Annotated in this window: 64 protein-coding genes (2 of these 64 running past the window's edge); 20 read left to right on the top strand and 44 right to left on the bottom strand. The window is 60.2% G+C overall.

Annotation, left to right across the window (positions count from 1 at the left end):
- The 4 genes from ASD07_RS22990 to ASD07_RS22975 all read left to right on the top strand — a co-directional run.
- Nucleotides 1-1345, top strand: the 3' portion of a protein-coding gene (locus tag ASD07_RS22990; protein WP_055935636.1) for a c-type cytochrome. Its footprint begins 62 nt before the window's first position; 1345 of the gene's 1407 nt are visible here — the last part of the coding sequence; its start codon lies beyond the left edge, outside the window; it ends in the stop codon at nucleotides 1343-1345.
- 261 nt (nucleotides 1346-1606) lie between these two features.
- Nucleotides 1607-2026, top strand: a complete 420-nt coding sequence (locus ASD07_RS22985) for a hypothetical protein (RefSeq protein WP_055935633.1) — start codon at nucleotides 1607-1609, stop codon at nucleotides 2024-2026.
- Nucleotides 2027-2043: 17 nt separating this feature from the next.
- The gene (locus ASD07_RS22980) at nucleotides 2044-2448 is read left to right on the top strand and encodes a hypothetical protein (protein ID WP_156398155.1); all 405 of its coding nucleotides are present in this window, start codon (nucleotides 2044-2046) and stop codon (nucleotides 2446-2448) included.
- 14 nt (nucleotides 2449-2462) lie between these two features.
- Nucleotides 2463-2861 carry a hypothetical protein gene (locus tag ASD07_RS22975; protein ID WP_156398154.1) on the top strand — a complete coding sequence of 133 codons (399 nt, stop codon included), beginning with the start codon at nucleotides 2463-2465 and terminating at the stop codon, nucleotides 2859-2861.
- A 50-nt stretch (nucleotides 2862-2911) separates the two neighbouring features.
- Here the strand turns inward: ASD07_RS22975 and ASD07_RS22970 are convergent, their stop codons facing one another.
- The 10 genes from ASD07_RS22970 to ASD07_RS22930 form a co-directional block, all read right to left on the bottom strand.
- Nucleotides 2912-4273 (bottom strand): serine hydrolase, encoded by a 1362-nt coding sequence (locus ASD07_RS22970; protein ID WP_156398153.1) that lies wholly within the window; start codon nucleotides 4271-4273, stop codon nucleotides 2912-2914.
- A gap of 193 nt (nucleotides 4274-4466) precedes the next feature.
- Nucleotides 4467-4988 carry a hypothetical protein gene (locus tag ASD07_RS30410; protein WP_082507543.1) on the bottom strand — a complete coding sequence of 174 codons (522 nt, stop codon included), beginning with the start codon at nucleotides 4986-4988 and terminating at the stop codon, nucleotides 4467-4469.
- A gap of 123 nt (nucleotides 4989-5111) precedes the next feature.
- Nucleotides 5112-5432: an MmcQ/YjbR family DNA-binding protein gene (locus ASD07_RS22965; RefSeq protein ID WP_055935620.1), complete on the bottom strand. Its 321-nt coding sequence runs from the start codon at nucleotides 5430-5432 to the stop codon at nucleotides 5112-5114.
- The gene (locus ASD07_RS22960) at nucleotides 5429-5890 is read right to left on the bottom strand and encodes a YciI family protein (RefSeq protein WP_057245550.1); all 462 of its coding nucleotides are present in this window, start codon (nucleotides 5888-5890) and stop codon (nucleotides 5429-5431) included. The genes ASD07_RS22965 and ASD07_RS22960 overlap by 4 nt, the downstream gene beginning before the upstream one ends.
- A gap of 28 nt (nucleotides 5891-5918) precedes the next feature.
- Nucleotides 5919-6332, bottom strand: a complete 414-nt coding sequence (gene arr, locus ASD07_RS22955; RefSeq protein ID WP_055935614.1) for an NAD(+)--rifampin ADP-ribosyltransferase — start codon at nucleotides 6330-6332, stop codon at nucleotides 5919-5921.
- The gene (locus ASD07_RS22950) at nucleotides 6314-6778 is read right to left on the bottom strand and encodes a GNAT family N-acetyltransferase (RefSeq protein WP_055935612.1); all 465 of its coding nucleotides are present in this window, start codon (nucleotides 6776-6778) and stop codon (nucleotides 6314-6316) included. Before ASD07_RS22950 ends, arr begins: the two co-directional genes overlap by 19 nt.
- Nucleotides 6779-6932: 154 nt before the next feature.
- Nucleotides 6933-7214 (bottom strand): hypothetical protein, encoded by a 282-nt coding sequence (locus ASD07_RS22945; RefSeq protein ID WP_055935609.1) that lies wholly within the window; start codon nucleotides 7212-7214, stop codon nucleotides 6933-6935.
- Between the two features lie 33 nt (nucleotides 7215-7247).
- Entirely contained in the window at nucleotides 7248-9530 is a 2283-nt protein-coding gene (locus ASD07_RS22940; RefSeq protein WP_055935606.1) for a hypothetical protein, read from the bottom strand.
- 11 nt (nucleotides 9531-9541) lie between these two features.
- Complete coding sequence (locus ASD07_RS22935; RefSeq protein ID WP_055935604.1) at nucleotides 9542-11371, bottom strand: ATP-binding protein; 1830 nt, start codon at nucleotides 11369-11371, stop codon at nucleotides 9542-9544.
- Between the two features lie 552 nt (nucleotides 11372-11923).
- Nucleotides 11924-12178: a hypothetical protein gene (locus ASD07_RS22930; RefSeq protein WP_055935601.1), complete on the bottom strand. Its 255-nt coding sequence runs from the start codon at nucleotides 12176-12178 to the stop codon at nucleotides 11924-11926.
- A gap of 128 nt (nucleotides 12179-12306) precedes the next feature.
- Between ASD07_RS22930 and ASD07_RS22925 the strand changes: the two genes are divergently transcribed.
- Entirely contained in the window at nucleotides 12307-12702 is a 396-nt protein-coding gene (locus ASD07_RS22925) for an OsmC family protein (RefSeq protein WP_055935598.1), read from the top strand.
- 35 nt (nucleotides 12703-12737) lie between these two features.
- On the opposite strand, the gene ASD07_RS22920 is transcribed toward ASD07_RS22925, so the two are convergent.
- From ASD07_RS22920 to rpsO, 4 genes are all read right to left on the bottom strand, one after another.
- Nucleotides 12738-13262 (bottom strand): YbhB/YbcL family Raf kinase inhibitor-like protein, encoded by a 525-nt coding sequence (locus ASD07_RS22920; RefSeq protein ID WP_055935595.1) that lies wholly within the window; start codon nucleotides 13260-13262, stop codon nucleotides 12738-12740.
- Nucleotides 13263-13384: 122 nt separating this feature from the next.
- Nucleotides 13385-14242: a helix-turn-helix transcriptional regulator gene (locus ASD07_RS22915; RefSeq protein ID WP_055935592.1), complete on the bottom strand. Its 858-nt coding sequence runs from the start codon at nucleotides 14240-14242 to the stop codon at nucleotides 13385-13387.
- Nucleotides 14243-14593: 351 nt separating this feature from the next.
- Complete coding sequence (gene pnp, locus ASD07_RS22910) at nucleotides 14594-16711, bottom strand: polyribonucleotide nucleotidyltransferase (protein WP_055935589.1); 2118 nt, start codon at nucleotides 16709-16711, stop codon at nucleotides 14594-14596.
- Between the two features lie 173 nt (nucleotides 16712-16884).
- Nucleotides 16885-17154, bottom strand: coding sequence for a 30S ribosomal protein S15 (gene rpsO / locus ASD07_RS22905; protein ID WP_028104326.1), 270 nt, complete (start codon nucleotides 17152-17154; stop codon nucleotides 16885-16887).
- Nucleotides 17155-17299: 145 nt separating this feature from the next.
- Here rpsO and ASD07_RS22900 point away from each other — a divergent pair, with 145 nt between their 5' ends.
- Entirely contained in the window at nucleotides 17300-17623 is a 324-nt protein-coding gene (locus ASD07_RS22900; RefSeq protein WP_156398152.1) for a hypothetical protein, read from the top strand.
- 2 nt (nucleotides 17624-17625) lie between these two features.
- Here ASD07_RS22900 and ASD07_RS22895 read toward each other — a convergent pair whose 3' ends face one another.
- Both ASD07_RS22895 and ASD07_RS22890 read right to left on the bottom strand, forming a co-directional pair.
- Entirely contained in the window at nucleotides 17626-18102 is a 477-nt protein-coding gene (locus tag ASD07_RS22895; RefSeq protein ID WP_055935583.1) for a helix-turn-helix domain-containing protein, read from the bottom strand.
- A gap of 179 nt (nucleotides 18103-18281) precedes the next feature.
- On the bottom strand, nucleotides 18282-19589 hold the full coding sequence (locus ASD07_RS22890) for an MFS transporter (RefSeq protein WP_055936396.1): 1308 nt from the start codon (nucleotides 19587-19589) through the stop codon (nucleotides 18282-18284).
- 221 nt (nucleotides 19590-19810) lie between these two features.
- On the opposite strand from ASD07_RS22890, the gene cyoA reads away from it, so the two are divergent.
- Genes cyoA through ASD07_RS22850 form a run of 8 tightly spaced genes read left to right on the top strand, consistent with a single transcriptional unit; the run spans nucleotide 19811 to nucleotide 27356 of the window.
- Nucleotides 19811-20755, top strand: a complete 945-nt coding sequence (gene cyoA / locus ASD07_RS22885) for a ubiquinol oxidase subunit II (protein ID WP_229207261.1) — start codon at nucleotides 19811-19813, stop codon at nucleotides 20753-20755.
- 2 nt (nucleotides 20756-20757) lie between these two features.
- The gene (gene cyoB, locus ASD07_RS22880) at nucleotides 20758-22758 is read left to right on the top strand and encodes a cytochrome o ubiquinol oxidase subunit I (RefSeq protein ID WP_055935577.1); all 2001 of its coding nucleotides are present in this window, start codon (nucleotides 20758-20760) and stop codon (nucleotides 22756-22758) included.
- Between the two features lie 49 nt (nucleotides 22759-22807).
- Nucleotides 22808-23392 carry a cytochrome o ubiquinol oxidase subunit III gene (gene cyoC / locus ASD07_RS22875; protein WP_156398169.1) on the top strand — a complete coding sequence of 195 codons (585 nt, stop codon included), beginning with the start codon at nucleotides 22808-22810 and terminating at the stop codon, nucleotides 23390-23392.
- The gene (cyoD, locus tag ASD07_RS22870; RefSeq protein WP_055935571.1) at nucleotides 23389-23799 is read left to right on the top strand and encodes a cytochrome o ubiquinol oxidase subunit IV; all 411 of its coding nucleotides are present in this window, start codon (nucleotides 23389-23391) and stop codon (nucleotides 23797-23799) included. The genes cyoC and cyoD overlap by 4 nt, the downstream gene beginning before the upstream one ends.
- Entirely contained in the window at nucleotides 23796-24521 is a 726-nt protein-coding gene (locus ASD07_RS22865; protein ID WP_055935568.1) for an SURF1 family protein, read from the top strand. The genes cyoD and ASD07_RS22865 overlap by 4 nt, the downstream gene beginning before the upstream one ends.
- Nucleotides 24518-25801, top strand: a complete 1284-nt coding sequence (locus tag ASD07_RS22860) for an ATP-binding protein (protein ID WP_229207260.1) — start codon at nucleotides 24518-24520, stop codon at nucleotides 25799-25801. Before ASD07_RS22865 ends, ASD07_RS22860 begins: the two co-directional genes overlap by 4 nt.
- Before the next feature lie 10 nt (nucleotides 25802-25811).
- Nucleotides 25812-26348, top strand: coding sequence for a response regulator transcription factor (locus tag ASD07_RS22855; RefSeq protein WP_055935563.1), 537 nt, complete (start codon nucleotides 25812-25814; stop codon nucleotides 26346-26348).
- A 3-nt stretch (nucleotides 26349-26351) separates the two neighbouring features.
- Complete coding sequence (locus ASD07_RS22850; protein WP_082507529.1) at nucleotides 26352-27356, top strand: PHB depolymerase family esterase; 1005 nt, start codon at nucleotides 26352-26354, stop codon at nucleotides 27354-27356.
- On the opposite strand, the gene ASD07_RS22845 is transcribed toward ASD07_RS22850, so the two are convergent.
- From ASD07_RS22845 to ASD07_RS22825, 5 genes are all read right to left on the bottom strand, one after another.
- Complete coding sequence (locus ASD07_RS22845) at nucleotides 27309-27950, bottom strand: CatA-like O-acetyltransferase (protein WP_055935558.1); 642 nt, start codon at nucleotides 27948-27950, stop codon at nucleotides 27309-27311. The two genes, ASD07_RS22850 and ASD07_RS22845, sit on opposite strands and share 48 nt — an antisense overlap.
- A gap of 6 nt (nucleotides 27951-27956) precedes the next feature.
- The gene (locus ASD07_RS22840; protein WP_055935556.1) at nucleotides 27957-29495 is read right to left on the bottom strand and encodes a 2-isopropylmalate synthase; all 1539 of its coding nucleotides are present in this window, start codon (nucleotides 29493-29495) and stop codon (nucleotides 27957-27959) included.
- Nucleotides 29496-29530: 35 nt separating this feature from the next.
- The gene (gene pssA, locus ASD07_RS22835; RefSeq protein WP_055935553.1) at nucleotides 29531-30376 is read right to left on the bottom strand and encodes a CDP-diacylglycerol--serine O-phosphatidyltransferase; all 846 of its coding nucleotides are present in this window, start codon (nucleotides 30374-30376) and stop codon (nucleotides 29531-29533) included.
- A gap of 70 nt (nucleotides 30377-30446) precedes the next feature.
- Nucleotides 30447-31205: an SIMPL domain-containing protein gene (locus ASD07_RS22830; RefSeq protein ID WP_055935552.1), complete on the bottom strand. Its 759-nt coding sequence runs from the start codon at nucleotides 31203-31205 to the stop codon at nucleotides 30447-30449.
- A 93-nt stretch (nucleotides 31206-31298) separates the two neighbouring features.
- Nucleotides 31299-32018 (bottom strand): SIMPL domain-containing protein, encoded by a 720-nt coding sequence (locus ASD07_RS22825; protein ID WP_055935550.1) that lies wholly within the window; start codon nucleotides 32016-32018, stop codon nucleotides 31299-31301.
- A gap of 125 nt (nucleotides 32019-32143) precedes the next feature.
- Here ASD07_RS22825 and ASD07_RS22820 point away from each other — a divergent pair, with 125 nt between their 5' ends.
- Complete coding sequence (locus ASD07_RS22820) at nucleotides 32144-33766, top strand: alkaline phosphatase family protein (RefSeq protein ID WP_055935548.1); 1623 nt, start codon at nucleotides 32144-32146, stop codon at nucleotides 33764-33766.
- Between the two features lie 178 nt (nucleotides 33767-33944).
- Here the strand turns inward: ASD07_RS22820 and ilvC are convergent, their stop codons facing one another.
- Genes ilvC through ASD07_RS22805 form a run of 3 tightly spaced genes read right to left on the bottom strand, consistent with a single transcriptional unit; the run spans nucleotide 33945 to nucleotide 37222 of the window.
- Nucleotides 33945-35003 (bottom strand): ketol-acid reductoisomerase, encoded by a 1059-nt coding sequence (gene ilvC / locus ASD07_RS22815; protein ID WP_255357035.1) that lies wholly within the window; start codon nucleotides 35001-35003, stop codon nucleotides 33945-33947.
- A 3-nt stretch (nucleotides 35004-35006) separates the two neighbouring features.
- Nucleotides 35007-35498: an acetolactate synthase small subunit gene (gene ilvN, locus ASD07_RS22810; protein ID WP_055935546.1), complete on the bottom strand. Its 492-nt coding sequence runs from the start codon at nucleotides 35496-35498 to the stop codon at nucleotides 35007-35009.
- Between the two features lie 2 nt (nucleotides 35499-35500).
- Nucleotides 35501-37222 carry an acetolactate synthase 3 catalytic subunit gene (locus ASD07_RS22805; protein ID WP_055935543.1) on the bottom strand — a complete coding sequence of 574 codons (1722 nt, stop codon included), beginning with the start codon at nucleotides 37220-37222 and terminating at the stop codon, nucleotides 35501-35503.
- Nucleotides 37223-37614: 392 nt separating this feature from the next.
- Here ASD07_RS22805 and ASD07_RS22800 point away from each other — a divergent pair, with 392 nt between their 5' ends.
- From ASD07_RS22800 to ASD07_RS22780, 5 genes are read left to right on the top strand one after another with little or no spacing between them, the layout of a single operon-like run.
- Complete coding sequence (locus ASD07_RS22800; RefSeq protein WP_255357034.1) at nucleotides 37615-38208, top strand: RNA polymerase sigma factor; 594 nt, start codon at nucleotides 37615-37617, stop codon at nucleotides 38206-38208.
- A complete protein-coding gene (locus ASD07_RS22795) occupies nucleotides 38205-38615 on the top strand; it encodes a DUF3619 family protein (protein ID WP_055935539.1) in 411 nt (136 codons plus the stop codon). Before ASD07_RS22800 ends, ASD07_RS22795 begins: the two co-directional genes overlap by 4 nt.
- Before the next feature lie 60 nt (nucleotides 38616-38675).
- Nucleotides 38676-39482 carry a DUF3106 domain-containing protein gene (locus ASD07_RS22790; RefSeq protein ID WP_055935537.1) on the top strand — a complete coding sequence of 269 codons (807 nt, stop codon included), beginning with the start codon at nucleotides 38676-38678 and terminating at the stop codon, nucleotides 39480-39482.
- Nucleotides 39469-39984: an RDD family protein gene (locus ASD07_RS22785; protein WP_055935535.1), complete on the top strand. Its 516-nt coding sequence runs from the start codon at nucleotides 39469-39471 to the stop codon at nucleotides 39982-39984. The genes ASD07_RS22790 and ASD07_RS22785 overlap by 14 nt, the downstream gene beginning before the upstream one ends.
- A gap of 37 nt (nucleotides 39985-40021) precedes the next feature.
- On the top strand, nucleotides 40022-40828 hold the full coding sequence (locus ASD07_RS22780; RefSeq protein WP_055935533.1) for a class I SAM-dependent methyltransferase: 807 nt from the start codon (nucleotides 40022-40024) through the stop codon (nucleotides 40826-40828).
- Here the strand turns inward: ASD07_RS22780 and ASD07_RS22775 are convergent.
- From ASD07_RS22775 to ASD07_RS22680, 20 genes are all read right to left on the bottom strand, one after another.
- On the bottom strand, nucleotides 40812-41105 hold the full coding sequence (locus ASD07_RS22775; RefSeq protein ID WP_055935531.1) for a DUF2007 domain-containing protein: 294 nt from the start codon (nucleotides 41103-41105) through the stop codon (nucleotides 40812-40814). The genes ASD07_RS22780 and ASD07_RS22775 overlap by 17 nt on opposite strands.
- Before the next feature lie 44 nt (nucleotides 41106-41149).
- Nucleotides 41150-41800 (bottom strand): WG repeat-containing protein, encoded by a 651-nt coding sequence (locus tag ASD07_RS22770; protein WP_055935529.1) that lies wholly within the window; start codon nucleotides 41798-41800, stop codon nucleotides 41150-41152.
- Entirely contained in the window at nucleotides 41797-42495 is a 699-nt protein-coding gene (locus ASD07_RS30405) for a PAAR domain-containing protein (RefSeq protein WP_082507525.1), read from the bottom strand. Before ASD07_RS30405 ends, ASD07_RS22770 begins: the two co-directional genes overlap by 4 nt.
- Nucleotides 42496-42550: 55 nt before the next feature.
- The gene (locus ASD07_RS31110; protein WP_057245545.1) at nucleotides 42551-43210 is read right to left on the bottom strand and encodes a hypothetical protein; all 660 of its coding nucleotides are present in this window, start codon (nucleotides 43208-43210) and stop codon (nucleotides 42551-42553) included.
- A gap of 73 nt (nucleotides 43211-43283) precedes the next feature.
- On the bottom strand, nucleotides 43284-43439 hold the full coding sequence (locus ASD07_RS31105; RefSeq protein ID WP_229207277.1) for a T6SS effector amidase Tae4 family protein: 156 nt from the start codon (nucleotides 43437-43439) through the stop codon (nucleotides 43284-43286).
- Between the two features lie 383 nt (nucleotides 43440-43822).
- Nucleotides 43823-44506, bottom strand: a complete 684-nt coding sequence (locus ASD07_RS22750; protein ID WP_055935521.1) for an RNA pseudouridine synthase — start codon at nucleotides 44504-44506, stop codon at nucleotides 43823-43825.
- Nucleotides 44506-45531 (bottom strand): low-specificity L-threonine aldolase, encoded by a 1026-nt coding sequence (ltaE, locus tag ASD07_RS22745; protein WP_055936390.1) that lies wholly within the window; start codon nucleotides 45529-45531, stop codon nucleotides 44506-44508. Before ltaE ends, ASD07_RS22750 begins: the two co-directional genes overlap by 1 nt.
- A 38-nt stretch (nucleotides 45532-45569) precedes the next feature.
- The gene (locus ASD07_RS22740; protein ID WP_055935519.1) at nucleotides 45570-46475 is read right to left on the bottom strand and encodes an SAM-dependent methyltransferase; all 906 of its coding nucleotides are present in this window, start codon (nucleotides 46473-46475) and stop codon (nucleotides 45570-45572) included.
- The gene (gene iscX / locus ASD07_RS22735) at nucleotides 46462-46656 is read right to left on the bottom strand and encodes a Fe-S cluster assembly protein IscX (RefSeq protein WP_055936388.1); all 195 of its coding nucleotides are present in this window, start codon (nucleotides 46654-46656) and stop codon (nucleotides 46462-46464) included. The genes ASD07_RS22740 and iscX overlap by 14 nt, the downstream gene beginning before the upstream one ends.
- Nucleotides 46657-46672: 16 nt before the next feature.
- Nucleotides 46673-47014 (bottom strand): ISC system 2Fe-2S type ferredoxin, encoded by a 342-nt coding sequence (gene fdx, locus ASD07_RS22730; protein ID WP_055935517.1) that lies wholly within the window; start codon nucleotides 47012-47014, stop codon nucleotides 46673-46675.
- Nucleotides 47015-47031: 17 nt separating this feature from the next.
- A complete protein-coding gene (hscA, locus tag ASD07_RS22725; protein WP_055935515.1) occupies nucleotides 47032-48912 on the bottom strand; it encodes a Fe-S protein assembly chaperone HscA in 1881 nt (626 codons plus the stop codon).
- Nucleotides 48913-48933: 21 nt separating this feature from the next.
- Entirely contained in the window at nucleotides 48934-49449 is a 516-nt protein-coding gene (gene hscB, locus ASD07_RS22720; protein WP_055935513.1) for a Fe-S protein assembly co-chaperone HscB, read from the bottom strand.
- Between the two features lie 6 nt (nucleotides 49450-49455).
- On the bottom strand, nucleotides 49456-49779 hold the full coding sequence (gene iscA, locus ASD07_RS22715) for an iron-sulfur cluster assembly protein IscA (RefSeq protein ID WP_055935510.1): 324 nt from the start codon (nucleotides 49777-49779) through the stop codon (nucleotides 49456-49458).
- Nucleotides 49780-49797: 18 nt separating this feature from the next.
- Entirely contained in the window at nucleotides 49798-50181 is a 384-nt protein-coding gene (iscU, locus tag ASD07_RS22710; RefSeq protein ID WP_028104361.1) for a Fe-S cluster assembly scaffold IscU, read from the bottom strand.
- 37 nt (nucleotides 50182-50218) lie between these two features.
- Nucleotides 50219-51484, bottom strand: a complete 1266-nt coding sequence (locus ASD07_RS22705; protein WP_055935508.1) for an IscS subfamily cysteine desulfurase — start codon at nucleotides 51482-51484, stop codon at nucleotides 50219-50221.
- A gap of 19 nt (nucleotides 51485-51503) precedes the next feature.
- Nucleotides 51504-51986, bottom strand: coding sequence for a Fe-S cluster assembly transcriptional regulator IscR (gene iscR / locus ASD07_RS22700; RefSeq protein ID WP_028104363.1), 483 nt, complete (start codon nucleotides 51984-51986; stop codon nucleotides 51504-51506).
- 147 nt (nucleotides 51987-52133) lie between these two features.
- Nucleotides 52134-52895 (bottom strand): uracil-DNA glycosylase, encoded by a 762-nt coding sequence (locus tag ASD07_RS22695; RefSeq protein ID WP_055935505.1) that lies wholly within the window; start codon nucleotides 52893-52895, stop codon nucleotides 52134-52136.
- Between the two features lie 55 nt (nucleotides 52896-52950).
- Entirely contained in the window at nucleotides 52951-53244 is a 294-nt protein-coding gene (locus tag ASD07_RS22690) for a cytochrome c (protein ID WP_373922099.1), read from the bottom strand.
- Nucleotides 53245-53273: 29 nt separating this feature from the next.
- Nucleotides 53274-54488, bottom strand: a complete 1215-nt coding sequence (locus ASD07_RS22685) for a molybdopterin-dependent oxidoreductase (protein ID WP_055935501.1) — start codon at nucleotides 54486-54488, stop codon at nucleotides 53274-53276.
- A gap of 47 nt (nucleotides 54489-54535) precedes the next feature.
- Nucleotides 54536-54592 carry the 3' portion of a hypothetical protein gene (locus tag ASD07_RS22680; protein ID WP_055935500.1) on the bottom strand. The gene runs 1284 nt beyond the window's last position, so 57 of the gene's 1341 nt are visible here — the last part of the coding sequence; its start codon lies off the right edge, out of view; its stop codon occupies nucleotides 54536-54538.

Below are 54592 nucleotides of genomic sequence, written 5' to 3'. Positions count from 1 at the left end.
TGCATCCGCAGCGCCCGACCTCACTGCCGCCCATAGGCTCTACCAGGCCAACTGCGCCCAGTGCCATGGCAAGGACCTGGAAGGCGCCGCCGGCCCCAGCCTGGCCGACGCCGCATGGCTGCACGGCCAGCCGACCAAAGCCAACCTGGTGCGTGTGATCGGCAAAGGCGTGCTCGACAAAGGCATGCCGGCCTGGGACAAGCAACTGAGCAGCAAGCAGGTTAGTGCGCTGGCCGAGTACCTGCTGCCGGCCAATGCAGCCGCCCGCAACGCCGCCGCCGACGCCGGCGCTACGCCTGCCGCGCCGGCCAATCGCCTGCCTGCGCTAAAACTGCCAAAAGGTTTCCAGATCGCTGTTTACGCCGACAAGGTGGAAGGCGCACGCGAACTGGCAGTGACCAGCAGCGGCCTGGTCTTCGTCGGCTCGCAAAAAGCCGGCAAGGTCTACGCCCTGGTCGATGCCAACAAGGACGGCGTGGCTGAAAAGGTGGTCACCGTGGCCGAAGGCCTGAACAATCCCAACGGCGTCGCCCTGCTGAATGGCGCGCTGTACGTCGGCGAAATCTCGCGCATCATCAGGTTCGACGACATCGAAAAAAACTACGCCAGCAAGCCGGCCTACAAAGTCATCAAAAACGACCTGCCGTCGGAAACCTGGCACGGCGCCAAATACATCAAGGCCGGCCCGGACGGCAAGCTGTACATCCCGATCGGCGCCCCCTGTAATGTGTGCGACAAGGAAGACGAGGCCCACTCCAAGATCTGGCGCATGAACCCGGACGGCAGCAACTGGGAACTGTACGCGCGCGGTGTACGTAACACGGTCGGCTTCACCTGGCATCCGGTCACGAAGGAACTGTGGTTCACCGATAACGGCCGCGACGAAATGGGCGACAACATGCCTTCCTGCGAACTGAATGTGGCCCCGAAAGCAGGCATGCACTTCGGCTTCCCGTACTGCCATGGCGGCGTACTGCCTGATCCGCAATTCGGCCAGGGCAAGAGCTGCGACGCCTACGTCGCGCCCGTCGCGGCGCTTGGCCCGCACGTGGCGCCGCTGGGCCTGGCCTTCTATACCGGCACGCAGTTCCCTGAACCGTACCGCAACCAGCTGCTCATCGCGGAACACGGCTCCTGGAATCGCCCTGACAAGATTGGCTACCAGGTACGGCTGGTCACCCTGCATGGCAATAAACTGGTCAGCGATACCGCCTTCATCGACGGCTTCCTGCAGAACGAACAGGTGAGCGGCCGTCCAGTCGATATCGCGGTGATGCCGGATGGTTCGATACTGGTTTCCGACGACCACGCGCACAAGGTGTATCGCGTTACCTACCAGCGCTGATGGGGCATATGCACAGGGTATCGCCACAGATGGTTTCATCAAAATATTGATGTTCCGTCGTCCTCCGCCAGGGCTATATTGGATAGTGCCAGACAACAATTAGAACTGGCACCCAACCTCTCAATAGCCTCGCCACACAGCGCGAGGCATAGCCTGCGCACCGCGGCCACGAGCCGAGATGACGCCGGGGTAGCAACCAGCCCGATCGGGCGCTATATTGAAAGAGCCAGGCAATTTTAGAGACCTGGCCACACCAAAAAAATGGAGGCAATCATGAAGCGGTTTGTGGCTACCGGCTGCCTGTTCGCGCTCGCCATTTCGGCGTACGCACAGAGCTCCGATCAAAAAGTTTTGATTCCCGCCTCGAAAGAGGTTCAACGCGTCTATATGTCGCCTGATGAATTTGGCAAATACAAAGGCGCATACGATCTCTCCAACGGCAAAACGCTTTACCTGATTCGCAAAGCCACGCGGCTGTATGCGCGTGTCGACGAACAGAACGAACACGAGATCACCCGCGCCGGCAGCGGCAAATTCCAGGCACTCGACGGCAAGATGTGGATGGAACTCGTGTGGGCAAATGACGATTCCGTCAGCGGCAGCTTGAACTATATCGACGAATCGCAGCCAATGGCTGGCCTTGAACCGAAGGTGATCAGCATCCGGTTTGCATCGCGCTGAGCCAATGGGAGGCTATCGTGAAACGCCTATTGCTCGCGTGCGGCCTGGGTCTCTTCGCCTTTAGCGTCCCAGCCCAAAGCCAGACTTCGGTCGAAACAGTTGTGGTGCCTGCCCAGAAGGACGTGAAGCCACTTACTTTGTGGCCCGACGAAATCCTTGAATATATTGGCGACTACCAGCTCGCCAACGGCAAGACCTTGTATCTCACCAGGCAAGGCGCCAGGATGTACGGCCAGATTGGCTCTCTACCGAAGCACGAACTGATCGCCACAGGTTTGCGCAAATTCAGCGCGGCGGACGGCAAGCTTTCCGTCCACATCAAATACACCTGGGACGGCCAGATCACCGGCAATGTAGCGTATGTCGATAGCAGTCTGCGCACAGGCTCACTACCTGTGCTGGTGGAATTCGCCTCGCGCTGAAACGAGGAGGCGTCATGAAAAGAGTCATTGCGATACTGGGGCTTGCCCTAAGCTGCATGCAAGCCCTGGCGCAGCAACAATCCGATGTCGGCCGCGTGATTGTTCCGGCCGCCAAACCCCAGCCATACTTTATCTGGCCGGATGACCTGCATGCCTACAAGGGTGAATACTATCTTTCCAACGGCAAGAAGATGTACATCAACCGCATCGCCAACCACCTGTATGCACAGGTTGGCAAGCAGTCGGAACGGGAAATTGTAGCCACCGGTGAGAACATGTTTGAATCGGTCGACAGGTCGATGACCCTCAACATCGTCATATCGCACCAGGGCTATGTCAGTGGCAGTATTGTTTATCAAGATGAGGACCTGCCAGATAAACCGCTGGCCTATGCCTCCCTCATGACGCGCTAGCCGCGAGCACGTCCGGGCCGCCAGCTCGTAGTGAAGCTGGCGGCCTCTTTTTACTGGCGCAGTGCGGTCTCGTCTGCACCAGGCTGGCGCACCAGCAGGCTGCGGACCTTGCCGTCCGCGCCGCGCTGGAATTCCAGGCTCGCCAGCGATCCCTCCATGAAGAAGCTGTCCGGCGCATGCGCCATGATCGGCGCTGCCTCGCGGCCCTCCCGTTGCATGACCAGCTTGTCACCGTCGCGGCGCACCACACGCTTCATCTTATCTGGGCTGACATAAGTGCCGACGAAGGCTTCCAGTGCTTCCGGCGCCAATGCAATCGGCTTGAAATCGGCGAACGGCTGGCCGATCGCAATGCCCGCCGCCTTGTAGGCAATGACCGGTGTGTTCACGGCACCGCCGTTGCCGTTGGTGAGTACCGCGACGAACACCTTGTCGTCCGGCAGGCGCAAGGCCTGCGCGGTGAACCCAGGGATCGAGCCGCCGTGATGGATCATCTTGTGGCCAGCCAGCGTGCCGATATTCCAGCCGTAGCCGTAGTTGCAGGGTGCATCCTTTGGCAGGCGGCAGGCAGTGAAGGCCTGCCCCCAGGTGGCCGGCTTGAGCAATTTTCCGCAGCTGACGGCAGCATCCCAGCGCGCCATGTCGTCCACCGTGGTCACCAGCGCGCCCGCCGAATAGGCCAGCGTCACGTCGATGTCCTTTACCGCCACGATTTCTTTCCCGTTCAGGCGGTGGCCCTTGATATGGCGCTTGGCGCTGCGCTCGAAACCTTCGTGCGCCGTGTCCTGCATGCCGAGTGGATCGAAGATATTCTTCGCGACGAAGTCGTGGTACTTCATGCCGGACAACTTCTCAACGATGAGTCCCAACAGGAAATAGCCAGAATTGCTGTAGCTGTGACGCTCGCCAGGCGCGAAGTCCAGCGGCTCCCTGGCAAAGACGTCGAACACCTGGGTGAGGGTCACGCCTTCATCCGGCAACTCGCGAAACGCTTTCAGCGCAGTGTAGTTCGGGATGCCTGAGGTGTGCTGCAACAAGTGTTCGATCGTGATGCGGCTCCCCTTGTCCGGAAAATCCGGCAGGAACTTGCGCACATCGTCCGTCACCGACAGCTTGCCCTGCTCCGCCAGCATCAGGATGCTGATGGCGGTGAACTGCTTGGTGATGGAGCCAATGCGCAATTGCATTTCGGGCTGCATTGGCGTGTTCTCCGCCACATTGGCCAAGCCGTAGGCCTTGCGGAAAACCGGCTTGCCGTCGCGCGTGACGATTACCGTGGCGCCAGGCCAATTCGGCTTGAACATCGGCGCCAGCGCAGCATCAAGGCGCTGTTCGAGCGGTGTTTCGGCCAACGCATAGGTTGATTGCAGAACGGAGAGTGATGCGAAGAGAATTGCGGGTAGTTTCCTCACTGCCAGGCCTCCTCAAAAATCTGGATGCTAACTTCAACCTGCCTTGCGCGCTTGGCCGAGCCGACGAATGGGCGATTTCCAGGGGCGAATGGTCGCTTCGGCAGTGCGAATATCAGATGTACTAGCTCGGACTTGAACCGACATTGCGTGTCAACTGGAAGGCAGCTTCCGCCCCATAGCCGACATTGACGGGTTAGGAAAAAGATGGCTCCGGGTTGAACCGATTGCCGACTTTGGTTACAGCATAGAACCGATCGATTTCGGCTCGCGGAAATTGTGAGATGCGAGCCGTTCGGAGGTCTTTGCATTTCTCGATTGGAACAAGCGATTTGTCCGGCGGGCATATACCGAAAAGTTCCAGATGTGCGAGTGCTGGGATCGTCGACAGCGGGTCGAGCGATTCGATGATTGTCGTCTTCCTTGATGCATCCCAACTCGGAAGCGTTGATAAGGATAGTGACGTCAGCTGTGTTAGTGCGGCTAAAGGCGCGAAATCGCGCACCTTTGGCATGTGAACTACGCTCAGGAAGCGCAGCTTTTCAAGCCGTCCTATGAACTCGAAGCACTCATCAGGAAAATTCGCGATGACCAATTCTTCCAAGTTACGTAACTCCGCCAGTGGGGCAAGGCTCTTATATTTGCAGAACCAAACCTTAGCACTACGCACCGTATCAGGATCGGCAATTTGAGGGAAGGTACGAGAAGGGTCACGCATCAATTCTAGGTGCACTCCGGACATTCCCACCCTTTCACTTTTCTACTACGTTAGCGTTGCCGAAAGTCCGGTACTGGCCGCTCTCGGCCTGACTAACTTATTTCAGCAAAGCGCTACTGCACATCAGGCACGATTGCCTTTCAGCGCCTTATGTTCCCACGCTTGCTTGACCAGGCGCTTCACCACCGCAGCATCTGCCTTCGCCAGCTCGACCCGCACGCCAAGCACCTTGCTGCCCCAAATCAGCTTTTCGGCGAAGGAAGAATACAGCTCCAGCACTTCATCGCGCCTTTCGTCAGGGATGAAAATGTGGACGAATTCCTCTCCCGGCGGGACAGTGACAAAGATCTTTCCCTTCACGCGAAACGAGCCAAAATTGTGATGCGGCTCGTCGCTGACATCCGGCAGCGACATGGCGTAGGTGCGGACCGTCGCAAATTTCATTTCGCCGCCGGCTTCATGATTTGCGAGTGGACCTGGTTCACCATCATCAAGCCTGCGGAGCCGAAATGGGTGTGGTACTCCGCCACCATTTCACCCTTGATGATGACTGGATCTGTAGCCACCAGCGCCTTGGCCTCGTCGATGTTTTCAACTGCGAAGATGAAGATGCCGCGCGCGTCATCGACGCCATCCAGCGGGCCGGCATAGGCCAACTTGCGCTCGTTGGCCAGGCGCTGGATATTCGCCATATGGCCGGCGAACATCTCTGTCCGCTCCTGTCCGGCCGGTACCTTGTTCGGCCCCGTGCGCAGCACCACAAACACATACTTGCGCATGCCATGTTCATTCCCGCCCAGCGACTTTGCCAGCTGCGCATCGTACGCAGGCGATGTTGGCGCCTGCGCCTGTGCCGAGCAAGCCAGCAGCGCCAGCACCATCGCACTCAAGATTTTTTTCATTTGTCTCCCCTTATTTTTGGTATGCACTTTACTCTTCGATTGCTTCGATACCCTGTTCCTTGAGCTTATCAAGGTGATCAAGCATTTCCTGAAGGCGTTCGGGAGGGTGGCCGGTCCAGTCCTTGATCTCACCGATGATGCGCAGCGGTTCGCGCGAGCGGTATGATTTGGTAGGGTTGCCAGGGAAGCGCTTGTTCGTCAGGTTTGGATCATCCTCGATCGGGCCTGTCGGCTCCACGATATAGATCCTGCCGCGCCCCTCGCCCACTGCCAACTCGGCGCCCCAGGTTGCGGCTTCCAACGTTGCGCTGAGGTAGACAAAATTCGCTTGCCGCCTGCTGCCGTAATTGGATGTATAGCCGCGGCCAATCAGGTCGCCAACTTCCAGATCGGCTTTGGTGCCATGATAGAAAGGTCCCTCGATCACAATATCACCTTTAATTTTCGGCCACCGCTGATCGCAAAGCCCTCGCGCTCATAAAATGCCAGCGTCCTGTCGAACTGGGGTAAAGGTGGCGTCGTTACCTCCAGCCGCTTCCAGCCGCGCGAGCGGCCGAAAGCCTTGGCCTTGGAAAGAAGTTGCAAGCCCAGTTCTTTTGAACGGTATGCCGGGCGAACATAGAACTCCGGGATCGTGCCGAATGCGCCTTCAGCGTACAGTGAACAGCTTTCATAGAGCGCCACAAAGCCGGCGGCATGATCGCCATCCCAGGCGACAAAGACATAATACTTTTCCTGGGTGATGAAGGTTCCCAGCCGATCAATTGTCGCCGGCAAGTCAAAATTGAACGCCTGCTCGCCGATAGCGGCCATGATCTCGGCAAGCAGTTCACCGACCATTTCGGCGGTTTGAGAAACGTCGCGGTCCGTAGCGGCTCGAATCATCATGCACTAAACCTTTCTGGATCTGAAAACTGCCCTGTCAATTGCGGAATTCACGCAAGGCCTTTTTGAAGAAATGGCAAAGCGATTCATTGCCACAATTATGGCTCAGGAGTGTCTACAGTATCGGTGTCGATTCACAGTGCGGCACTCGGCCCAATTAATCATCCGAGTCGCCAGCCGAAAGATCCTCCCCTAGCAACTCAAGTCCTCCGATCACACCTTCATGGCGTGCCGCATCGTGCAGTTTGTAGGCTGAAAAGAGGCACATTACGAACGCCACAGCGCCGCAAGAGTAACACCAGACAGCTTCTTTGCCGTGCGGAGAGCGAAGCATGTGATCGAAAAGTGCGGCGGCAAAAATCACTGCGAAACAAGTAAAAGTGAATCGCCACCTCCGCTCGAACCGATCCAGTTCATCAGCACTCATGAGCTCTTCCATCAGGCTTCCCTCCAAGGATCAAGAACATCCACTTTATAAATCATAGCGCTCCATCAGTGCCTCGTGATAATCGACATTAGAGCCGGCGGCTTCGGCGAGGGCAATCCAGCACATTGGGTGCTCATAGCCCGCCGTCAGTTCGCGCAGCGTTTCGTCAATTGCGGCGGCGGGGGTGTCGGCGGGTGCCGCGACGAGGAAATAGACACCGGGGAGTTCGGTTTCCGTTTCATTGTCGAAGATTCTGTAGTCGTCATCACTGTGCACGATCCATTTCCAGCCACGAGCTGCGAACGCCTCAGTCAGAGTATTCAGCTCGCCCTCGCCGGGATGCGCGCCATCTACCAGGTAGCTGGTGCCGTAGCCACTTTGTTCGAGGACTTTGACGACCTTGTACAGTTGTACGAACTGGTTCGCCTCTCCCTCGTCGTCCGGAACGCTTTCAAGTGGTTGCGGATGGAATACGACCAACTGACCGAGGGTTTGACGCCGCATCGATCCCGAAAGCGAAACAATGCGCGCTGTGGCGGGGCCGGTACGGTGAGCGAAACGTTCCATCATTTCGCCGTCGTCCTCATACTGCACCCGTACGACTCCCCACTTTTCCTCAATCGGGCCCTCGCCTGCTTCGAACTCCATGCCAAGCGCAGCGCCCAACGCGCGCACGCTATCCCAGCGACGCAATGCGCTCGCAGCGACGATCGCTTCCCAATGTGCGTTCCCGGGCTCCCCCTCTTCGTCGATGATTTGCTCGAGCAAGATCAGCGCCTGCTCGAAATCGCCTTCACGCATTGCCGCAAAAGACCACAAGGCGCGCGCCGTTTCGTTACCCGGCTCCAGCTCGAGAACCGGCCTGGCGTGGCTGGCAACTTCATTCCAGCGCCCAGTTGCAAAAGCAAACCGGGCCAGGCACAAATGGGCCCGGATCGGATCGGATTCGCGCAGCATTCCGGCCAATGCCTGGGTACCCGCTTCCTCGCGGGCCTCGACCAGAACCGATTCCATTTCCTCGACTACTTCGGCCTTGGCAGATTGAGTGCGCAGGTAGGTCCACAAGTGGTCGCGGGCCGCATCCATTCCGCCGCAGGCACGCATAGCACGCGAAATGAGGACCGCCAGGCCTGCGTCCGAAGGCAGGCTGGCGGCCCCTGCCAGCAGCAGCTCCAGGTCCTGTTCGGCGTCAAGGCTTTCACCGCCGCTGACGTAATCAGCCAGTTCTTGCGCCGGCACGGGCAACTCGCGCACCGCAGGCATCGACGCCACCATCGCTTCCAGGTTGGAAAATGCTTCAGGAGCGCCCAGTGGCTGCTTCAATTTCGCGAGGTGCGGACGCGCAAGTTCCAGCATCAGGTTTGCCGACCAGCGCGCACCACGTGCAACAGCCAGGCGTACGTGGTACGCCAGGGCATCGAGGGTGAGACGGTGCGATCCAGATGCGCTGTACCGCCGCACTGCAGCAGCAGTACGGCGCCCAACCAGGTAATCGTTACGCCCAGGCGCCGACTGCAGAAGCACTTCAAGGCCGGCAGACAGGTCCAGGCATTCGCCAAACTCCTGTGCCTTTTCTTCCGGCGGCAGCATCGCCCACGCTTCCTCGGTTCGGCCGAGCAGCGCAAGCAGACGGAATCGCATGCAGGAACGGGCGTAGTGCTTGGGTGGATTATCGCTGTCAAAGCCCTGCTCTTCGATGTAGTCCAAAGTAGCGAGGGCAGTTTCAAACTGGCCCGCGGAAAATTGCGCTTGCGCTAATGGCTCGAACCAATCGACGCTTTGGTCCGCGCCGGTTTCCTGCAGCAAGGGCAACTGCTGGTCCGCAAACGCCAGGGCTTCCTCCGGCTTTGCTGCATCCACCAGGGCATTCATCATTTCGCTGCTGATGCAGCGGAAACACCCCCAGCTATTATCGATGCGCGCCAGTGTTTCCTTGCACACGGCGATGCGATCGGTCGCATAGCCTGCGCCGTCCACGTTCGCATAGCAGCAGGCGATGTCCTGGGTTGTGCACACGCTCTGCGGGCAATTGATGGTTTCGGGTCGATGCGCAAATTCGAACAGCGACACAGTGTCCTTCAGTGCTGCCTCGCCTTCCCTCCGGGTGCAGACCCGCGGATTGATTGTCCAGTGGCGGAAATACACCTCCAACCAGGGTAATCGCGCTGCCCGCGCTGCGGCCAAGGCTTCCGGCAACGCGGCTTGCGCGAGCTCCAGCCTGCCCCGGCTCGCATTGGTCGGAATCTCGTTGATCAGCTCCGCCAAACGGTGATTGCCGGCTTCCTCAAGGTCGCGGTGTGTGTCGAAAACCCACTTCCAGATATCCATTTGATTCCTTGTTATTCAGGTGTTGCTTGAGACCGGGTCAATACTTGCACAAGCTGGCTGAGGTCACGCAGGGCGCCGGTCAGTCCCTCCGCTGCCGGAAGCTTGCTCGTATCACCGGCCATCATCACGATCTTCATGGAGCGCAGCAGCGTCAGTGCATGCAGGCAGCCGGCAGTTTCGCCCTGCTCCCGATAAGCTTCCAGCAGGCTGGCGATCGCTGGGTTTTCGAGATTGATGTAAAGGCGCGACTTGATCTCGCCATTGATATTGCTGGTGAACTGGCGCACAAGTTGCAGCGCTGATTGGGCGATGCGCTGGTCCGATTCGTCCGACTCCAGTCTCTCCTTCAACTCTGCGTCCCGATCGGGAACGACCACCAGCGGCAGGTGCGCGGGCATGAAGCGTGCAGGCACCACCAGCTCACCATTGCCCAGGTGTCGCTTCAGCCATTCGGTGTGTTCTTCCGGCAGCTCGGCTTCCGCAAACAGCTGGCGGTTGCCTTTTTCGGTGCCGATCTCAATCAGCTTGCCACCACGCTGCTGTGCCCAGCGACGCAGGAAGCTGTGCACAGCGTAGCGATCGCCCTTCACCACCGGAATATGCATGGCCCGGCACACCATATCTTCGAAGCCGCCGCTGTCGCCCAGGCTAACGTGAATGGGACCATGTCCCTGCAGCTCCGACAAGGATAGGTCGCCGCGCGAGGTCGGAATGCGCACTGCGTCCAGCAGCAGCGTGAACAAATCATCGTTGCAAAGCGCCGCCGCCATCAATGCTTCGTTGTGACGGGCCAGGATCCGGCGCCATGCCGCAGGCTGGCTCGCCGCGATTTCTGCCAGTCCCTTTACAAGCGAATCGAGCAGGTCCGCCTGCGCGCATCCGTAATGGGCATCGCGTTGCAAGTCTTCGCGGCTGGCCGTCGGTGTAAGGTCATGTGACTCGATGACACCGCCGACAAAGCCGGCCCAGCGCGGCAGCAGGTCGCGGGCATCATCATCAAGCAGCATTCCGCGCACGAATACCTTCAGGTTGCGGTTGTCGCTGCTGCTGTACGTGGCGCCGTCCTGGATCCACAGGATGCCGCGCACGTCGCTGGCTGAAGTCTTTACCGGAATCGTGCAAATGGGTTCGAACTGCTGCTCGAATCGTGCTGCAAAGGCCAGGCTGCGCTTGCGCTGCTGCACCGGATGCTCGACTATATTGCCCTCCGCCTGGCGCCATGGCGGGGTGATTTCGTTGATACGTACATCGCCGCAATAGACCGGTTCCGGAAGCAAGGCGCAATAATGCCCCAGCAGGCGTTCCAGGCTGGAGGCGCTTGCCAGGTAGCGATGCGCCGGGCGCAGTTTCAACTCAATACAGGTTCCGATATTGCCGTCATTTGGCGCCGGTTCGACTGTGTAGGATTCGCCATTACTTGACTGGTAGCGCCAGGTTCGGCCAGGCTCCTGGTAGGAGGTTGTGATAACCGTAACCTGCTCCGCGACGACGAACGCAGACAGGAAGCCAAGGCCAAACATGCCGATCAGGGCGTCGCTCTGCGTGCGCAAGGTACGCGTGTAGCCTGCGCCAACTGTGGCGAGAAAAGCGTGGATTTCATGTTCCGACAGGCCGGAACCATTGTCCGTAATCCGCAGCACACCATTGAGCTTGTCGCCATCGAGCTGCAGTTTTCCAGTTTCCTGCCAATCCGGGCACTCAATGCGGCGGCGCGTGATGGAGTCGTGGGCATTCTGGATTAGCTCGCGCACCGCGACCAGCGGTGTCGAATAGAGATGTTTGCCGAGGACGGACAGCAGGCCGCCAAGGTCCACATTTGTTGCGTGTTGTTCTTTGATCATAGAAAAGAAAAAGGGCCGCGTATGCCAGCCCTTAAATCGTTGAAACGTTGGCGCCTCGCGAAGGCCAGGCCGTGAACATCATAGCTTGCGCAATGCAAGTAAAAACTCTCCAAATATCACGGGAGCTGCTTCCTTTAGCGCGGCGATCCACATTGGTTGTAATTACAGAACAGGTCGCCCTTGACATAAGATGCTGGCGTTAGTCGGCTTTTCGTCTAACTTGGCCCAATACAAACCGCCGTAGGAGTACAGGCGGCCGCGCACCATTTGGGCAGGTGCAGCGTCGATGGCGTTGTCACTGGCACTCGATGCTTCAAATGCTCCGTCGGGTTTGAAACGATAGGTAGTCCCACTATCGCAACTGCCTTCGCTGGAGGTGTACTCGGGCCATCGGCGAGGGTCCCATGACGTCACTGGCTTGAATTGCCGCAGCAGGGCCCATGCGCTGAAGTTCTTTCGCAACTACTCGATTCATCAGCTTTGATTGACTAATTTGCAATCCGTGCGATTTGCCGCAAAAGGCGTGCTTCAGGCAAGCCCGGAAGGCCTTATTCAGCGCAATGCTGCGGCGACCTGGCCGCCAAACTCCGCCCCGTGCATACGCGCTGCCAGCCGGGTCGTGCGCACTGAACATGCCTTGGCCCCTGGGGAGCCATTTTGCTGCACGCAGCGATTATGGTGGAGCGCGGCAAAATCCTTTACCCCTTTGCTGGAGCCATGAACAGAGGCCAGGACGGCAACCAGCGCGATCGCAATTGCGACCTGCGCCTTGAACGGCAATGTCCAGTTATAGCGGATGAAGAACATGGAGCTCCCCTGAAAACCAACTCGCTCCCGATGCTACGCAGCCGATATTTCAGCTTGATGACCTGGCGCTTTCAAACCTGCCTCCGCTGGCGACGTAGAATGGAGGCACTATCCGGAAGGAGCATCCCGTGAAAATCACAGCCGCAGTCCGCAGTTCCGCCAATGCGCATGAGGCAACCGTCGCCACCAACGGCGTGTCGCAAGTACTTCAGGTGCCGGCGAAAGGCTCCGGGACGGGATCGGCAGTCAACGGTGGCGAGTTCCTGATGCTGGCCCTGGCCACATGCTATTGCAATGATGTTTACCGGGAAGCCGGACGGCTGCAAATTCCCGTCGAGGCGGTTTTCGTTGAAGCGAGCGCCGACTTTTCCGGGCGCGGGCTGGCCGCCACTAACGTACGTTACAGGGCCCGCATCACATCACCTGCTCAGGACGATGTGATTGCGGACCTGCTGCGGCAGACTGATGCCGTTGCCGAAGTCCATAACACCATCCGCTCCGGCACTTCGGTCACGCTGGATTGACGCCCGCAGTCTTATCGCTCATTTCGCAGGAGTGGTCAATCCCGCTGGTACAGCGCTTCGATAGTGCTCGATCCGAGCGAGTGTGCCTTCACCATATAGCCGGTGAGCGCACCCGATGCATTGTCCGGCAACTCGAGTTTTTGCGACAGCGCATACACGGTGAACTGGTAGCGGTGCACGCCATGCTTCTGCGGCGGGCACGCGCCACCAAAGCCTTTGGCGCCGTAGTCGTTGCTCATCGACTGGCTGCCCGTCGGTGCTGCTGCTCCAGCCGGCAAGGACACCACGTCCTTCGGGATGTTCACGAGTTGCCAGTGCCACCAGCCGCTGCCAGTCGGTGCGTCGGGATCGTGGACCATAATCGCAAAGGCTGCCGTGCCGGCTGGAACGCCAGTCCACGACAGTTGCGGCGACTGGTTTCCACCGCTACAGCCAAACCCCTGGAATTCCTGGGCCTTGGCCATGAACTTGCCGTTGGCGATGTCGGTGCTGGCCAGCGTCAGCGAACCCGCCAGCGCGGAGTTGGAGGCCAGTAGTGCTGCAAGAATGAGATAACGCATATGTGCTCCTGTAATGAAGAACGCATATGGTAGGCAGCAGCAGGAAAACGGTTTAGCCCAAATCCAGCCAGAGTTTCGCCTTAATCGCTCATTCGCGCAGTGCTGGCCGAAATGCCGAGTTCTTAGAAAGTGCAGGCTGACGCCATCTCCCGCCCCGCTTCGTCAGGCATCCTCGTTTTGCGCAGCTCTGTCGGAGTAGTGCCGAACAATTGCTTGAACTTGTCGGTAAAGCGCGACTGCGATTGATAGCCGCACTTTTCCGCTATGCGGCCGATAGGATCGAAGGTGGTCTGGACAAGGTGCAGGCCATAGCCAAGCTTCGCCCGGTCCTTGATCGCTTGCAGGGTTACCCCTTCCGCCGCGAGCTTGCGGCGCAGTGTCGATTCGCTGAGTGCCAACCGGCCGGCCACTTCGTCCGCTTTCAGGTCGCTGGCGAAGTCGGCGCTGATCATGCTGTGCACTTTGTGGCTAAGGCTTGGCGGCTGAACGACCGCGCTCACGTGCTCATACCCAAGGTGGTAGACCAGTTGGAGAATTTCCTGGCGGCGCGCGCCCCACATTGCTGGCGGCGCGAAGGACGACCATTCAACGAACTGCCGCAATGTATTCAGCAAGATCTGGCCAATCTGGCCCTGTACAAATGGTTCCGCCCTGCCTGATCTCGGGGGCAAGCAATGGAAGTCCTCAAACTCGAACTCGACGATCATGGCTCGGTATTCCGAGTCGCTCGGAATATTGCGCATGCTGATACTGGGGCGGTTCGACAGGATGATGAAGCTGCCGGCCAGGCAGTCAATCTCGCCGGGGTTGCCAAGCTTCTTGCTGCCATCCAGCACGCAGATAAGCATCGGCTTGATAATCGGCACATTGACGATCTTTTGTTCCTTGACCGAGGAATAGATGGAGAACGGCAGTGGCTTCCCCAGTTCGAGAAGCCGCTTCGCGTTAGTCGTCAAAAGGTCGAGCGCCGCATTTTTCATCAATTTGCCTGAAACAGAATTTAATCCCGCAAGACTATTTTTTTCCGACGAGCTTGACACAGTATTGGGCAGCTTTCCGCGCCCAATGCGCTTGGTCGCGTGTGCAGCTCAAGCCAAATGGCGCATAAATCTCGCCAGCAAATGCGGGGGTAAGGTGGAGCGCTGCCAACAGCATCCAAACCGCATTTAAGACCATCTTCGTATCGCGCATCTTTTACTCCAATCCCCTGGTATACCCTGGCTGTTAATCGCCGAATCATAACTTCCCGAATGCAAGCAAAGTCTCTCCAAAGGTAACAAAAAAGCCGCCGGGCTTTCGCACCGGCGGCTTTTTTTTTGTCAGCTCGCTGATTACTGTGCAGCAGCAGCTTCTTCAGCAGCAGCTTTCATCGACAGTTTCAGGCGGCCGCGCTCGTCGGTCTCGAGGACCTTCACGCGCACTTGCTGGCCTTCTTTCAGGTAGTCGGCAACGGCGTTCACACGCTCGTTGGCGATCTGCGAGATGTGCAGCAGGCCGTCTTTGCCAGGCATAACCTGGACGATGGCGCCGAAGTCCAGCAGCTTCAGGACGGTACCGTCGTAAGTCTTGCCCACTTCCACGGAAGCGGTCAGTTCTTCGATACGGCGCTTGGCTTCCTGGCCAGCAGCTGCATCGACGGAAGCGATGGTGACGATGCCGTCATCGCTGATGTCGATCTGGGTGCCGGTTTCTTCGGTCAGCGCGCGGATCACTGCGCCGCCCTTGCCGATCACGTCACGGATCTTCTCCGGGTTGATCTTGATGGTGATCAGGCGTGGAGCGAAGTCGGACAGCTCGGTCTTCACAGTCGGCATGGCCTTCTGCATTTCGCCCAGGATGTGCTGGCGGCCTTCTTTAGCCTGAGCCAGTGCAACCTGCATGATTTCCTTGGTGATGCCCTGGATCTTGATGTCCATCTGCAGCGCGGTAATGCCGTTGGCGGTACCAGCAACCTTGAAGTCCATGTCGCCCAGGTGATCTTCGTCGCCCAGGATGTCGGACAGGACGGCGAAGCGGCCGCCTTCCTTGATCAGGCCCATGGCGATACCGGCCACGTGTGCTTTCATCGGCACGCCGGCGTCCATCAGTGCCAGGCAGCCGCCGCAGACGGAAGCCATCGACGAGGAACCGTTGGATTCGGTGATTTCCGAAACCAGGCGCACGGAGTACGAGAAGTCTTCCGGTGCCGGCAGTGCGGCGATCAGTGCACGCTTGGCCAGGCGGCCGTGGCCGATTTCGCGGCGCTTAGGCGTACCAACACGGCCGGTTTCGCCGGTGGCGAACGGAGGCATGTTGTAGTGCAGCATGAAGTCATCGGTGTACTCGCCCATCAGGGCGTCGATCTTCTGCGAATCACGAGCAGTGCCCAGGGTCGCTACAACCAGTGCCTGCGTTTCGCCGCGGGTGAACAGGGCGGAACCGTGGGTACGTGGCAGCACGGAGGAACGGATCGAGATCGGACGCACGGTCTTGGTGTCGCGGCCGTCGATACGTGGCTCGCCTTGCAGGATCTGGGAGCGCACGACTTTGGCTTCCATGTCGAACAGGATGTTGCCGACTTCAACCGAGTCAGGAGCGTCAGCGCCGTGGGCGGCAGCTTCGGCAGCCAGGTCAGCCATCACTTCTGCGGACATGGCGCGCAGCTTGTCGGTGCGGGCTTGCTTGTCCTTGGTCTGGTAAGCAGCGTTGATCTTCGCTTCAGCGAAGTGGGCAACGCGGGCGATCAGGGCTTCGTTCTTGGCAGGTGCGGTCCACACTTGCTCAGGCTTGCCACCGTCGCGCACCAGTTCGTGGATCGCGTCGATCACTGCCTTCATCTGCTCGTGGCCGTATACAACGGCGCCCAGCATGATTTCTTCGGACAGTTGCTGCGCCTCGGATTCAACCATCAGCACGGCCGATTCGGTACCGGCAACCACCAGGTCCATCTCGGAGTCTTTGAGCTGGGAAGCGGTCGGGTTCAGGATGTACTGGCCGTTCTTGTAGCCGACGCGTGCTGCGCCGATCGGGCCGTTGAATGGCACGCCGGAGACGCACAGGGCGGCCGATGCACCGATCATGGAAGCGATGTCCGGATCGATCTCAGGATTCACGGACAACACGTGCACGATCACCTGGACTTCGTTCATGTAGCCCTCTGGGAACAGAGGACGGATTGGACGGTCGATCAGGCGGGAAGTCAGGGTTTCTTTTTCAGAAGGACGGCCTTCGCGCTTGAAGAAGCCGCCAGGGATTTTACCCGCTGCGTAGGTCTTCTCGAGGTAGTCGACGGTCAATGGGAAGAAGTCCTGGCCTGGTTTTGCGTCTTTACGCGCCACCACGGTTGCCAGTACCACGGTGTCATCCACCGATACCATTACCGCGCCGGATGCCTGGCGAGCGATTTCGCCGGTTTCCAGCGTCACGGTGTGTTGGCCGTACTGGAAGGTCTTCGTTACTTTGTTAAACATGGGTTTATCCCTCTTTCTCTTTAGCCGACAGATTTTCAGGAGCTGTCGTAGCACCTCACCACGGACGGCCAGTGGCCGCCTTACTGCAATAAAACTAACGGTTTAAAAAGTCAAAATGCCTGCGGCAGCGAGCTGGCGCAGGCATTTCTCGTTTAAACCTGGTAACGCAAGAATTACTTACGCAGGCCGAGTTTAGCGATCAGGTCGCGGTAACGGGTTGCGTCTTTGTTCTTCAGGTAAGCCAGCAGGGACTTACGACGGTTAACCATCATGATCAGGCCACGGCGGGAGTGGTGATCCTTGGAGTGTGCCTTGAAGTGGCCGTTCAGTTCGTTGATACGTGCGGTCAGCAGAGCAACTTGCACTTCTGGGGAGCCGGTGTCGTTTTGGCCACGAGCGTTGTCGGCGATGATGGCCGACTTGTTGATGTTTTCAACGGTCATTTTCTTACCTTTCACATGCGATGCACTGAGTCTTTGGAACCCGGAACATCGTGAATTACGTTTAATATAAAAATCCGGCCGGATGGCCAGACACGGGAGTATAACCGGAATGAGGGTCTAAAGCTACCGCCACACACGATCAGCCGTGAAAACCATTGTTCGAGTTGCTTTATTATCACTATTGCTGACTGCTTGCGCCGTCGCCCCGCCCTCCTGGCAGCGCGGCAACGACAGCTTCCGGCCGGTCCAGCTCGGGGTGACCACCCAGGCCGACCTGTTGCGCCTGTACGGCCCGCCAGACGACCGCACCTACCTGCAGTTACGCGACCTGACTGTCTGGAGCTACCGCTACAAGGAATCCGGCGTGTGGGACTCCATGATGCACATCATGATGGACCGCCAGGGCGTGGTGCGCGAAACCATGAGCGGCCCCGACCTCGAAAAAGAAGAGCGGGGCTTTTTCCGCTGAAACTACTGCACAGGCTCAAGGCCACTTTCTGTTTGGTCGTGCCAGATGCCATATTTATCGCCCTGCCATATAACAAGGTGGAACAGATAGGCATTAGCAAGCATGAGCAGGCCGCCAACCAGGCCAGCAGGGCTGAACAGGCCGGCCAGGCAACTCAGGTAGCCGCTGATATGGCTGGCGATGAGAACGCGGCGCGCCGTCTGCCGCGCGGGCTGCTCCAGTATCAGGTTAAACCAGAAGAAGCACTTCAAATGGATTGGCAGGTTTCGCCAATGGTCCGAGCTTTTGTCGATCACGAAATTCTCCTGTTTCAAGGTGGAAACATCAACTTCGAACACTGCGGCAAGACATTTCAATGATTCCAGGCTGGCGTTTTGCCCGTTTTCAATCCGCTGGATCGTGCGCACATTCAGCCCGGACATCTGGGCCAGTTGTTCCTGCGACAGGTTTCGGCTGATTCGGATTTTTTTCAGGATCATTGGTCTACCTCGTTGTTCGTGAGCCTTGAATATGGCGGAATTCGACGCCATCGACCACGACAATAGCCCGACATTCGCCCGAAAACCCGTTGCGGGTGGGCGTGAGCGAGGGAAAACTGGGGAAAGCAAGCGGGCCGCCCGCCGGGCGGCCCGTTTATAAGGTGGTGCGGCTTGGGTACTTAATCTTTAATCTCAAGCGCGCGATTGAGGCTCAAGGCCGCGAGCGAGCCGGCGGCACCGGACAGCAGGTACAGGCTGACATAAGCCAGGCCGAAGTGCGCCGACAAGCCCAGGGCAACCAGCGGGGCGAAGGCCGCACCGACCAGCCAGGCCAGGTCCGAGGTCAGCGCCGCGCCACTGTAACGGAAGCGTGACTCGAAATTGGCCGTCACGGCACCGGCAGCCTGGCCATAGGACAGGCCAAGCAGCGCGAAACCAAGCAGAATGAAGATGGTCTGTCCGGCATCCCCGCCCTGCATCAGCAGCGGAACGAAGCCACTGAACACGCCAATCATCACCGCCAGCGAACCCAGCGTGCGGCGGCGGCCGATGCGGTCTGCAATCCAGCCGGAAGCGACGATGCAGGCCGCAGCGATGAAGGCGCCGGCAATCTGGATCACCAGGAATTCACTGACCGAGCGCTCGGAATACAGCGTAATCCACGACAGCGGAAACACCGTCACCAGGTGGAACAAGGCGTAACTTGCCAGCGCAGCCAGGGCGCCGATCACCACGTTGCGACCTTGCGATTTAAACAACTCGCCAATATCGGTCGGCTGCAGCTCGCGCTCTTCCAGCAGGCGCGCATATTCATTGGTGGACACCAGGCGCAGGCGCGCAAACAGGGCCACCACATTGATCGCGAACGCCACGTAGAACGGGTAACGCCAGCCCCAGTCGAGGAAATCTTCCGACGACAGGCTCGACAGCAGGAAGGAGAACAGGCCCGCCGCGATGATGAAGCCGGTCGGCGCGCCGAGCTGGCCCAGCATCGCGTACCAGCCGCGCTTCTCTTGCGGCGCATTCAGGGCCAGCAGCGACGGCAAGCCATCCCAGGAGCCGCCCAGTGCAATGCCCTGCCCGAAACGCAGCATGGCCAGCAAGGCCAGCGCGCCCAAGCCGCTTTGGCTATAGGTGGGCAGGAAGGCCATGCCGGCCGTCGAGGCGCCCAGCAGGAATAGCGCGGCTGTCAGCTTGGCCTCACGCCCGAACCGCAATTGGATCGCCATGAAGGTCGCCGTACCCAGCGGCCTTGCCAAAAATGCAAAAGAGAAGATCACAAAGGAGTACAGCATCCCGTCCAGGTGCGAGGCAAACGGGAAAAACACCGCCGGGAAGACCAGGACGGAGGCAATGGCATAAACAAAAAAGTCGAAATATTCGGAAGCCCGGCCAATCACCACACCGACGGCAATTTCGCCGGGTGCAATGTGCTGGTCGCTCGAATCGGATGGCCGCATCGGAATACCGTGGGCTGGTGCGGACATACTTTGCATGGTTCAGTCTCCTGTTTCTCACCGGTTGAGAGATATCACCGGTGCTTATTACTGTTATCTAACCTGCTGGTAGGACAATATGTCCAATTTCGCGCCTTGTCCAGACCCCTCAAAATAGAAAGATTCTTGACTTAGGACATTGTTTCTTGCGCATGCCTATATTACTTCTCCTCCTCGCAGCCGTCTGCCTTACAGGCTGCAATACCATCGTTATGAACCCTGCCGGTGACGTTGCTTCGCAACAGGCGCACCTGGTGACCATTTCGACGCTACTCATGTTGCTGATCATCGTACCGGTGATCGCATTGACTGTTCTGTTCGCTTGGCGTTACAGAAAAGGCAATACCAACGCTAAATATACACCTGACTGGGACCACTCGACCCAACTCGAACTGGTGATCTGGGGCGCCCCGCTGATGATCATCATCGTGCTCGGCCTGCTGACCTGGATCAGCACCCACCTGCTCGACCCATACCGTCCACTCAGCCGCATCGACGAAAAACGTCCGCTGGCAGCTGACCACAAGCCGCTGGTCGTGCAAGTGGTGGCCATGGACTGGAAATGGCTGTTCATCTACCCGGAACAGGGCATCGCCACCGTCAACGAACTGGTGACCCCGATCGACACCCCGATCCGCTTCAAGATCACTGCGTCGACCGTGATGAACTCGTTCTACATCCCAGCACTGGCCGGCCAGATCTACGCCATGCCGGGCATGGACACCACCCTCAACGCGGTGCTGAACAAGCCAGGTACCTATGAAGGCTTCTCGGCCAATTACAGCGGCGCGGGCTTCTCGCACATGCGCTTCAAGTACCACGGCGTGTCGACCGCCGACTTCGACGCCTGGGTCGCCAAGACCAAGGCCGGCGGCGGCAACCTGAACCGTGCTGACTATATGGCCCTCGAAAAGCCAAGCGAGCGCGAACCTGTGCGCCGTTATGGCGCGGTTGAAAACGAGCTGTACACCGCGATCATCAACCGCTGCGTCGAACCGGGTTCGACCTGCGCCAGCCAGACCATGGCCAACGATGCCGCCCGCGTGCGCGCTGTCGCCGCCAAGAAAGAAATGGAAGCGCGCATCTGCACGCCAAACGATTCCTACGCTGAAGCCAAGCAGGACGTCGCCCTCGCATCTACTTCCCGCAAGAACTGATTATGGAAAACCAAACCCTCCACCCCTTGCTGGGCCGGCTGAGCTGGGACGCGATCCCTTATCATGAGCCGATCCTTATCGCCACCTTTGCCATGGTGGTCCTGGGCGGCCTGGCCGTCATGGGCGCCATGACCAAATACCGCCTGTGGGGCCCGCTGTGGCGCGACTGGGTCACCAGTATCGACCACAAGAAAATCGGCATCATGTACATGGTGCTTGGCCTGGTCATGCTGCTGCGCGGCTTTGCCGACGCGCTGATGATGCGCTTGCAGCAAGCGGTCGCTTTCGGCGACAGCATGGGCTACCTGCCTCCGCACCACTACGACCAGATCTTCACCGCCCACGGCGTGATCATGATCTTCTTCGTGGCGATGCCGTTCGTGACCGGCTTGATGAACTACGTGGTGCCGCTGCAGATCGGCGCACGCGACGTGGCGTTCCCGTTCCTGAACAACTTCTCCTTCTGGATGACCGCATTCGGCGGCGGCCTGACCATGGTCTCGCTGTTCGTCGGCGAATACGCGAAAACCGGCTGGCTGGCTTACCCGCCGCTGTCCGGCATCCTGGCCAGCCCTGACGTCGGCGTGGATTACTACATCTGGTCCCTGCAGGTTGCGGGGGTCGGGACATTGCTCTCGGGGGTCAACCTGATCGCGACCATCGTCAAGATGCGCGCACCAGGCATGAAGCTGATGAAGATGCCTGTCTTCACCTGGACCTCGCTGTGCACCAACGTGCTGATCGTGGTGACCTTCCCTGTGCTGACCGCCGTACTGGCCATGCTGTCGCTGGACCGCACCTTCGGTACCCACTTCTTCACCAGCGATTTCGGCGGCGATTCCATGCTGTACGTGAACCTGATCTGGATCTGGGGCCACCCTGAGGTGTACATCCTGGTGCTGCCGGTCTTCGGCGTGTTCTCGGAAATCGTTTCGACCTTCTCCGGCAAGCGCCTGTTCGGCTACACCTCGATGGTGTACGCGACCGTGGTGATTACCATCCTGTCCTACCTGGTATGGCTGCACCACTTCTTCACCATGGGCTCCGGCGCCAGCGTGAACTCGTTCTTCGGCATCACGACGATGATCATTTCGATCCCTACCGGCGCCAAGATCTTCAACTGGCTGTTCACCATGTACCGCGGCCGCATCCGCTTTGAACTGCCGATGATGTGGACGATCGCCTTCATGATCACCTTCGTTATCGGTGGCATGACCGGCGTGCTGCTGGCGGTTCCTCCTGCCGACTTCGTGCTGCACAACTCCCTGTTCCTGATCGCCCACTTCCACAACGTGATCATCGGCGGCGTGGTGTTCGGCGTGTTCGCTGCAATTAACTACTGGTTCCCGAAAGCCTTCGGCTACAAGCTGGACGTGTTCTGGGGCAAAGTCTCCTTCTGGTGCTGGGTGGTCGGCTTCTACCTCGCCTTCATGCCGCTGTACGTACTGGGCCTGATGGGCGTGACCCGCCGCATGAGCCATTTCGAAGATCCTTCGCTGCAGATCTGGTTCCAGGTTGCCGCTCTTGGCGCAGTCCTGATCGCTGGCGGTATCGGCTCGATGCTGGTGCAGTTCTATGTGTCCTACCGTCGCCGCGATGCACTGCGCGACGTGACCGGCGACCCATGGGATGGCCGTACCCTGGAGTGGTCGACTTCGTCCCCTCCTCCGGACTACAACTTCGCATTCACTCCGCGCGTGTACGACAACGACACCTGGACCGATATGAAGCGCAGGAACTACCTGCGTCCAGTGACCGACTTCGTGGCGATCCACATGCCGAAGAACACCGCGGCAGGCTTCGTCATCGCCGGCCTGAGCGCCGCGACCGGCTTCGCCCTGGTCTGGCAGATGTGGATCTTCGCTGTGCTCGGCCTGGTGGCCACTGTGGGCGCCGCGATCATCCATACCTTTAACTACAAGCGCGATTACTACATCCCGGCCGAAGAAGTCGTTGTGACCGAAGCCGAGCGCACCCGTACCCTGGAGGCCGCCAATGTCTGAACTCGTTCTTGATCCTGCAAAGGCAGGTGCGCACGGCGCGCAAGACGACATGCCGTTCCACGTCCGCGAACACCATCCGGAGAACGGCACCCTGCTGGGCTTCTGGCTTTACCTGATGAGCGATTGCCTGATCTTCGCCGTCCTGTTCATCGCTTACGCAGTCCTGGGCCGCAACTTTGCGGGCGGCCCGTCCGGCGCCGAACTGTTCGACCTGCCGCTGGTGGCACTGAACACCAGCTTCCTGCTGCTATCGTCGATCACCTACGGCTTCGCGATGCTGGCTTCGCAGCGCGCCAAGCTGGGCACCACCCTGGTATGGCTGGCGGTCACCGGCCTGTTCGGGCTGGGCTTCCTCGGCCTGGAAATGTTCGAGTTCGTGCACCTGATCCATGAAGGCGCCGGCCCGCAGCGCAGTGCTTTCCTGACCTCGTTCTTCGCGCTGGTCGGTACCCACGGCCTGCACGTGACCTTCGGCGTGATCTGGCTGGTCACCCTGATGTTCCAGCTGAACCGCCACGGCCTGACCGAAGCCAACACCCGCCGCCTGATGTGCCTGTCGATGTTCTGGCACTTCCTGGACGTGATCTGGATCGGCGTCTTTACCTTTGTCTACCTGATGGGAGTCCTGCCATGAGCGCACACCACGACCACGAACACGGCCACGGCCATGGCGCTCACGACGACGGCCATGACCACGGCAGCCTGAAAAGCTACGCCATCGGCTTCATCCTGTCGGTGATCCTGACCGCGATTCCGTTCTGGCTCGTCATGGGCCATGTGATCAAGGACTCGAGCACCACCGCCTTCGTCATCCTCGGCTTCGCTGCAGTGCAGATCGTGGTTCACATGATCTACTTCCTGCACATGAACTCCCGTTCGGAAGGCGGCTGGAGCTTGCTGGCACTGATCTTCACCATCGTCCTGGTCGGCATTGTGCTGACCGGTTCGATCTGGGTCATGTACCACCTGAACCACAATATGATGCCGTCCATGGGCCCGGCCGGCAGTTCCTCCGTGCAGCAGATGCACGACATGCCTTGAACAAAGCGCGCACCGCCTCCCCGCGGGCGCGCCTTTTTTGGGCCGCCGGGATTTCGCTCGCCTGCGCAGTATTCCTGGCGCTCGGAACCTGGCAGCTGTTTCGCATGCAGTGGAAGCATGAACTGATCGAGCGCGTCAACCAGCGCGCCCATGCAGCTCCTGTTTCCGCCCCCGCCCCTTCCGATTGGCCGTCCCTTACGGCCGACAATGCCGAATACCGGCATGTGCAAGTTTCCGGCACCCTGCTGCTCGATCGCAGCACCCTGGTGCAGGCTTCGACCCAACTCGGGCCCGGCTTCTGGGTCATGACGCCGCTGCAGACTGCTGCGGGCGACATCGTCTTCGTTAATCGCGGCTATATCGCCGACCGCAAGGCCGGCACCGGCACCGGTACGGCCCGAGCCGTGCTTACCGGCTTGCTGCGCATGAGCCAACAGGACGGCGACCTGCTGCGCAAGAATGATGCTGCCGGCCAGCGCTGGTATTCGCGCGACGTGCAAGCCATTGCTGCCGCAAGCGGCCTGGCGAAAGTTGCCCCCTACTTCATCGATGCCGACGCCAGCCCTGCCCCGCAGGCCGGGCAGCCCGTCGGCGGCCTCACCGTGATCGCTTTCCGTGATAATCACCTTGTATACGCGTTGACTTGGTATGCTCTAGCGTTGATGATCATCGGACGCACATGGCAAATCACTCGGAAAACACGGCGGAACCTGGCGGAATGATGTCCTTGTCCCTCGCGGCGGGCGTCGGCGACACTACCGGCCACAAAAACATGCTGTACCTGATCCGGCTGCGCTGGATCGCGGTGCTGGGCCAGGTCACGACCATTGCCGGCGTCACGCTTGGCCTGGGCCTCGAGCTGCCAATGCCGCAGATGCTGACGGTGCTGGCCTGCCTGATCGCCTTCAACATCGGCAGCCATTTGCGCTGGCACGAGAACCCGATCGTCACCAACAACGAAATGCTCCTGGCGCTGCTGGTCGACGTGGCCAGCCTGACGGCGCAATTGCATTTCAGCGGCGGCACCACCAATCCTTTTGCTTTCCTCTACCTGCTGCAGGTGATCCTGTCGGCGGTGCTGCTTGACGCCTGGGCTGCCTGGACCATCGTCGGCATCACAGGCGCCTGCCTGGGCGGCCTGGCCATGTTCTCCAAGCCGCTGCCCCAATTGCTGGAGAATGAAAGCGCCTTCGCCGGACTATACGTAGTGGGCATGCTGCTCTGCTTCCTGCTGAACGCGGGCCTGCTGGTGATCCTGATCAAACGCATCACCGGCAACCTGCGCGAGCGCGATGCTCACCTGGCGGACCTGCGCCAGCGTGCCGCCGAGGAGGACCATATCGTGCGCATGGGCCTTTTGGCATCCGGCGCCGCCCACGAACTTGGTACGCCGATGGCGACCATGGCGGTCCTGCTCGGCGACTGGCGGCGCATGCCCGAATTTACAGGGAACGCGACGCTGCAGGAGGAGATCGAGGAGATGCAGACCCAGCTCCAGCGCTGCAAGACCATCGTTACCGGCATCCTGCTGTCGGCAGGCGAGCTGCGCGGCGAATCGTCAGCCAAGACCACCCTGCGCTCCTTTCTTGACGAGATGCTGGATGAGTGGCGCAGCAACCGTCCGGTCCTGGCTTTCGAATACGACGACCGGTTGCCGAGCGACCTGCCGGTAGTGTTCGACTCCGCACTCAAACAAACAATTTTCAACTTGCTCGACAACGCGCTGGAGGCCTCGCCGCTATGGGTCAAGCTGGAAGCGTCGGCGGACGACGAAGTACTGAAGCTGGCGGTGAGCGACCGCGGCCCCGGTTTTGCTCCGGCCATGCTGGCGCAATTCGGTAAGCCATACCAGTCGAGCAAAGGGCGTCCCGGCAGCGGCCTGGGGCTGTTCCTGGTGGTGAACGTGATTCGTACGCTGGGCGGCACTGTCGAAGCGCGCAACCTGGACAAGGGCGCGCTGGTCGAACTGCGCCTGCCGCTGTCGGCAATTGCACTCGAATAGGAAAAGCATCATGACGACAGAGCGCTTATTGCTGATCGTGGAAGACGACCCGGCATTCGCACGCACCCTTTCCCGTTCGTTCGAGCGGCGCGGCTACACTGTCCTGCGCGCGAGCAACCTGGAAGAAGTCGGCACGCTGCTGGCGAAGCACACGCCAACGCACGCCGTGGTCGACCTCAAGCTGGAAGGCAGCACCTCCGGCCTGGCCTGCGTGCAGGCCTTGCACACTCATTCGCCGGCAATGCTGATCGTGGTGCTGACCGGCTTCGCCAGCATCGTTACCGCTGTCGAAGCGGTCAAGCTGGGGGCCTGCCAGTATCTCGCAAAACCTTCCAATACGGACGATATCGAGTCAGCCTTCTCGCACGTCGCCGGCGTGGCCGAGGTGGAGCTGACCAACCGCTCAACCTCCATCAAGACGCTGGAGTGGGAGCACATCCACCAGGTGCTGGCGGAAACCGGTTTCAATATCTCGGAAGCCGCGCGCCGCCTGGGCATGCATCGCCGCACCCTGGCGCGCAAGCTCGAAAAACAGCGCGTCAAATAAGATATGGGGTTCCGCGACGCCATGCGCTCCTTCTTCGTCGGGAAAAACGAGAGTGATGGTCCAAGTGCTCCGGTGACAAGGGTCGACATGATGCGGCCGGAGGGGCCGCGTCATTACCTGAAAGCCGTGCCGGGCAGGCAAACCGGGGCGAAACGCCCGCTGGTCGTTGTATTGCATGGCAGCGGTGCTTCTGCCGAACAAGTCCTGGGACTGGCTTTCCCCTTCTCGCCGCTCTCGGTCTGGCTGGAGATCGCTGAACGCGAACAGGCCGTCGTGGTGGCACCTGACGGCATCAAGCTACGCGGACAACGCGCATGGAACGATGGTTTTGCCGCTGTGTGGAGCAATCCCCAGTGCGACGACGTAGCCTTCATCGGCGCGGTCATCGACCGCGCCATCGCCGAAGATGGCGTTGATCCGGAGCGGGTTTGCGTCATCGGCGTATCCAAGGGCGGCATGATGGCTTACCGGGTTGCAGTGGAACTCGCACCACGGCTTGCCGCATTTGCCACAGTGCTGGCGGCGATGCCGCAGCGGGCTTGCTACAGTATGCCGACGATCCCCCTTCCCGCCCTGATTGTCGCGGGCGAGCAAGACCCGTTCATTCCCTACTCTGGCGGAAAATCGTTCGTGACGCTGTGGTTCGCGGCGCCGGCACTCGGCATCGAAGCCACCACCGCCCTTTGGCGCAAGCTGGCCGGCCTGGAAGGAACTCCAGCCGTCGAGCAGGTCCCGGCAGCGCAGGGCGATTCAACACGAGCCATTCGCCATACATGGGGTGACGATTCCAGCGCACTGCAAATCGTCCTGTTGAAGATCGCAGGCGGCGGCCACGCTGAGCCGAGCCGCAAAAAACGCTATCCGGGCATGTTCAGTCTCTTTCCGGGGCAACAGAATGCCGCTGTCGAAATCTCGGAAGAAGCCTGGGCCTTCTTCAAGGACAAGCGCCGGGCCAAGAAATCACGAAGCGGTTTCGAGGGCAATGCGCTCGCCAAGGCGCTGCAGTAGCAAGTGCACGTGGTAGCCGTCCACAAAACCGTGGTGGGCCTGGACGCAAAACGGCACCGTCATCGTTTCGCCCTCCAATTCGCTATAGCGCCCCCAGGCAATTAAGGGAATGTCCGCGCTTTTGTACTCGTAGATCGGGTGCTCGATTGCGCGCATGTCGAGCCACGGCATACAGGTCGTGTAGACATTGTTCTTCTGCTCGCGCGGCGTCAGGTCGCGGCCGGTGTTGATGAATTCACGCGTGGCACGCGCCTCCACGCCCGCCGCAAGGCTGCGCGAAATGAACTCGGTGCGATCGGTCGACATGTCGAACTTCGCGTAATTCAGGTTGTTGTCCAGGTTGATGACCGTATAGCCGCCATGAAAATCGTCAATCTTGATCACCTCCCCTTCGAACTCGCGATACAGGAAGTTGTCGACATCCTTCACGCTCATGTACAGGCAGTACAAAAGGAAATGGAAAGGCGGCAGCTGCCGCTCCTTGCAGTAGTGACGGAACTCCGGCAGCCTGGCGACTACGCTCAGGTTCAGCAGTGGATTCGCATATTGGCGAAACGACTCATAACGGTCGCGGCGAAGTTCAAATTTATCCATGATTGTTCAGACCTGAGGGTTGAGCCGTTCGATTTTGGAGTGCAGTTTATTGAGGCCGGCAAGGTAGGCTTTAGCGGATGCTACGACGATGTCGGGATCGGCGCCGACGCCATTGACGATGCGGCCGGAATGCGCCAGGCGCATGGTTACCTCGCCTTGCGATTGCGTGCCAGGGCTGATGCCGCTGATGGCGAAGAGCACCAGCTCGGCGCCGCTTAGCGCCTTGCTTTCGATGGCGTTGACCATGGCATCGACCGGGCCGTCACCGGTGCCTTCAGCGCTGTGTTCTACGCCGTCGATTGAAAACACGACGCGCGCAAACGGCAGTTCGCCGGTTTCCGAACGTTGTGCCAGCGAGACGAAGCGGTAATGCTCGCCGCCGGATGCGGCTTCCTCGTCGCTCACCAGGGCCATGATGTCTTCATCGAAAATCTCGGACTTGCGGTCGGCCAGTTCCTTGAATCGGGTGAAGGCGGCGTTCACTTCAGCCTCGGAATCAAGCCCGATACCCAGTTCCTGCAAGCGCTGCTTGAAGGCGTTGCGGCCGGAGAGCTTGCCCAGCACGATCTTGTTGGCAGTCCAGCCCACATCCTCGGCGCGCATGATCTCATAGGTTTCGCGCGCTTTCAGGATGCCATCCTGGTGGATGCCCGACGCATGGGCGAAAGCATTGGCACCGACCACAGCCTTGTTCGGCTGCACGGCGAAACCGGTAATCTGGGAAACCATCTTCGATGCCGGCACGATCTGCGCCGTATCGATGCCGCATTCCAGGTTGAAGTAGCCGGCGCGCGTGCGCAGGGCCATCACCACCTCTTCCAGCGCGGTATTGCCGGCGCGCTCACCCAGGCCGTTGATGGTGCATTCCACCTGCCGCGCACCGCCAATCATGACGCCGGCCAGCGAGTTCGCTACTGCCAGGCCAAGGTCGTTATGGCAGTGCACCGACCATACCGCCTTGTCGGAATTCGGGATGCGCTCGCGCAGGCGGCGAATGGTCTCGCCATACAGCTCCGGTACCGCATAGCCCACGGTATCGGGGAAGTTGATGGTGGTGGCGCCTTCGGCGATCACGTTTTCCAGCACGCGGCACAGGAAGTCCTCTTCCGAACGGCTGCCATCCTCGGGGCTGAATTCAATGTCGTCGGTGAACTTGCGGGCGAAGCGTATGGCCAGCCTGGCCTGCTCCAGCACCTGCTCCGGCTCCATGCGCAGCTTAACCTGCATATGCAGCGGCGAGGTGGCGATAAAGGTGTGGATGCGCTTGCGCGCGGCCGGCTCCAGCGCTTCGGCAGCGCGCGCCAGGTCGCGGTCATTGGCGCGCGCCAGCGAACACACAATCGGCTCGCGCACGGCAGTGGCGATGGCACGGATGGATTCGAAATCGCCCTGCGACGCAGCAGCGAAACCCGCCTCGATCACATCGACCCGCAGCTTTTCGAGCTGGCGGGCGATGCGCACCTTTTCTTCGCGGGTCATGGAAGCGCCCGGCGATTGCTCGCCGTCGCGCAAGGTGGTGTCGAAGATGATGAGGCGGTTATTCATGGAATTGCTCCTTCTGAATTGCCGCCCCAGCGGCCTTATGATTCGTCTTCTGGCGAAGTTTTCTCGATCAGTTTGACCGGGTTGCCTTTGACCAGGCGGGTCAGGTAGATCACGTAGCCCGACAGGCCGTAAGCCACGAACAGCACGAACAGCACCTTCGGCGGATCAATCGAAATCAGCGCGAAAAACATCGCAATCGCAAACACGGCCAGGAATGGCACCGACTTGCGGAAGTTAATGTCCTTGAAGCTGTAGAACGGCACGTTCGACACCATGCTCAGGCCAGCGAATACCGCCAGCACCCATCCCTGCCAAGGATAGAACACGCCATCCACTTCCAGGTCGGTCAGCAGCATGACGAAGCCGGCGATCAGGGAAGCGGCGGCCGGCGATGGCAAGCCCTGGAAGTAGCGTTTGTCGACCACTTCGATATTGGTGTTGAAGCGTGCCAGGCGCAGCGCGGCGCCGGCGCAGTAGACGAAGGCCGCGATCCAGCCCAGCTTACCGAGACCGCGCAGGGCGAACTCGTAGATCACCAGCGCCGGGGCGGCGCCGAACGACACCATGTCCGACAGCGAGTCGTATTGGGCGCCGAATTCGCTTTGGGTGTTGGTCAGGCGTGCCACGCGGCCATCCAGGCCGTCCAGCAGCATGGCGACGAAAATCGCCCAGGCGGCGTGTTCGAAGCGCTGGTTCATGGCCATGACGATGGCGAAGAAGCCGCAGAACAGCGCACCAGTGGTGAAGGCGTTCGGCAGCAGGTAGATGCCGCGCGAACGCGGCTTATCGAGACCATCGGCCCCCTTGCGGCGGGCGAAGCGGCTGAACAGCGATTGTTTGCCGGCGGCGTTCTTAGACCGGCGGCGGGGAAATTTGGCCATACTCTTCCATTTTTATACCAGGGTGACCCCTATTATAGAGGACACCCAGTATGGAAGTGGCAACTTTGGCTTACTTGAACTTGACCTTGCCGACGACGCGCATTTCCAGGGTGGTTTCGCCTGGTTCGAAGCTTGGCTCAGCCACGGACTGGTCCATCTCGGCCTTGGCGGACATGCGGGCGAACATTGGGGCAGGCGCGCCGCCTGGGCCGCCACCGTAGTTGCCGGAGCCTTCGTAGTCGATGGTGTCCAGCACCGCGTCGGTCACTGGGCGACCCATGGCGGAGGCGATGGAGGCAATGCGCTCGTTCAGGTTCTTGTAGGTTGCGGCGATGCGGGCATCATCCAGCTTGCGGGTGGCAGCTGGGCTCAGGCCAAAGGACAGGCCGTTCAAGGTCAGCACCTTCTGCGCAGCAGCAACGGTCTTCGGCAGCACGCCGATATTGGTGGTGGTCATCTGCACGTACTGGCCAACGCGCCATGCGGTCGGCTGGCGCACCTTGGCAGTGGCGCCAGGCGGCAGCGGACGGTCTTCCGGATAGACTGGATAGGTATAGTAGCCCTGGGTTTTCAGCTTGGCTTGCGGGTCCTCCTTCTTCAGGATGTCGAGACCCTGCTTGATCTTCTGGTTGACGCGCGAGGCGGCAGCCGCCTTGTCCTTGTCCTGCTCTTCAATCGCCAGCACGGCCACGGCCTGGTCGTTCGGTGCAGTGACTTCACCATGGGCAGGCACGATGACGGTGGCGCCTGCGGTCGGGACGGATTGTGCGATGGCAGCCTGGGCACCCAGCACCAGCGCGGCGGCAGCTACAACTTTCTTGACGGTCATTGTTATTCTCCTTGCTTGGTTACGATGGAACGCACTTTAACTGAGATCGCACTGCAGGTCTGTCACAGTTCGTGAGCGTTTGTAACATGACGATTACTTAAAGCGGACTTTGGCCGTTGCGCGCAACTGGAGCCGGGTTTCGCCAGGCTGCAGGCTTGGCTCCTCGACTTCGCCAATATCCTCACGATTCAACTTGCTGCCAGTGACATATATCTTGTCCACCGGCGACTCGCCGAAGTCGAGCGATTCAAGCTTTGCATCGCTTACCGGGCGCCGCATCGCACCGGCAATGAAGCCAACCTGCTCTTCAAGGCTGCGATATGCCGCCTCTACCCTGCGCTGCTCAAGTTTCGTGGTGGTCTCTTCGCTCAAGCCGAAGTTGACACTTCGGAGCGCAAGGACCTTTTGGGTCGCAGCAACGGTCGCAGGCAAAGCAGCCAAATCGCCAGTAACAAGCCGAACATGCTGACTGACGCGCCAACCGACTTGCTGCGCTTCGCGTTTCTGGAGCTTGGCAACTGCTTCGTCATACACCGCATAGGTTCGGTAGCTGTCAAGGGAAAGCCGCGCCTTGGGATCGGCCTTCTTCAAGGCTGCAATGCCCTGTTTCAGCCGCAAGTTGACGTTCGATGCCAGCACTGCCTTGTCTTTGCCTTGCTCCTCGTAGCCAAACACAAGCTGCGCCTCGTCGTTGGGCGTGGTAACCGATCCAACCGCCGTCACTGTAACGAGCGAATTTTCGGTGGGCAGGGCTTCGGCCATCGCCATCTGTGCAGAACCGAACATCGCCAGCAGGACCAGGGGCTTGAACATGCGAATTCCTTTCGGGACCATTATCGAAGCTCGAATGTAACTGAAACTGATACAAAAGTGTCATCTGCCTGACATCCGTCTATGGCATCATCGCATGTCGTCCACTCCATTCATTAACAAGGAAAATGGCAAAGTACCTGATTCCCGCACTGGCCCTGGCGGCCTCGTTCGGTGCTTACGCAGCGCCGGCCAAACAACCTGCACAACCCAAACTCGTCCTGGTGATGGCCGTCGACGGCTTGCCGCAGGAACAGGTGACGCGCTACGCCCACCAGTTCGGCCAGGGAGGCTTCCGCCGCCTGCTCGAGCAAGGTGCATGGTTCAGCAATGCGCACCAGGCGCACGGCATAACCGTGACCGCCGTCGGCCACGCCGCCATTTTGAGCGGCGCCTATCCCTACCAGCACGGCATCATCGGCAATAACTGGGTGAACCCGGCAACCGGCGGCAGCATGTACTGCACCGAAGACGCCAACTACAAATACGTCGGCAACGAGAAGACCGATCCGCACGACGGCACCTCCCCTGCCAACCTGCGCGTCGACACGCTGGGCGACCAGCTGCGCTATGCGACCGGCCAGCAGTCGAAGGTCGTTACCGTATCGGGCAAGGACCGCGGCGCGATCCTCCTGGGCGGCAAGACCGGTACGGCGTACATGTATATGGAAGAAAGCGGCAATTTCGCCTCCACTACCTTCTACATGAAGGAGCATCCACAGTGGGTGCAAAAGTACCAGGCAGGCAAGCCGCAGGAACGATACTACGGCGTGAAATGGAAGCCGCTGCTGGCCGATTCGGCTTACGCCGGGGAATATGGCGATGTGCCGAACCTGCAGCTCTCCAGCGAGTCGGGCCAGACCGATGCCACCTATTACAAGCGCCTGAAAGAGTCGCCATTCCTCGACGAGCTGACCGTCGAATTCGCGCAGGCAGCGATCGAAGGCGAGAACCTTGGCAAGAATCCGGCCGGCGTACCGGACTTGCTGGGCGTAAGCTTCTCCGCGCACGACCTGGCGAACCACGGCTACGGCCCGGAGAGCAAGATCTCGCACGACCACTTGCTGCGCCTGGACCGCATGCTGTCCAACTTCTTCTCGTACATCGACAAGCGCATCGGCATGGACAATGTGCTGGTAGTGCTGACCGCCGACCACGGTTTCGCGAATACCCCGGAATTTGCCAATGAAGTCCAGAAGGCCGGCGTCAACCGCATCGACGGCAAGAAACTGGCGGAGGACCTGAATGCCCACCTGTCTTCCAGGTTTGGCTTGAACAAAGGCGTTTCCGCTTATTCGATTCCGAACCTGCACCTGGACTACGCCCAGATCGAAAGCAAAGGCCTGAAGCGCGAGGATGTTGAAAATGCCGCGGCCCGCTTCCTGCTGTCGCAGCCAGGTCTGGCCGATGTGTTCACCCGTACCCAGATGGAAAGCGGTGCAGTCGGCGGCACACGCATTGCGACCCTGATGCGCAGGGCCTGGAACCGCCAGACTTCCGGCGACCTGATGGTAGTGGCCAAGCCGCACTGGATCTTTGGTTTTCCGACCGGCAAAGGCACCACACACGGCTCGCCTTATGCCTACGACACCAACGTGCCGCTGATCGTGATGGGCAAGCCGTGGGTGAAGTCCGGCCATTACGGCCAGTACGCCGAAGTGATCGACATCGCCCCCACCCTCGCCTACCTGCTGAACGTGCGCCCGCCAGCCGGCGCCGAAGGGCGCGTCCTCACCGAGGCGCTGAAGTAACGGCACAGCTCGTGTCACACCATGGGGTCACACCCCAAGTGTGACACGGGCTCATCCCTCCGCAACGGCCGTGTTCGTGTCACACCCTGGGGCCTGACCCCAAGGTGTGACACGAGCTCTACCGTAGGTATAAAAAAAACGGCCCCGAGGGGCCGTTGAAGTCTGCTTCTAGGGACAATCAGTTCTTGGACTGGTCGACCAGTTTGTTCTTGGCGATCCAAGGCATCATCGCGCGCAGCTTGGCGCCGACTTCTTCGATCTGGTGCTCGGAAGTCAGGCGGCGGCGCGAGATCAAGGTCGGTGCACCGGCCTTGTTCTCGAGGATGAAGCTCTTGGCGTATTCGCCGGTCTGGATGTCTTTCAGGCACTGGCGCATTGCTTCCTTGGTGGCGGAAGTCACCACTTTCGGGCCGGTCACGTACTCGCCGTACTCCGCATTGTTGGAGATCGAATAGTTCATGTTGGCGATGCCGCCTTCGTAGATCAGGTCGACGATCAGCTTCAGCTCGTGCAGGCACTCGAAGTAAGCCATCTCCGGCGCGTAGCCCGCTTCCACCAGGGTTTCGAAGCCGGCTTTGATCAGTTCCACGGCACCGCCGCACAGGACTGCTTGTTCGCCGAACAGGTCGGTCTCGGTCTCTTCACGGAAGTTGGTTTCGATGATGCCGGCCTTGCCGCCGCCGTTGGCCGATGCGTACGACAGGGCGATGTCGCGGGCGGAGCCGGACTTATCCTGGTACACGGCGATCAGGTGCGGCACGCCGCCACCCTGGCGGTAGGTGCCGCGCACGGTGTGGCCTGGCGCCTTAGGCGCGATCATGATCACGTCCAGGTCGGCGCGCGGCACGACTTGGCCGTAGTGCACGTTGAAGCCGTGGGCGAAGGCCAATACGCCGCCTTGCTTGATGTTCGGTTCGACGTTTTCTTTGTAAACCTGGGCGATGTTCTCGTCCGGCAGCAGGATCATCACGACGTCGGCATTCTTCACCGCTTCGTTCACTTCCGCCACTTTCAGGCCCGCCGCTTCAACCTTGTTCCAGGAGGCGCCGCCCTTGCGCAGGCCAACGGTCACGTTCACGCCGGATTCGGTCAGGTTCTGCGCGTGCGCGTGGCCCTGGGAGCCGTAGCCGATGATGGCAACGTTCTTGCCTTTGATGAGGGAGAGGTCAGCGTCTTTGTCGTAGAAAACTTTCATGGTCATTCCTTGGGTGTGAATTCGTTTGAATTGTCGTTCAATTATTTAAACTTTGAGGATGCGCTCGCCGCGGCCAATGCCGGAGCCGCCTGTGCGGACGGTCTCCAAAATCGAGGTGCGGTCAATCGCATCGATGAAGGCGTCCAGCTTGCTCTTGGCGCCCGTCAGCTCAATGGTGTAGGTCTTTTCGGTCACGTCGATGATGCGGCCGCGGAAGATGTCGGCGGTGCGCTTCATCTCTTCGCGCTCCTTGCCGACGGCACGGACCTTGATCAGCATCAGTTCGCGCTCGATGTGCTGGCCTTCTGTCAGGTCCACCACCTTCACCACTTCGATCAGGCGGTTCAGGTGCTTGGTGATCTGTTCGATGATGTCATCGGAACCGGTGGTCACGATGGTCATACGGGACAGGGTCGCATCTTCGGTCGGCGCAACGGTCAGCGTTTCAATGTTGTAGCCGCGGGCGGAGAACAGGCCGACCACGCGGGACAGCGCACCCGCTTCGTTTTCGAGCAGTACAGAAATAATATGGCGCATGATTACAGGTCCTCCGAGCCAAGCAGCATTTCGGAGAGGCCTTTGCCGGCTTTCACCATCGGCCACACGTTTTCACTCTGGTCGGTAATGAAGTTCATGAAAACCAGGCGGTCTTTCATGCCAAACGCTTCCTTCAAAGCGCCTTCGACGTCGCCCGGTTTTTCGATGCGCATGCCGACGTGGCCATAAGCCTCGGCCAGCTTTTCGAAGTCCGGCAGCGAGTCCATATAGGACTCGGAATAGCGCGAACCGTAGTCGATCTGCTGCCACTGGCGAACCATGCCCAGGAAACGGTTGTTCAACAGGATGATCTTCGGCGTCAGGCGGTACTGCTTGCAGGTCGCCAGCTCCTGGATGTTCATCTGGATCGAGCCTTCGCCGGTAATGCAGGCGACGGTGGCGTCAGGATTGGCCATCTGCACGCCCATGGCATACGGCAGGCCGACACCCATGGTGCCCAGGCCGCCGGAATTGATCCAGCGGCGCGGCTTGTCGAAACGGTAGTACTGCGCAGCCCACATCTGGTGCTGGCCCACGTCGGAGGTGATGAATGCGTCGCCCTTGGTGATGTCGTACAAGGACTCCACCACCTGCTGCGGCTTGATCACCAGGTCGGAAGTGGCGTACTTCAGGCAATCGCGGCCGCGCCATTCGTTGATCTGCTTCCACCAGTCTTTCAGCGCGGATGCGTTGGGGCGCTGCTCGGTCGCGTCCAGCTGCGACAGCAGTTCGACCAGCACGTCCTTCACGTTGCCGACGATAGGAATGTCCACTTTCACGCGCTTCGAGATCGAGGATGGGTCGATGTCGATGTGGATGATCTTGCGCGGGTTCTGGCTGAAGTGCTTCGGATTGCCGATCACGCGGTCGTCAAAGCGGGCGCCGATCGCAATCAGCACGTCGCAATTCTGCATCGCGAGGTTGGCTTCGTAAGTGCCGTGCATGCCGGGCATGCCGACGAAGCATGGGTCGGATGCGCGCGAGCCGCCAAGGCCCATCAGGGTATTGGTGACAGGGAAGCCGAGCTTCTCAACCAGCTTGTTCAGCTCATTCGATGCATGCGCCAGGATCACGCCGCCGCCGGTGTAGATCATTGGCCGCTCGGCCGACAGCAGCAGCTGCAGCGCCTTGCGGATCTGGCCGGCGTGGCCTTTGTCTACCGGGCGGTAGGAACGCATCTCGATCTCTTTCGGATACGAGTACACGTGCTTGTGCATCGAAATATCTTTTGGAATATCGACCAGCACCGGGCCTGGACGGCCGGTCTTGGCGATATAGAAGGCTTTCTTGACGGTTTCCGCCAGGTCCTTCACGTCCTTCACCAGGAAGTTGTGCTTGACCACCGGGCGAGTAATGCCGACGGTGTCGCATTCCTGGAACGCATCCTGGCCAATGGCGTGGCTCGGCACCTGGCCGGAAATCACCACCATCGGAACGGAATCCATGTATGCGGTGGACAGGCCGGTCACCGCATTGGTGACGCCAGGTCCGGATGTGACCAGTGCCACGCCGACTTTGTTCGAGCTGCGCGAATACGCATCGGCGGCATGGATAGCGGCCTGCTCATGGCGAACGAGGATGTGCTGGAATTTGTCCTGCTTGAAGATGGCGTCGTAGATATAGAGGACGGCGCCGCCGGGATATCCGAAAACATGTTCTACGCCTTCCTCAGCGAGGCAGCGGACAAGGATTTCGGCGCCCGTGATGGGAGCTTCGGTATTCATGAAACATTCCTTTCAAGGTCCATAGGAGATTGATCGGATGCTCTTGCCTAGCGAAGTGGGCGTCACCGTGCACGACTCTCGGCTTCCCTTCTTTCTGCGGTGACACTGACCCTTCCCCCATGCGTAGCTGGAGTACAAGCCGGTGCTAAACGCAACTCGTTTGGCCGGAGTTTTGCAGCGGTTTCTGGCCTACCTCTCGCGCTTGTGGCACGGGTTAGAGCAAACTGCTGACAATAGAAAGCTGGTTTTCCAGAACGGCTTTGTGTGCCTGTGCCGAAGAACCGGGGAGCCTTGTTGTGTACAAAGCGTCCTTAACGTTACCGCGCTGCACCATATTGGTCAAGCTTATTCTGCTTTTTTTGTTAAAATGCCGGATTGTTCAGACTAGCGATATAGCGCAGCCCTCTTCCCGACGCATGGCCACAGACAAAGAATTATCGGATTTCCTCGAAAGTGTCGAGCGCCGCGCCTTCAAGCAAGCGGTTTACGCCGTCCGAAAGGACGAGTCGGCCCTGGACATTGTGCAGGATGCCATGATCAAGCTCGCCGAAAAATACGGCGACAAGCCGGCAGCCGAATTGCCGGCGCTGTTCCAGCGCATCCTGCAAACCACGATACTTGATTATTTCCGCCGCGAAAAAGTCCGTAATACTTGGGTAAGTCTTTTCTCGGGCCTTGGCCCCGGCCAGGAAGAGCATGAGGACTTTGATATACTGGAATCCTACGAGGCTGAACAGGGTACCCAGGCGGCCGAGTCGAGTGCGGATCAGGTAGAACGGGCACAAATCTTGCAGATAATTGAAGAAGAAGTGCAAAAACTGCCTACGCGTCAACGAGAAGCGTTCCTCATGCGTTACTGGCAGGACATGGACGTAGCAGAAACTGCCGAAGCGATGGGATGTTCCGAAGGGAGCGTAAAAACGCATTGCTCGCGAGCAACACACACTCTCGCTGAATCGCTCAAAGCCAAGGGAATTAAGTTATGAACACCGAAGACACCAACTTTGCATACGGCGTGCGGCGCGCGCTCAATGAAAAGCTAGACGATCTGCCAGCCTCGACCACGGATCGCCTGGCCGCGGCCCGCATGGCGGCAATGAAGCGCAAGAAGGCCGACGCTCCGGCCCGCGTGCGCGCAAGCCGTACCGCCCCGGCTGTAGCCGGCGGCGCCAGCGGCTTCTTCACCAACCCGTTTGCCTGGTTCAACCGCGTCAGCGTGGCCCTGCCATTGCTGCTGCTGATGGGCGGCATGGTGGGCGTGTACCAGTACGAACAACAGCAATCGATCGTGGAACTGGCAGAGATGGACGCAGCTTTGCTGTCCGATGAGCTGCCGCTGTCTGCTTACCTTGACCAGGGCTTTGGCGCCTATCTCGAGACTCGCGAGCAATAAAGTATGGCGCGTGTAAGTGGCAGGACAAAATGGATCGCTGGTGTAATCGCGTTAGCAGGCGTGGGAATTGCTGCCGTCGTATGGCTGGTGAGCCGCCCTGCTTCGCCCCCTGCGCCGGCGCCTTCGACTGCCGCCACCGCTGCAGCGCCTGCCAAGCCAGTGGGTGAAAAACCCCACTGGTCCGACCTGAAACCTGCCCAGCAACAAGCCCTGGCGCCGCTCGAGGCGACCTGGGAAGAACTGGGTCCGGTGCGCAAGCAGAAATGGATATCCATCGGCAATCGCCTGGCCAAGATGAAGCCGGACGAAAAAGCGCGCGTGCAGGAACGCATGCGCGAATGGGTGGCGCTGTCGCCTGCCGAACGCAAGTCCGTGCGCGAGAACTTTGCGCGCGCCCAGAAGAAAGCCACGCCACCGGGCCAGCGGGCGGCCGAGTGGGAGCAGTACCAGCAATTGCCGGACGAAGCCAAGAAAGCCCTGGCCGATGCGGCCGCTGCCAAGAACAATAACCAGGTCGTAAAAACTCCTAGCCTGGCGCAGTCCACCGTGAAGACTCCGGCTCCGGTCAAGGCGCAAGGCCATGGCCTGGTGCCGGCGCCGGGCACGGTTCCAAAAGGCACGGTACCGCCTGCACCGATCGGTTTGCCGCAGGGCTCGCCTGCCATCGTGCCCCCGGGCAGCGCACTGGGCGCGGGCGGCGTTGCTCCGACGACATCTGCCGCCGCGCCGGGCGCCGCTGCGTTCAACGCTCCAGTTGCGGCACCTGCCACAAACACGACTGCACCGGCTGCGGATGTGACCGCGCCGCCCCCCGTTACCCCAGCCGCGCCGAGTGCGCCACCAGCGGTTCCTAATGCAAGCAAATAACGTAGTTCCGACCGTCAAGCGCCGCTTGATCGCAATGGTTTACGAGATCCTGCTCGGCATTGCCGTGCTGTTCCTGCCATTGCTGGTCGTTGAATTCGCCACCAAAGCCGCTGTTACGCCGTTTGCCTGGCATGCGCGTCAGGCCACTGTCTTCCTGGCGCTGGGCGCCTACTTCATCCACCAATGGAGCCGCAAGGGGCAAACCCTGGCCATGCAGACCTGGCGCATCAAGCTGGAATTCCCGGGTTACAGCCACGTACCGCTGAAGATAGCCACGCTGCGCTACGTTCTGTGCTGGGCGTGGGTGATCCCCGCAGTGCTCATCGGCAACGCCTTGCACCTGGAACACTGGCAGGCGATATATGCACTGCTGGCTGGCGTGCTTCTGTGGTCACTGACCGCCTTCCTCGACAAGGACCGCCAGTTCCTGCACGACCGCATCGCCGGCACCCGCCTGGTGCAATTGCCGAAACCCGAGAAAAAAGCCGCCAAAGCCGCCTGAGCACTCGCTATACTGGACTTGGACAAGGGAGGCAACCATGGACAAGGACAGCAGCTTTACTGGCTCAATTCCGGAAACCTACGAGCGCGCCATGGTGCCGCTCCTCTTCACCCCTTACGCGATCGACATGGCGCGCCGCCTCGCGCAGCGCCGTCCTTCGCGCATCCTGGAAGTAGCCGCCGGCACCGGCGCCGTCACCCGGCTCCTGCTGCAGGAAATCCCCGCCGCGCAAATCGTCGCCAGCGACCTCAATCCCGCCATGCTGGAGCAGGCGCGCAAGGCAGTCGTTTCGCCGCGCGTCGAATGGAAGGAGGCCGACGGGCAAGCGCTGCCCTTCCCCGATGGCAGCTTCGACGCCGTGGCCTGCCAGTTTGGCATGATGTTCTTTCCCGATAAGGCGCGCGGTTTCAGCGAGGCGCGCCGCGTGCTGAAGCCGGGTGGGCTGTATTGCTTCAACGTGTGGGACGGCATCAGCCACAACGATTTTTCCGCCACCATCAATCATGCGCTGGCCAAGGTGTTCCCCGAGGACCCGCCACGCTTCCTGGCGCGGGTACCGTATGGCTGGCATGACGTCGACGTGATTCTCGAAGAGCTGAAGCGCGCCGGCTGGAGCGGCAACATCGAGCATGAAGTGGTGACGGCAACCAGTCGTGCCGCATCCGCAGCATCCACTGCTACTGCCTTGTGCCAGGGTTCGCCGCTCAGGGCGGATATTGAAGCGCGCGATCCGGCGCGCCTTCAGGAAGCGACCGACGTGGTGATCGCAGCCTTGACCGATAAATTCGGCAGCGGCGCCATCGAAGGCAAGATGCAGGCGATCGTCTTTACTTGCGAGGCGTGAACTCGTAGACGCGAGCCCCCTCGCCCACGTCTTCGTCGTCATCCAGCGCCAGGTCGCCGCGCTCGAAAGCGGCGACGACTTCGAGCGCCTGCTCCAACTCGTCTTGCGGCACCATGACGCGCGCACCGCCGATGGCAGGCGCCAGCAGGAGCGCGGCCTGCATGTGCTGGTCATCCATCACGGTGGCATTCAGGCCTGCCGCACGCAGGCATCCACACAGGATGAAGGCGTCCGCCGGGATCAGGCAGCGGCGAACGAGGGAAAAATCATTATCCATGTCAATAATAGCCATTGCCTTAATGGATCGAATTTACCATATCGTCAAGACTTGGGCACCTTGAACGGGTCATTCGGGTCCTCATTGCAACGCAGCCAATGCCGGGTACCGTAGCGCATGCCGGATTCGGCTACGCCGACCTTGCCACAAGCGCCTTCCAGCGGGGGGAGCGTGTACTGCCGCAGCACGCGCCCCTTCAGGTCCAACTCAAATCCCCGGCCGCTCACCATCATGGGGAGGTGGCAATCCTCATCCTCGCTGCAATACTCGATGCAGTCCTGGCAGGTGTAGGCCACGCCTTCCTGGAAGGCATAACAAACGTCGTAAATTGGCGGGACGACGACCTTGAACGACGTGACTTTGAAGTAGCCACATTTGCCGTTCGAGCTGAAACGACTGACGCCTTTTTCGGCTTCGCGATAGTCGAAATCGCCAGTCACGTAAACTCCTGGCATAACGACCACGCCATTGCGATTGACAGCATCAAAATAAAAGGTCTCGTCGTTCCAAAGTAAATCGATGCCTCTTTTGTCTGGTTTAAGCCGCTTCAGGTACTGCGGTTTGAGACGGCGTGTTTGACCTTCGGTAGTGAAACAGTCGGCAGTCCAGCGGTCAGTTTCCTTTGAAGGACATTGGGCCTTCGCATCGGCCACCACACAGGTTGCCAGCATGAACAGCAAGAGCAGGTACTTCATCCCAGCTGGCCAAGCATGACGGTTTTGCCGCCAAAGACGTTCATCGCCTTGCCGATGCCTTCAGGGCCAACTTTGACGTGAACCGCGAAATCGGACTTGCCTTCGAACAGGTCTGAGCCGTCGTCGTTGGCCAAGATCAGTTCAACTGCTTCGCCGTCTGCGTAGTTTTCTGTTTCAACGTGGACGTTCAGGTCAACGTAATGGCGCGATGCTCCCTCGAGTGGAGTTTCGTCGTCGCCATAAGACCACCAGATGCGCTTGATGGATTTTTCCTGGCCACCCGCAGCCGTCGACTCGTTACCGCCTTCGTTCGCGGCGAGTTGGGTACTTGCCGCGCCGCTTTTCGCCATTGCAGGCGCCAGCGCTGCGGAGGCGGCCGTAGCTGCGGCGGGCGACGGGGCAGGCCCTGAGCCCCCAACTCCTCCACCGCCCGGCGCCACGATATCGGTAAATTGGCTGGCCACCAACGTCGCACCGCAAGACGTCTTCATGCCGGCAACAGCAACTCCCTTGCCGAAGATCGTCGTGGTCTGGACGCCTTCAACGATCGTGTGGGAACCGCTGCATTTGGGGCACGACACTTTATGGCCTATGAACGCTATCGGCTTGCCATGGCAAATATCCGTTTGCGAACCTTCCAGTACTTTTCCGCCGTGACTCGTCGAGTCACCGAGGCGAATGACTTCTCCTGCCATCTTCTACCTTTTTCCCAGCCTTGGGGCTGGACGCGTATTGCAAATCAACGACTTCTCACCGCCGAAGTTGTGGGACCGGAAACGAATTGCAAACCAGCATAGGATTCCCGTTTTCCATTTTTCCGATCTCTGCAACGCCAATGTCCCCACACGCATTTTCAAGTGTGCGTGGCACAAACTCCCTGATCACCTTACCCTTCGCGTTGAGCTTGTAACCCTTCCCTCCAACAAGCTGTTCATTCATGCAGTCGGGGCCTACGCAATACGATACACAATCGCTGCAAACGAACGCTTGGCCCTGATGAAACGGGCAACACGCATCGTAAATCGGCGGGCCGAGGATCTTAAAGGTATCGCTCTGAAAATAGCCGCATTTATTGCCGGATCTGAAGCGGCCAACACCATGTTCCGCTGTCGGGTAATCGAAGTCGCCCGCATGCACAATGCCGGGCACGACCACCACACCTTCCCGATTGACCGCCACAAGTTCCAGCGATTCTGATAGTCCAATCGTCTCGAAGCCAAATTTGTTGGGCACTATGCGGTTCCTGTACTCGGCTTTCACCTGACGCACTTCGCCCTTCGTTTCGAAACAGGATTGCGACCAACGCGTCCCTTTTTTCAGCAGTGGGCATTTGTCTTCAACCTCAACCGCGGCACTTGCACAAAAGCTCGCAAGCAACCAGACAAGCGCGACAAGCGTTTGGCGCATCATTTCAGTTCCCAGAATTTGATCCTTGCGACCTGCAGTAGAACCGTTTTGCCGTTAGGATCCACAAAAGTCGATGTCAACCAGAAATAGCAGCTGCCGACCTCGCGATCGTCGGGCCGGGCGCAAATGCGAGCTCCATAGCCTTGCCGTCCCATAAAGTAAAGTGCCCGGTGGCGCCGAGATAGCCGCTCGTTTCGAAAATAACGATGCCATTTCGACCGGCCAGTTTCATATTCAATAGTTATAGCAATCCCCGCCTTTCAAATTACCACAATCGCTAGGAGCTTTACCAAGGATAGCCTCGAGAAAGATTGCTTTGGGCAATACTAGCATTTTTAACAACGCTGGCGCGTAACGAATGGAGCAGAGGGAGCTTGGCTGTGAAATGAGCCAGGTGTTCGAGCAGGCGAGGACGGGTGCAGGCAGCAGGCGAACCAGGGCGCCAGATTCCAGGCTGGCGTTGCATTGGAGTTCCCGTGCCAACGCGATGGCCAGGCCGGCGGATCGCGCCGCTGGTGCAGCGCCAGACGAAGCGGCCTGCCGCCGCCCTACGCTAGAGCCCGTGTCCCACTTGGGGTGTGACCCCATGGTGTGACACGGGCTGGGCAGTAGGTCTTAGAAGCGCTCGTAGCCTTGCAGGTAGCGCCATTCGCCGGGCTGGAGGCCGGACATGGAGATGCGGCCGATGCGTTGGCGCTTGACGGCGGTGGCTTTCAGGCCGACGTCGGCGCACAGCTTGACCAACAGCGCCGGTTTCGGCGGCTTCACGGCGAAACGCAGGCGGTGTTCGTTTTGCCAGCTTACCTTGCCTGCGCCCTGGTTGAGAAGCGTGAGGCCGTTGTCGATGATCTGGCCTTCGACTTCGACGATCAGTTCCTGTTCGACAGTGGCGCCTTCGTCCACCAGCTTGCGCGCGACGCGGAAGTCTTGGGTGAACACGAACAGGCCGCTGGCTTGCTTGTCCAGCGCCAGGCAGGCGGTCAGGTTGCGCAGGTGGCGCTTGAGGAAGCGGATGCGCTGGGCGTCCTTGCTGCGCGCTTCCGGTACCAGGCAGGCCAGTGCATCGGCGCCGGCTGGCTTGTTCAGCAGGATCGTTACTGGCGCGATATCGAGCAGGGTTGCGTCCGGCGAAAGCACGACTTCTTGCCCGGCTTCGACGCGGGCGCCCGGTTCCTCGACGAGTTCGCCGTCAACCGTGACGTAGGCGCCTTCGATGTAGTTTTCCGCTTCGCGGCGCGAGCATGGAACCATGTCCGCTACGCGCTTGGCGAGGCGGACGGTGTTGTCTTCGTTGTTCATTATTGCTTGAAGTAGTAGGCGAAAACGGCGGCGACTTTTTCCAGGTCGGGGCGCGAGACGTCCAGGTGGGTCACGAGGCGCAGTGTCGGGGCCATCGAGACGCGGATGCGTTCTGCTGCCAGCGCGGCGTTCAGGCCTTCACAGGCGTCGCGCGGCATGGTGACGAACAGGATGTTCGTTTGCGGTACGCTCACTTGCAGCACGCCGATTTTGGCAAGTTCGGCGGCGAGCCAGCTGGCGTTGGCGTGGTCTTCGGCCAAGCGCTGCACGTTGTTCTGCAGGGCGTACAAGCCTGCGGCTGCGATCACGCCGGCCTGGCGCATGCCGCCGCCCAGCATCTTGCGCCAGCGCTTGCCTTGCTCGACCAGTCCTTTGCTGCCGCACAGGACGGAGCCGACCGGGGCGCCGAGGCCTTTGCTCAGGCAGACCGAGACGCTATCGAAGCCTTTCACTGCGTCTTGCAGCGGGATGCCTTGCTTGACGGCAGCGTTGCAGATGCGGGCGCCGTCAAGGTGGGTGGCCAGGCCGTGCGCGTGCGCAAGGCTGGTGGCTTGGGCGACGTATTGCTGCGGCAGGACTTTGCCGCCGATGGTGTTTTCCAGCGCGAGCAGTTTGGTGCGGGCAAAGTGGAAATCTTGCGGCTTGATGGCAGCTTCGATGTCTTGCAGGGCGATGCTGCCGTCTGGCTCGTTGGTGATCGGCTGCGGCTGGATGCTGCCGAGGACTGCGGCGCCGCCGCCTTCGTATTTGTAGGTGTGGGCGTCCTGGCCGACCAGGTACTCGTCTCCCCTGCCGCAGTGAGCCAGCAGGGCGATCAGGTTGGTCTGCGTGCCGGATGGCGCAAACAATGCGGCTTCGTAGCCGAAGAGTTCTGCGGCATAGGCTTGCAGGGCGTTGACTGTGGGGTCGTCGCCGTAGACGTCGTCGCCGACCTGGGCGGCGAACATGGCCTCGCGCATCGCGGGGCTGGGGTGGGTGACGGTGTCGCTGCGCAGGTCGATCCAGCGTTCGCCGTCAGCCGCGATCAGCGAACTCGCGCCAGCGCCGGCCGGATAGCCGGTGCTCACGGGGCCACCTCGGCGGATGGCCCGGCGTCGGCGGCGCCGGTGTAGAAGCGCTGGCCCATTTCATCCAGGCCGATGGTGGACAAGACTTCCTTCAGGCGCTCGGCAGGCTTGCGGCGCGGCAGGTTCTTGTACGTGGCGACGATCAGCTCATTCTTCATCGAGTGCTCCCAGCCTACGAGTTCCGTGACAGTGACCTGGTAACCGTGCGATTCCAGCTGCAGGCAGCGCAGCACGTTGGTGATCTGGCTGCCGAATTCGCGGGTGTGAATCGGGTGGCGCCACAATTCGGTGAGTACGTTCTTGCCCAGCGAGGAGCCTTTGTTCTTGCGCAGCACGGAGGCGACTTCGGCCTGGCAGCATGGCACCAGCACGATGTGCCTGGCCTTCTTCTTCAGCGCGAAGTCGATGGCGTCGTCGGTGGCGGTATTGCAGGCGTGCAGCGCCGTGACGATGTCGATCTGCTCCGGCAGCTTGTCGGAAGTGGTCGATTCGGCGACCGACAGCGGCAGGAAGCTCATGCCGGGGAAGCCGAATTTACGCGCCAGTTCTTCGGAACGCGCCACCAGCTCTTCACGGGTCTCGATGCCGTAGATGTGCGAGTCGTCGCCCAGCGCTTTGAAGAACAGGTCGTAGATGATGAAGCCGAGGTAGGACTTCCCTGCCCCGTGGTCGACCAGCGAGACCGCGCCTTTGGCCGAACGCACGTCGTTCAGCAGCGGTTCGATGAACTGGTAGAGGTGGTAGACCTGTTTCAGCTTGCGCCGGCTGTCCTGATTCAGCTTGCCGTCGCGGGTGAGGATGTGCAGCTCCTGCAGCAGCGCGACGGACTGCCCGGGCTTCACTTCAGGGATGTCGGTGACCGTTGTGGGCAGCGCTGCAGCTGCGGGCTTACTGCGCTTCATCGATCCACGCCTGCTGGATGGCTTCCAGTACTTTTTCGCCGCCGCGCTTATGGTCGTCGTCGAAGCCGTCCAGGTCGACGATCCAGTTGTGCAGGTCGACAAAGCGCACGGCGGTCGGGTCGACGTCCGGGAACTTGTCGTACAGGGCTTCGGCAATCGCCGTGACATCACTCCATTTCAGCATGCTGCACCCCGGCTCAGTGGCCGCCTTCGCTGGCGTGGTTGATCGTGTACTTCGGGATTTCGATGACCAGGTCTTCTTCCGCCACGATGGACTGGCAGGACAGGCGCGAGCAGGCTTCCAGGCCCCAGGCTTTGTCCAGCAGGTCTTCTTCGGTGTCGGTCGCTTCGTTCAGCGAGTTGAAGCCTTCACGCACCAGCACGTGGCAAGTGGTGCAGGCGCAGGACTTCTCGCAGGCGTGTTCGATGTGGATGTCGTTTTCCAGCAGGACGTCGCACACGGACTTCCCTGCTTCGGTTTCGATCACGGCGCCTTCGGGGCACAGCTTGGCATGCGGCAGGATGACTATTTGTGGCACTTCTATTCCTCGGTCAATTAAACAACCTGGTCCAGCGTCTTGCCGGCCAGTGCGCTGCGCACGCTGCGGTCCATGCGGCGCGATGCGAATTCTTCAGTGCCCTGGGCCAGGGCTTCGTAGGCGGCTTTCACCGCGTAGTGGTCGGCTTCGCCGCTGCCGGATTTCACCAGCACGTCCATGGTGGTGGCCATCAGGGCGTTGACGGCGGCGCGCTCTTCGTCGTTCAGCAGCGCACCGTCTTCGTCCAGCGCCGACTGGGTGGCCAGCATGATGCGCTCGGCTTCCACCTGCTCTTCGCGCAGGGCGCGGGCTTTCATGTCGGCTTCCGCTTCGGTGTGCGATTCGGACAGCATGCGCGCCACGTCGTCGTCGCCCAGGCCGTAGGATGGCTTGACGGTGATCGAAGCTTCGACGTTGGAGCGCAATTCGCGTGCGGAGACCGACAGCAGGCCGTCGGCGTCCACCTGGTAGGTGATGCGGATGCGCGCAGCGCCGGCAGCCATCGGCGGGATGCCGCGCAGTTCGAAGCGGGCCAGCGAGCGGCAGTCGCTCACCAGTTCACGCTCGCCTTGCAGTACGTGCACTGCCAGCGCGGTCTGGCCGTCCTTGAAGGTGGTGAACTCCTGCGCACGGGCGCAAGGGATGGTGGAGTTGCGCGGAATGATCTTTTCGACCAGGCCGCCCATCGTTTCAATACCCAGCGACAGCGGGATCACGTCCAGCAGCAGCCAGTCGTCGCCCGCGGCGCGGTTACCGGCCAGCAGGTTGGCCTGGATGGCGGCGCCAAGCGCTACCACCTTGTCCGGATCGATGTTGGCGTGCGGGATGGTGTGGAAGTACTCGCCCACCGCGCGCTGTACGTGCGGCATGCGCGTTGCGCCGCCCACCATGACCACGCCGTCGATGTCGTCGGCGTCGAGGTTGGCATCGCGCAGGGCCTTCTTCACCGCGTTCATGGTCTTGGCGACCAGGTGTTTGGTGATGTCGGCGAAAATTTCAGGGGTGATGCGCTGGTGGACTTCTTCGCCCGAACGCAGCATGGCGTCGATGGTCACTTCCGGCTTGCTCGACAGCAGTTCTTTGGCTTCGCGCGCTTTCACCATCAGGGTGGCGGTGTCTTCGTCGGACAGCGGTGCGAGTTTTTCCTGCTCGTGCACCCAGCAGAACAGGCGATGGTCGAAATCGTCGCCGCCCAGCGCGGAGTCGCCGCCGGTGGCCAGCACTTCAAACACGCCTTTGGACAGCTTCAGGATCGAGATGTCGAAGGTGCCGCCGCCCAGGTCATACACTGCGAAGATGCCTTCGGAGCCGTTATCCAGGCCGTAGGCGATGGCCGCGGCAGTCGGTTCGGACAGCAGGCGCAGCACGTTGATACCGGCCAGTTGCGCGGCATCCTTGGTGGCCTGGCGCTGCGCTTCGTCGAAGTAGGCCGGCACTGTGATCACGGCGCCGACCAGGTCGTCGCCCAGCGAGTCTTCCGCGCGCTGGCGCAGTGTTGCCAGGATTTGCGCCGACACTTCGACCGGCGATTTCACGCCGGCCACGGTCTTCAGCTGCACCATGCCCGGAGCATCGACGAAATCGTATGGCAGGTTCTCGGCGTAGGCGATGTCCTTCAGGCCGCGGCCCATGAAGCGCTTGACCGAGACGATGGTGTTCTTCGGGTCGGTGGTCTGGTGGGCCTGCGCCTTGTAGCCGATATTGGCATGGCCGTTTGGCAGGTAACGCACCACGGAAGGCAGCAGCGGATGGCCTTCTTCGTCGTTCAGCACTTCTGGAATGCTGCTGCGGACGGTCGCTACCAGCGAATTGGTGGTGCCGAGGTCGATCCCCACAGCCAGGCGGTGCTGGTGCGGGGCGGTCGACATGCCCGGTTCGGAAATCTGCAAAAGAGCCATGGTGAAACCTGTCTTGTTCTTTTACGCCTCGATGGCGTCGTAAGCGAAGCGCACTTCTTCGCCAAATTTTTCGATGAACATCAGCGCGCGCACACCCTGCGCGACGGCGTGATAGTCGCCGCTATTGCAATGCTGTTCGATCTGCGCCAGCTGGCCCTTGCGCGCGGCGCGCAGTTGGCCGTCCAGCTTGTCGAGCAAATCGCCATCCTTGCCGGCGCGCGCTTCGGACAGCTCTTCGCGCCATTCCATCTGCTGCATCAGGAATTCCATCGGCATGGCCGTGTTGGATTCCATCTTCAAATCGACGCCATTCAGCTCGCACAGGTATTGCGCGCGCTTCTGCGGATTTTTCAGGGTCTGGTAAGCCTCGTTGGAGCGGGTCGACCATTGCATGGCGACGCGCTTTTCGGCATCGGTGGCGTTGACGAACTTGTCCGGATGGACGCGGCTCTGGACTTCGCGGTAGGCGCTGTCCAGGGCCGCCGCATCAACGGCGAACTGCTGGGGAAGCTGGAAGAGGTCGAAGTGGTTTTGCACGATGAATTAGATGCGGAAGCTTTCGCCGCAGCCGCAAGCGTCTTTCTCGTTCGGGTTATTGAACTTGAAGCCCTCGTTCAGGCCTTCGCGCGCGAAGTCCAGCTCGGTGCCGTCGATGTACGGCAGGCTTTTCGGGTCAACGAAGACCTTCACGCCGAACGACTCGAAGACGGAATCTTCCGCAGTCACTTCGTCCACGTATTCCAGCTTGTAGGCCAGACCGGAGCAGCCGGTCGTGCGAACGCCAAAGCGCAGGCCAATGCCCTTGCCGCGACGCTCGATGTAGCGGTTGATATGCTTGGCTGCTTTTTCGGTCAGGGTGATTGTCATACTTCCTCCGCGCGCTGCTTAGGCGCCGTGTTTTGCCTTGTAGTCGTTCACAGCCGCCTTGATGGCGTCTTCGGCCAGGATGGAGCAGTGGATCTTCACCGGCGGCAGTGCCAGTTCTTCCGCGATCTGGGTGTTCTTGATGGCCAGCGCTTCATCCAGCGACTTGCCCTTCACCCATTCGGTCACCAGCGAGCTGGAGGCGATTGCCGAACCGCAGCCGTAGGTCTTGAATTTCGCGTCTTCGATCTTGCCGTCCGCGCCGACCTTGATCTGCAGCTTCATCACGTCGCCGCAAGCAGGTGCGCCGACCATGCCGGTGCCGACGGTCTCGTCGCCCTTTTCAAAGGAACCGACGTTGCGCGGGTTTTCGTAGTGGTCGAGGACTTTTTCCGAGTATGCCATTTTGATGCTCCTGTAATCTAAGAATTCTGCTCTGCGCTTAGTGCGCTGCCCACTGGATGGTGGAGAGGTCCACGCCATCCTTGTACATTTCCCACAGCGGGGACAGTTCGCGCAGCTTGCCCACTTTGCCTTTCAGCAGTTCGACCGCGAAGTCGACGTCTTTCTCAGTGGTGAAGCGGCCGATGGTGAAACGGATCGAGCTGTGCGCCAGTTCGTCGCTGCGGCCCAGGGCGCGCAGCACGTAGGACGGCTCCAGCGAAGCCGAGGTGCAGGCGGAACCGGACGATACGGCCAGGTCTTTCACGGCCATGATCAGGGATTCGCCTTCCACGAAGTTGAAGCTCACGTTCAGGTTGTGCGGCACGCGGTGGTCCATGTCGCCGTTGACGTAGGTTTCTTCGATTTCCTGCAGGCCCGCCGCCAGGCGGTCGCGCAGGGCGCGGATACGGGCGATTTCGGAATCCATTTCTTCCTTGGCCAGGCGGAACGCTTCGCCCATCGCCACGATCTGGTGGGTCGGCAGGGTGCCCGAGCGCAGCCCGCGCTCATGGCCGCCGCCGTGCATCTGCGCTTCGATACGCACGCGCGGCTTGCGGCAGACGTACAGGGCTCCCACGCCTTTCGGGCCGTAGGTCTTGTGCGCGGTAAAGGTCATCAGGTCGACCTTCAGCTCTTGCAGGTCGATCGCCACCTTGCCGGTCGCCTGCGCGGCGTCGCAATGGAAGATGATGCCCTTCTTGCGGCAGAAAGCGGCGATTTCCTTGATCGGCTGGATCACGCCGATTTCGTTGTTGACCATCATGACCGAGATCAGGATGGTATCCGGGCGCACCGCCGCTTCCAGCTGTTCGATGGTGATCAGGCCGTTGTCCTGGGTGTCCAGGTAGGTGGCGTCGAAGCCCTGGCGCTCCAGTTCACGCACGGTGTCCAGCACGGATTTGTGCTCGGTCTTGACCGTGATGATGTGCTTGCCCTTGGACTTGTAGAAGTTGGCCGCGCCTTTCAGGGCGAGGTTGTTCGATTCGGTGGCGCCGGAGGTCCAGATGATTTCGCGCGAGTCGGCATTGACCAGGGCGGCCACGTGGCCGCGCGCTTCTTCCACCGCTGCTTCCGCGGTCCAGCCGTACATATGGCTGCGGGATGCAGGGTTGCCGAATTGTTCGCGCAGGTAAGGGATCATCTTGTCCGCAACGCGTGGATCGATCGGCGTGGTCGCCGAGTAGTCCATGTAAATCGGGAAGTGCGGCGCGGTCTTGAATTCTACCGGTGCTACCTGGGCGACGTTCTTTTCGGGGGCGTTCATCTAAATTACTCCAATTCGGTTAACCGAGGGCTGCTTGGTTGCTGTTGCGGTGCACATGGACTGGCTGCTCTGCCGCGGCCTTGGCTTTTTGCTGGTCCACCAGGTCCTGCAGCGACACGGAATCCAGGTAGTCGACCATCTTTTCGTTCAGGGTGGCCCACAGTTCGTGGGTCATGCAGCGGGTGCCGTTCGCGTGGTCGGCGCCGTGGCAATTCTCCTTGCCGCCGCACTGGGTTGCATCGAGCGGTTCGTCAACAGCAATAATGATGTCGGCGACGGTCACCTTGTCTGCCTTGCGGGCCAGGCTGTAGCCGCCGCCAGGGCCGCGGATCGATTCCACGATTTCGTGGCGGCGCAGCTTGCCGAACAATTGTTCGAGATAAGACAGGGATATCGACTGGCGCTGGCTGATTCCGGAAAGCGTTACCGGACCTTTGCCCTGGCGCATAGCCAGGTCAATCATCGCAGTCACTGCAAAACGGCCTTTGGTAGTCAGACGCATCACAACCTCGGTTCAACTCAGTTAAAATATCGCTCTGTTCTCGCACATCAAAACCTGATTACCTGAACGATTTAGTCAAGTATAACAGACTTGCGCAGACCTTGCCGGACACGCCATTAGCTGTCCGCGGGGCAATACGCGCCACAGTTACCGCTTCAGCAATCCCATCGGGCCGAACAGTGCCTGCATTTCCTTATTAGCAATAAACGACAGGTTGTACGGATGCTCCGCAACGATCTGCGGCAGCGCCTGCACGCTTGGCAGCTTGTTAAGCTGCTCGGCGATCTTGCCCCACAAGATCAGTTTTGGCTGTTTGGCAGCCAGCGCCTGCATCACCGTTGCGAAGAATGGCAGCCAGGCTTTGGCATCTTTCACTGGGGCAACATGCGGGCGGAATACCAGGGAGGCATTGAGCAACAGGAAACCGTGGCTGTGCAGGCGTTCCTGCATCTCGGCCAGGGTCTGGATGGCGGCACCGTCCTTGGCGCGGGTCGCGCAGGCGGCCAGCGCTTCGCCGGCGGTATTCGACTCGTCGAGCTGGCCGTCGGCGACCAGCAGCATTTTCATGAAATTGCGCAGCGAGGTGGCCTTGTTGACCGGCTTGGACAGGCCGCCGCCCTCCTGTTCCGACCACAGGCCTTTCACGGCGCCGTCCATGAAGCAGACGCCGGTGGCGCTTTCGGCGCGCGGGTATGGGCCTTCCCCTACCAGCACGTAGCGCACCTGGTCCAGCGGCTGCTGGAAGGCAGCGAACAGGCGCAATTCGGTCGGCAGGTAGCTGTCGGCCGCGAGTTCAGCCAGGTAGGCCGGGCTGGCCGCCGCTATCGCATCCAGGCCGCGCTCCAGGATCAGGCGCCACGACGGGTGGGCGCGCTCGAGCGCTTGCAGGATAGGGCTTGGAATCGTCATGGCGGCTGTCGGCGATGGGCAAAGGCGAGATTGTATCGCCGCCAGCCGCCACGGTCTATGGCTTGGGCTTTTCAGCGCCGTAGACTTTGGCCAGGTAATCCACCATGGCGGGGATGTCGTCGTCGGAGAATTGGGCGCCGAACGGTTTCTTCATCTTCTTTACCGTGGCTTCCCAGTAGCTGCGCGGCGAGGCAGGCGGCTGCATCTGGGCATACTGCGCCGAATGGCACAGCAGGCAATTGGCCAGCACCAGCTGGTAGCCGGGCAGCGTGCTTTGCCTGTAGGCCGCCGTTTCGTCCGGCAGCCTGATTTCGGCAGCGCTGGCTATGCCTGCGCACAGCAGGAGCATGATGGCGATAGTCTTCATCGGATTTCCCCTCAGGCCGCGATGACGCGGGTGGTTTCCACGACATTGCGCATGTAGCCGGCCGCGTTCCACAGCGCGCTTGAGGGCTGGCTTTGGCCAATGCGGTTCAGCGCGCGCACCATCAGCGCGTGCTCGCCCTTGCCCGGCTTGAACGCTGCGCTCCATTCGCGGAACGAATATTTGCCCAGGTCCTTGCCGAGCGCGGCAGCCTGCCAGCTCCTGCCGCCATCGGCCGAGAAGGCGACTTCGCTGATGCCGTAGCCGCCATCGAAGGCGATGCCCTTCACCAGCACCGGCTTGCCGGCCTTGAGCCGCGCCCCGTCCTGGGGGCTGGTGATGAAGGAGCGCACATTGAAGCGGTTGATCGGCACGGTCCTGGCAGGCGCGGTGCCGGGCGCCACGCAGGCGCAGGCATTGTCGGCGATGCGATAGGCGCTGGCGACCCAGAAACCGTCGAAGGGTTTATCAAGCACGTTGATGTCGGACAGGTGCTTGATCCAATAAGTACCGTAGTAGCCCGGCACCACCAGGCGCAGCGGATAGCCGTTCAGCATCGGCAAGTCCTCGCCATTCATTTGCCAGGCCAGCATCACTTCCCCATCCAGCGCGTGGTCGATATTGAGCGACTTGATGAAATCGGGGCCGTCGCCGGCCGGCGGCGCATCCAGGCCGTTGAAGGAAACCTGCAGCGCGCCGGCCTTGACGCCGGCCCGCTCCAGCACTTTTTTCAGCGGCACGCCGCTCCAGCGCGCATTGCCCATGGCGCCGTGGGAAAGCTGGCCGCCGTTGGCGCGCGGCGCAAAGTGGCCACGGCTGTTGCCCGAGCACTGGTTGACCGCCACGATCTCGACCGGGTCGGCAAGCTGCTTGAGCTCCGCCAGCGACAGTTCCAGCGGCGTGTTGACGTGGCCGGCGATTTTCAGGCGGTAGCTTTGCGGGTCGATCTCGGTAGGGATGGCGCTCCAGTGGTAGCGCACGAAAAAGGCATCGTTCGGCGTCAGCACGCCTTCGCCAAACACGCTGAACGGGGTTTCGAGCTGCGGCGGACGGCTGGTCTGCAAGATCAGCGGACGTTTCTGCGGAAACGCCACCAGTTCGCGCTCGCCGTTTTCGAAGGGCAGCATGACGCTGCGCGTCGCCGCCAGCGCCGGGCTGGCCAGTGCCGTCGCCACGCCCGCCATGCCTGCCTGCTTCAGGAATTCACGTCTTGGAATGCTGCCTTTCATGCCTGCCTCCCGGTGGGTGATTCGTTCCGAGATGCAAATTTAACATGCTATTCCGTGCGCAAATCGGAATTCTTCAGCCTGACGTTGGCGGCACGCAGCTTGCG

The organism is Duganella sp. Root336D2 (assembly GCF_001425005.1).
In the GTDB taxonomy this organism is placed as follows: domain Bacteria; phylum Pseudomonadota; class Gammaproteobacteria; order Burkholderiales; family Burkholderiaceae_D; genus Rugamonas.
The sequence above is the reverse complement of the archived record's forward strand: the minus strand, read 5'-3'. Positions and strand labels throughout refer to the sequence as shown.

Bases quoted from the DNA above. Each gene is read 5' to 3' on its own strand.
- ASD07_RS22775 (WP_055935531.1), bottom strand. From the start codon at position 41,105: ATGGATAATGATTTTTCCCTCGTTCGCCGCTGCCTGATCCCGGCGGAC.
- cyoC (WP_156398169.1), top strand. From the start codon at position 22,808: ATGCCGTTCCACGTCCGCGAACACCATCCGGAGAACGGCACCCTGCTG.
- iscU (WP_028104361.1), bottom strand. From the start codon at position 50,181: ATGGCATACTCGGAAAAAGTCCTCGACCACTACGAAAACCCGCGCAAC.
- ASD07_RS22840 (WP_055935556.1), bottom strand. From the start codon at position 29,495: ATGAATAACCGCCTCATCATCTTCGACACCACCTTGCGCGACGGCGAG.
- ASD07_RS22705 (WP_055935508.1), bottom strand. From the start codon at position 51,484: ATGAACGCCCCCGAAAAGAACGTCGCCCAGGTAGCACCGGTAGAATTC.
- cyoA (WP_229207261.1), top strand. From the start codon at position 19,811: ATGAACCCTGCCGGTGACGTTGCTTCGCAACAGGCGCACCTGGTGACC.
- ASD07_RS22945 (WP_055935609.1), bottom strand. From the start codon at position 7,214: ATGGAAGAGCTCATGAGTGCTGATGAACTGGATCGGTTCGAGCGGAGG.
- ASD07_RS22940 (WP_055935606.1), bottom strand. From the start codon at position 9,530: ATGGATATCTGGAAGTGGGTTTTCGACACACACCGCGACCTTGAGGAA.
- rpsO (WP_028104326.1), bottom strand. From the start codon at position 17,154: ATGACCGTTGAAAACATCAACAAGTCGGCCATCATCGCCGACAACGCT.
- ASD07_RS22930 (WP_055935601.1), bottom strand. From the start codon at position 12,178: ATGTTCTTCATCCGCTATAACTGGACATTGCCGTTCAAGGCGCAGGTC.
- ASD07_RS30405 (WP_082507525.1), bottom strand. From the start codon at position 42,495: ATGGCAGGAGAAGTCATTCGCCTCGGTGACTCGACGAGTCACGGCGGA.
- ASD07_RS22770 (WP_055935529.1), bottom strand. From the start codon at position 41,800: ATGAAGTACCTGCTCTTGCTGTTCATGCTGGCAACCTGTGTGGTGGCC.
- iscR (WP_028104363.1), bottom strand. From the start codon at position 51,986: ATGCGTCTGACTACCAAAGGCCGTTTTGCAGTGACTGCGATGATTGAC.
- ASD07_RS22895 (WP_055935583.1), bottom strand. From the start codon at position 18,102: ATGATCCTGAAAAAAATCCGAATCAGCCGAAACCTGTCGCAGGAACAA.
- ASD07_RS22740 (WP_055935519.1), bottom strand. From the start codon at position 46,475: ATGAAGCGCAGTAAGCCCGCAGCTGCAGCGCTGCCCACAACGGTCACC.
- ASD07_RS22785 (WP_055935535.1), top strand. From the start codon at position 39,469: ATGCAAGCAAATAACGTAGTTCCGACCGTCAAGCGCCGCTTGATCGCA.
- ASD07_RS22690 (WP_373922099.1), bottom strand. From the start codon at position 53,244: ATGCTCCTGCTGTGCGCAGGCATAGCCAGCGCTGCCGAAATCAGGCTG.
- ASD07_RS22845 (WP_055935558.1), bottom strand. From the start codon at position 27,950: ATGGATAAATTTGAACTTCGCCGCGACCGTTATGAGTCGTTTCGCCAA.
- ASD07_RS22820 (WP_055935548.1), top strand. From the start codon at position 32,144: ATGGCAAAGTACCTGATTCCCGCACTGGCCCTGGCGGCCTCGTTCGGT.
- ASD07_RS22965 (WP_055935620.1), bottom strand. From the start codon at position 5,432: ATGAAATTTGCGACGGTCCGCACCTACGCCATGTCGCTGCCGGATGTC.
- ASD07_RS31105 (WP_229207277.1), bottom strand. From the start codon at position 43,439: ATGAAACTGGCCGGTCGAAATGGCATCGTTATTTTCGAAACGAGCGGC.
- ASD07_RS22855 (WP_055935563.1), top strand. From the start codon at position 25,812: ATGACGACAGAGCGCTTATTGCTGATCGTGGAAGACGACCCGGCATTC.
- ASD07_RS22975 (WP_156398154.1), top strand. From the start codon at position 2,463: ATGAAAAGAGTCATTGCGATACTGGGGCTTGCCCTAAGCTGCATGCAA.
- ASD07_RS31110 (WP_057245545.1), bottom strand. From the start codon at position 43,210: ATGATGCGCCAAACGCTTGTCGCGCTTGTCTGGTTGCTTGCGAGCTTT.
- ASD07_RS22890 (WP_055936396.1), bottom strand. From the start codon at position 19,589: ATGTCCGCACCAGCCCACGGTATTCCGATGCGGCCATCCGATTCGAGC.
- ASD07_RS22695 (WP_055935505.1), bottom strand. From the start codon at position 52,895: ATGACGATTCCAAGCCCTATCCTGCAAGCGCTCGAGCGCGCCCACCCG.
- pssA (WP_055935553.1), bottom strand. From the start codon at position 30,376: ATGGCCAAATTTCCCCGCCGCCGGTCTAAGAACGCCGCCGGCAAACAA.
- ASD07_RS22685 (WP_055935501.1), bottom strand. From the start codon at position 54,488: ATGAAAGGCAGCATTCCAAGACGTGAATTCCTGAAGCAGGCAGGCATG.
- cyoB (WP_055935577.1), top strand. From the start codon at position 20,758: ATGGAAAACCAAACCCTCCACCCCTTGCTGGGCCGGCTGAGCTGGGAC.
- iscA (WP_055935510.1), bottom strand. From the start codon at position 49,779: ATGACAATCACCCTGACCGAAAAAGCAGCCAAGCATATCAACCGCTAC.
- ASD07_RS22780 (WP_055935533.1), top strand. From the start codon at position 40,022: ATGGACAAGGACAGCAGCTTTACTGGCTCAATTCCGGAAACCTACGAG.
- ASD07_RS30410 (WP_082507543.1), bottom strand. From the start codon at position 4,988: ATGCGTGACCCTTCTCGTACCTTCCCTCAAATTGCCGATCCTGATACG.
- ASD07_RS22985 (WP_055935633.1), top strand. From the start codon at position 1,607: ATGGAGGCAATCATGAAGCGGTTTGTGGCTACCGGCTGCCTGTTCGCG.
- ASD07_RS22950 (WP_055935612.1), bottom strand. From the start codon at position 6,778: ATGATGATTCGAGCCGCTACGGACCGCGACGTTTCTCAAACCGCCGAA.
- ASD07_RS22960 (WP_057245550.1), bottom strand. From the start codon at position 5,890: ATGAAAAAAATCTTGAGTGCGATGGTGCTGGCGCTGCTGGCTTGCTCG.
- ASD07_RS22830 (WP_055935552.1), bottom strand. From the start codon at position 31,205: ATGACCGTCAAGAAAGTTGTAGCTGCCGCCGCGCTGGTGCTGGGTGCC.
- ASD07_RS22920 (WP_055935595.1), bottom strand. From the start codon at position 13,262: ATGCGTTATCTCATTCTTGCAGCACTACTGGCCTCCAACTCCGCGCTG.
- pnp (WP_055935589.1), bottom strand. From the start codon at position 16,711: ATGTTTAACAAAGTAACGAAGACCTTCCAGTACGGCCAACACACCGTG.
- cyoD (WP_055935571.1), top strand. From the start codon at position 23,389: ATGAGCGCACACCACGACCACGAACACGGCCACGGCCATGGCGCTCAC.
- ASD07_RS22795 (WP_055935539.1), top strand. From the start codon at position 38,205: ATGAACACCGAAGACACCAACTTTGCATACGGCGTGCGGCGCGCGCTC.
- ilvN (WP_055935546.1), bottom strand. From the start codon at position 35,498: ATGCGCCATATTATTTCTGTACTGCTCGAAAACGAAGCGGGTGCGCTG.
- ASD07_RS22860 (WP_229207260.1), top strand. From the start codon at position 24,518: ATGATGTCCTTGTCCCTCGCGGCGGGCGTCGGCGACACTACCGGCCAC.
- ASD07_RS22935 (WP_055935604.1), bottom strand. From the start codon at position 11,371: ATGATCAAAGAACAACACGCAACAAATGTGGACCTTGGCGGCCTGCTG.
- ASD07_RS22805 (WP_055935543.1), bottom strand. From the start codon at position 37,222: ATGAATACCGAAGCTCCCATCACGGGCGCCGAAATCCTTGTCCGCTGC.
- ASD07_RS22850 (WP_082507529.1), top strand. From the start codon at position 26,352: ATGGGGTTCCGCGACGCCATGCGCTCCTTCTTCGTCGGGAAAAACGAG.
- ASD07_RS22915 (WP_055935592.1), bottom strand. From the start codon at position 14,242: ATGAAAAATGCGGCGCTCGACCTTTTGACGACTAACGCGAAGCGGCTT.
- hscA (WP_055935515.1), bottom strand. From the start codon at position 48,912: ATGGCTCTTTTGCAGATTTCCGAACCGGGCATGTCGACCGCCCCGCAC.
- ASD07_RS22825 (WP_055935550.1), bottom strand. From the start codon at position 32,018: ATGTTCAAGCCCCTGGTCCTGCTGGCGATGTTCGGTTCTGCACAGATG.
- ASD07_RS22750 (WP_055935521.1), bottom strand. From the start codon at position 44,506: ATGAACAACGAAGACAACACCGTCCGCCTCGCCAAGCGCGTAGCGGAC.